The sequence below is a fragment of the Paenibacillus sp. BK720 genome, from assembly GCF_011761545.1.
GTDB lineage: Bacteria > Bacillota > Bacilli > Paenibacillales > Paenibacillaceae > Pristimantibacillus.
The window spans coordinates 97,886-155,556 of record NZ_JAASRQ010000004.1; the positions used below are offsets into that span (position 1 = coordinate 97,886).

General features: G+C 52.5%; 53 protein-coding genes, 1 tRNA gene and 2 other annotated features (1 of these 56 cut by a window edge). Of the genes, 4 read left to right on the forward strand and 50 right to left on the reverse strand.

The window, feature by feature from the left end; translation table 11 throughout:
• The 27 genes from FHT67_RS30035 to FHT67_RS16200 form a co-directional block, all read right to left on the reverse strand.
• Positions 1-1,655: LysM peptidoglycan-binding domain-containing protein (locus tag FHT67_RS30035; RefSeq protein WP_243711654.1), on the reverse strand; the 1,655-nt coding region annotated here is incomplete at its 3' end.
• Positions 1,656-1,812: 157 nt separating this feature from the next.
• Entirely contained in the window at positions 1,813-2,685 is an 873-nt protein-coding gene (gene pheA / locus FHT67_RS16075; protein WP_132307277.1) for a prephenate dehydratase, read from the reverse strand.
• Positions 2,682-3,656, reverse strand: coding sequence for a homoserine kinase (gene thrB / locus FHT67_RS16080; RefSeq protein WP_132307279.1), 975 nt, complete (start codon positions 3,654-3,656; stop codon positions 2,682-2,684). Before thrB ends, pheA begins: the two co-directional genes overlap by 4 nt.
• A 61-nt stretch (positions 3,657-3,717) precedes the next feature.
• Entirely contained in the window at positions 3,718-5,004 is a 1,287-nt protein-coding gene (locus FHT67_RS16085) for a homoserine dehydrogenase (protein WP_132307281.1), read from the reverse strand.
• Between the two features lie 18 nt (positions 5,005-5,022).
• Positions 5,023-5,460 (reverse strand): ACT domain-containing protein, encoded by a 438-nt coding sequence (locus FHT67_RS16090; RefSeq protein ID WP_132307283.1) that lies wholly within the window; start codon positions 5,458-5,460, stop codon positions 5,023-5,025.
• A gap of 145 nt (positions 5,461-5,605) precedes the next feature.
• Complete coding sequence (gene obgE, locus FHT67_RS16095) at positions 5,606-6,925, reverse strand: GTPase ObgE (RefSeq protein WP_132307285.1); 1,320 nt, start codon at positions 6,923-6,925, stop codon at positions 5,606-5,608.
• A gap of 13 nt (positions 6,926-6,938) precedes the next feature.
• The gene (locus tag FHT67_RS16100) at positions 6,939-7,676 is read right to left on the reverse strand and encodes a Spo0B domain-containing protein (protein ID WP_167199855.1); all 738 of its coding nucleotides are present in this window, start codon (positions 7,674-7,676) and stop codon (positions 6,939-6,941) included.
• Between the two features lie 126 nt (positions 7,677-7,802).
• Positions 7,803-8,114 carry a 50S ribosomal protein L27 gene (gene rpmA, locus FHT67_RS16105; RefSeq protein ID WP_015845972.1) on the reverse strand — a complete coding sequence of 104 codons (312 nt, stop codon included), beginning with the start codon at positions 8,112-8,114 and terminating at the stop codon, positions 7,803-7,805.
• A gap of 17 nt (positions 8,115-8,131) precedes the next feature.
• Positions 8,132-8,467 carry a ribosomal-processing cysteine protease Prp gene (locus tag FHT67_RS16110; RefSeq protein WP_132307289.1) on the reverse strand — a complete coding sequence of 112 codons (336 nt, stop codon included), beginning with the start codon at positions 8,465-8,467 and terminating at the stop codon, positions 8,132-8,134.
• A 12-nt stretch (positions 8,468-8,479) separates the two neighbouring features.
• Complete coding sequence (rplU, locus tag FHT67_RS16115; protein ID WP_015845974.1) at positions 8,480-8,791, reverse strand: 50S ribosomal protein L21; 312 nt, start codon at positions 8,789-8,791, stop codon at positions 8,480-8,482.
• A gap of 13 nt (positions 8,792-8,804) precedes the next feature.
• Positions 8,805-8,888 (reverse strand) — a sequence feature (ribosomal protein L21 leader region).
• 67 nt (positions 8,889-8,955) lie between these two features.
• Entirely contained in the window at positions 8,956-10,206 is a 1,251-nt protein-coding gene (locus FHT67_RS16120) for an Rne/Rng family ribonuclease (protein ID WP_243867259.1), read from the reverse strand.
• A gap of 84 nt (positions 10,207-10,290) precedes the next feature.
• The gene (locus FHT67_RS16125; RefSeq protein WP_132307291.1) at positions 10,291-11,172 is read right to left on the reverse strand and encodes a M50 family metallopeptidase; all 882 of its coding nucleotides are present in this window, start codon (positions 11,170-11,172) and stop codon (positions 10,291-10,293) included.
• Positions 11,165-12,151, reverse strand: coding sequence for a M23 family metallopeptidase (locus tag FHT67_RS16130; RefSeq protein ID WP_167199858.1), 987 nt, complete (start codon positions 12,149-12,151; stop codon positions 11,165-11,167). Before FHT67_RS16130 ends, FHT67_RS16125 begins: the two co-directional genes overlap by 8 nt.
• Positions 12,152-12,690: 539 nt before the next feature.
• Entirely contained in the window at positions 12,691-13,839 is a 1,149-nt protein-coding gene (locus FHT67_RS16135) for an FtsW/RodA/SpoVE family cell cycle protein (RefSeq protein ID WP_132307297.1), read from the reverse strand.
• A gap of 7 nt (positions 13,840-13,846) precedes the next feature.
• Entirely contained in the window at positions 13,847-14,638 is a 792-nt protein-coding gene (minD, locus tag FHT67_RS16140; protein ID WP_132307299.1) for a septum site-determining protein MinD, read from the reverse strand.
• A 13-nt stretch (positions 14,639-14,651) separates the two neighbouring features.
• Positions 14,652-15,308, reverse strand: coding sequence for a septum site-determining protein MinC (gene minC, locus FHT67_RS16145; RefSeq protein WP_207918141.1), 657 nt, complete (start codon positions 15,306-15,308; stop codon positions 14,652-14,654).
• Positions 15,309-15,374: 66 nt separating this feature from the next.
• Positions 15,375-15,908: a rod shape-determining protein MreD gene (gene mreD / locus FHT67_RS16150; protein ID WP_132307301.1), complete on the reverse strand. Its 534-nt coding sequence runs from the start codon at positions 15,906-15,908 to the stop codon at positions 15,375-15,377.
• Between the two features lies 1 nt (position 15,909).
• Positions 15,910-16,746 carry a rod shape-determining protein MreC gene (gene mreC, locus FHT67_RS16155; protein WP_132307303.1) on the reverse strand — a complete coding sequence of 279 codons (837 nt, stop codon included), beginning with the start codon at positions 16,744-16,746 and terminating at the stop codon, positions 15,910-15,912.
• Positions 16,747-16,823: 77 nt separating this feature from the next.
• The gene (locus FHT67_RS16160; RefSeq protein WP_132307305.1) at positions 16,824-17,852 is read right to left on the reverse strand and encodes a rod shape-determining protein; all 1,029 of its coding nucleotides are present in this window, start codon (positions 17,850-17,852) and stop codon (positions 16,824-16,826) included.
• Between the two features lie 41 nt (positions 17,853-17,893).
• Complete coding sequence (gene radC / locus FHT67_RS16165; RefSeq protein ID WP_167199861.1) at positions 17,894-18,580, reverse strand: RadC family protein; 687 nt, start codon at positions 18,578-18,580, stop codon at positions 17,894-17,896.
• A 202-nt stretch (positions 18,581-18,782) separates the two neighbouring features.
• Positions 18,783-19,409: a Maf family protein gene (locus FHT67_RS16170; RefSeq protein WP_132307308.1), complete on the reverse strand. Its 627-nt coding sequence runs from the start codon at positions 19,407-19,409 to the stop codon at positions 18,783-18,785.
• Between the two features lie 40 nt (positions 19,410-19,449).
• Entirely contained in the window at positions 19,450-19,692 is a 243-nt protein-coding gene (locus tag FHT67_RS16175) for a DUF4321 domain-containing protein (RefSeq protein ID WP_132307310.1), read from the reverse strand.
• Between the two features lie 62 nt (positions 19,693-19,754).
• On the reverse strand, positions 19,755-21,221 hold the full coding sequence (locus FHT67_RS16180; RefSeq protein ID WP_167199864.1) for a hypothetical protein: 1,467 nt from the start codon (positions 21,219-21,221) through the stop codon (positions 19,755-19,757).
• A 160-nt stretch (positions 21,222-21,381) separates the two neighbouring features.
• The gene (gene murC, locus FHT67_RS16185) at positions 21,382-22,770 is read right to left on the reverse strand and encodes a UDP-N-acetylmuramate--L-alanine ligase (RefSeq protein WP_132307313.1); all 1,389 of its coding nucleotides are present in this window, start codon (positions 22,768-22,770) and stop codon (positions 21,382-21,384) included.
• A gap of 7 nt (positions 22,771-22,777) precedes the next feature.
• Positions 22,778-24,154 carry a bifunctional folylpolyglutamate synthase/dihydrofolate synthase gene (locus FHT67_RS16190; protein ID WP_132307315.1) on the reverse strand — a complete coding sequence of 459 codons (1,377 nt, stop codon included), beginning with the start codon at positions 24,152-24,154 and terminating at the stop codon, positions 22,778-22,780.
• Positions 24,155-24,181: 27 nt separating this feature from the next.
• The gene (locus FHT67_RS16195) at positions 24,182-26,833 is read right to left on the reverse strand and encodes a valine--tRNA ligase (protein WP_167199867.1); all 2,652 of its coding nucleotides are present in this window, start codon (positions 26,831-26,833) and stop codon (positions 24,182-24,184) included.
• Between the two features lie 172 nt (positions 26,834-27,005).
• Positions 27,006-27,240, reverse strand: a binding site (T-box leader).
• 72 nt (positions 27,241-27,312) lie between these two features.
• Complete coding sequence (locus FHT67_RS16200) at positions 27,313-28,815, reverse strand: MDR family MFS transporter (protein ID WP_167199870.1); 1,503 nt, start codon at positions 28,813-28,815, stop codon at positions 27,313-27,315.
• A 233-nt stretch (positions 28,816-29,048) separates the two neighbouring features.
• On the opposite strand from FHT67_RS16200, the gene FHT67_RS16205 reads away from it, so the two are divergent.
• Positions 29,049-29,672: a TetR/AcrR family transcriptional regulator gene (locus tag FHT67_RS16205; protein ID WP_165930675.1), complete on the forward strand. Its 624-nt coding sequence runs from the start codon at positions 29,049-29,051 to the stop codon at positions 29,670-29,672.
• 55 nt (positions 29,673-29,727) lie between these two features.
• Here the strand turns inward: FHT67_RS16205 and FHT67_RS30535 are convergent, their stop codons facing one another.
• From FHT67_RS30535 to FHT67_RS16300, 19 genes are all read right to left on the reverse strand, one after another.
• Positions 29,728-31,131, reverse strand: coding sequence for a LysM peptidoglycan-binding domain-containing protein (locus tag FHT67_RS30535; protein WP_167199873.1), 1,404 nt, complete (start codon positions 31,129-31,131; stop codon positions 29,728-29,730).
• 107 nt (positions 31,132-31,238) lie between these two features.
• On the reverse strand, positions 31,239-32,237 hold the full coding sequence (locus tag FHT67_RS16215; protein ID WP_167199876.1) for an RluA family pseudouridine synthase: 999 nt from the start codon (positions 32,235-32,237) through the stop codon (positions 31,239-31,241).
• A gap of 28 nt (positions 32,238-32,265) precedes the next feature.
• Complete coding sequence (gene hemL, locus FHT67_RS16220) at positions 32,266-33,567, reverse strand: glutamate-1-semialdehyde 2,1-aminomutase (protein ID WP_132307327.1); 1,302 nt, start codon at positions 33,565-33,567, stop codon at positions 32,266-32,268.
• A gap of 6 nt (positions 33,568-33,573) precedes the next feature.
• The gene (gene hemB / locus FHT67_RS16225) at positions 33,574-34,569 is read right to left on the reverse strand and encodes a porphobilinogen synthase (RefSeq protein ID WP_132307329.1); all 996 of its coding nucleotides are present in this window, start codon (positions 34,567-34,569) and stop codon (positions 33,574-33,576) included.
• Between the two features lie 54 nt (positions 34,570-34,623).
• Positions 34,624-36,186, reverse strand: coding sequence for a uroporphyrinogen-III C-methyltransferase (cobA, locus tag FHT67_RS16230; RefSeq protein ID WP_167199879.1), 1,563 nt, complete (start codon positions 36,184-36,186; stop codon positions 34,624-34,626).
• 4 nt (positions 36,187-36,190) lie between these two features.
• On the reverse strand, positions 36,191-37,171 hold the full coding sequence (gene hemC, locus FHT67_RS16235) for a hydroxymethylbilane synthase (RefSeq protein WP_132307333.1): 981 nt from the start codon (positions 37,169-37,171) through the stop codon (positions 36,191-36,193).
• Positions 37,158-37,829: a precorrin-2 dehydrogenase/sirohydrochlorin ferrochelatase family protein gene (locus FHT67_RS16240; protein ID WP_167199882.1), complete on the reverse strand. Its 672-nt coding sequence runs from the start codon at positions 37,827-37,829 to the stop codon at positions 37,158-37,160. The genes hemC and FHT67_RS16240 overlap by 14 nt, the downstream gene beginning before the upstream one ends.
• Positions 37,830-37,844: 15 nt before the next feature.
• Positions 37,845-38,660 (reverse strand): cytochrome c biogenesis protein CcsA, encoded by an 816-nt coding sequence (gene ccsA, locus FHT67_RS16245; RefSeq protein WP_132307337.1) that lies wholly within the window; start codon positions 38,658-38,660, stop codon positions 37,845-37,847.
• A 46-nt stretch (positions 38,661-38,706) separates the two neighbouring features.
• Positions 38,707-40,077, reverse strand: a complete 1,371-nt coding sequence (hemA, locus tag FHT67_RS16250) for a glutamyl-tRNA reductase (protein WP_132307339.1) — start codon at positions 40,075-40,077, stop codon at positions 38,707-38,709.
• 195 nt (positions 40,078-40,272) lie between these two features.
• Positions 40,273-40,671: an adenosylmethionine decarboxylase gene (gene speD, locus FHT67_RS16255; RefSeq protein ID WP_091185927.1), complete on the reverse strand. Its 399-nt coding sequence runs from the start codon at positions 40,669-40,671 to the stop codon at positions 40,273-40,275.
• Positions 40,672-41,025: 354 nt separating this feature from the next.
• A complete protein-coding gene (locus FHT67_RS16260) occupies positions 41,026-41,616 on the reverse strand; it encodes a non-ribosomal peptide synthetase module (RefSeq protein WP_132307341.1) in 591 nt (196 codons plus the stop codon).
• Positions 41,617-41,797: 181 nt separating this feature from the next.
• On the reverse strand, positions 41,798-42,403 hold the full coding sequence (gene yihA, locus FHT67_RS16265) for a ribosome biogenesis GTP-binding protein YihA/YsxC (RefSeq protein ID WP_132307343.1): 606 nt from the start codon (positions 42,401-42,403) through the stop codon (positions 41,798-41,800).
• Positions 42,400-44,910, reverse strand: coding sequence for an endopeptidase La (gene lon / locus FHT67_RS16270; protein WP_167199885.1), 2,511 nt, complete (start codon positions 44,908-44,910; stop codon positions 42,400-42,402). Before lon ends, yihA begins: the two co-directional genes overlap by 4 nt.
• 36 nt (positions 44,911-44,946) lie before the next feature.
• Positions 44,947-46,650, reverse strand: a complete 1,704-nt coding sequence (gene lonB, locus FHT67_RS16275; RefSeq protein ID WP_132307347.1) for an ATP-dependent protease LonB — start codon at positions 46,648-46,650, stop codon at positions 44,947-44,949.
• Positions 46,651-46,821: 171 nt separating this feature from the next.
• Complete coding sequence (ispG, locus tag FHT67_RS16280) at positions 46,822-47,931, reverse strand: flavodoxin-dependent (E)-4-hydroxy-3-methylbut-2-enyl-diphosphate synthase (RefSeq protein ID WP_132307349.1); 1,110 nt, start codon at positions 47,929-47,931, stop codon at positions 46,822-46,824.
• 89 nt (positions 47,932-48,020) lie between these two features.
• On the reverse strand, positions 48,021-49,277 hold the full coding sequence (clpX, locus tag FHT67_RS16285) for an ATP-dependent protease ATP-binding subunit ClpX (protein WP_015846009.1): 1,257 nt from the start codon (positions 49,275-49,277) through the stop codon (positions 48,021-48,023).
• A gap of 27 nt (positions 49,278-49,304) precedes the next feature.
• Entirely contained in the window at positions 49,305-49,892 is a 588-nt protein-coding gene (clpP, locus tag FHT67_RS16290) for an ATP-dependent Clp endopeptidase proteolytic subunit ClpP (protein WP_127494642.1), read from the reverse strand.
• Between the two features lie 220 nt (positions 49,893-50,112).
• Complete coding sequence (gene tig / locus FHT67_RS16295; RefSeq protein ID WP_167199888.1) at positions 50,113-51,417, reverse strand: trigger factor; 1,305 nt, start codon at positions 51,415-51,417, stop codon at positions 50,113-50,115.
• Positions 51,418-51,505: 88 nt separating this feature from the next.
• Complete coding sequence (locus FHT67_RS16300; protein ID WP_132307353.1) at positions 51,506-52,393, reverse strand: hypothetical protein; 888 nt, start codon at positions 52,391-52,393, stop codon at positions 51,506-51,508.
• 266 nt (positions 52,394-52,659) lie between these two features.
• On the opposite strand from FHT67_RS16300, the gene FHT67_RS16305 reads away from it, so the two are divergent.
• Positions 52,660-52,736, forward strand: a tRNA-Arg gene (locus FHT67_RS16305).
• A gap of 112 nt (positions 52,737-52,848) precedes the next feature.
• Here FHT67_RS16305 and FHT67_RS16310 read toward each other — a convergent pair.
• Positions 52,849-53,250 (reverse strand): winged helix-turn-helix transcriptional regulator, encoded by a 402-nt coding sequence (locus FHT67_RS16310; RefSeq protein WP_132307355.1) that lies wholly within the window; start codon positions 53,248-53,250, stop codon positions 52,849-52,851.
• Between the two features lie 190 nt (positions 53,251-53,440).
• On the opposite strand from FHT67_RS16310, the gene FHT67_RS16315 reads away from it, so the two are divergent.
• The gene (locus FHT67_RS16315; RefSeq protein WP_132307357.1) at positions 53,441-54,112 is read left to right on the forward strand and encodes an NAD(P)H-dependent oxidoreductase; all 672 of its coding nucleotides are present in this window, start codon (positions 53,441-53,443) and stop codon (positions 54,110-54,112) included.
• Between the two features lie 187 nt (positions 54,113-54,299).
• On the opposite strand, the gene FHT67_RS16320 is transcribed toward FHT67_RS16315, so the two are convergent.
• Entirely contained in the window at positions 54,300-54,905 is a 606-nt protein-coding gene (locus FHT67_RS16320; RefSeq protein ID WP_167199891.1) for a P-loop nucleotide/nucleoside kinase family protein, read from the reverse strand.
• Between the two features lie 166 nt (positions 54,906-55,071).
• Entirely contained in the window at positions 55,072-55,413 is a 342-nt protein-coding gene (locus FHT67_RS16325; protein WP_167199894.1) for a hypothetical protein, read from the reverse strand.
• Between the two features lie 132 nt (positions 55,414-55,545).
• Here FHT67_RS16325 and asnB point away from each other — a divergent pair, with 132 nt between their 5' ends.
• Positions 55,546-57,390, forward strand: a complete 1,845-nt coding sequence (asnB, locus tag FHT67_RS16330; RefSeq protein ID WP_167199897.1) for an asparagine synthase (glutamine-hydrolyzing) — start codon at positions 55,546-55,548, stop codon at positions 57,388-57,390.
• A 154-nt stretch (positions 57,391-57,544) separates the two neighbouring features.
• On the opposite strand, the gene rdgB is transcribed toward asnB, so the two are convergent.
• Positions 57,545-57,671: the end of an RdgB/HAM1 family non-canonical purine NTP pyrophosphatase gene (rdgB, locus tag FHT67_RS16335; RefSeq protein WP_167199900.1), read on the reverse strand. 506 nt of this gene lie beyond the right edge of the window; 127 of the gene's 633 nt are visible here — the last part of the coding sequence; the start codon falls outside the window, past its right edge; the stop codon is at positions 57,545-57,547.

Sequence of the window (57,671 nt, forward strand, 5' to 3'; positions counted from 1 at the left end):
CCGTAGCCGTAGCCGTGACCCATCTCTGCCGGAGACACCGCTCCCGGCCAGCCATAGCCAGGTCCCATCTCTGCCGGGGACACCGCCGTTGGGCCGTAGCCGTAGCCGTGACCCATCTCTGCCGGAGACACCGCTCCCGGCCAGCCATAGCCAGGTCCCATCTCTGCCGGGGACACCGCCGTTGGGCCATAGCCATAGCCGTGACCCATCTCTGCCGGAGACACTGCTCCCGGCCAGCCATAGCCAGGTCCCATCTCTGCCGGGGACACCGCCGTTGGGCCGTAGCCGTAGCCAGGTCCCATCTCTGCCGGAGACACCGCCGTTGGGCCGTAGCCGTAGCCGTGACCCGTCTCTGCTGGGGATACCGCTCCCGGCCAGCCGTAACCTGGACCCATCTCTGCTGGGGATACCGCTGTTGGGCCGTAGCCGTAACCATGCTCTGGGCCGGCATTTGCCGGAGATACAAAGCCGTAGCCTTGTGTTGGGCTAACCGCTTCAGGACTTACATTCATTGGAGCAACATTGTTGCCAAGCGCAGAAGGGGCAGCATTATTTCCAAACGCTGCAGGGCTTACATTTTCCGCGCCAAGTACCGGAGAAGCATTTTCGGATCCAAATACAGCCGGCGATACGTTACCCATGCCGTAACCGTAGCCTGGGCCAGCCGCGATCGGCATCATTCCTGGAGGGCACCATGGGCCTTCGCTTGCAGGGCTCACATTGGATCCCGGCCAATCGCCATGACCGTAACCGTAGCCTGGGCCAACTTGCATAGGCGATACCATCGGCGCCATATTGCCGTAGCCATGATGGTGCTGCTGGGAAGCCGCCTCTACCGCAGGGATGCCGTATTGCTTGAATAAATCTGCGCTTGGCTGCAGGTTAGGCTCCGGATTGGATTGCATAATTGGCGATACGTTTGGCTTCATATTGGGTTGAACGTTGGCTTCCATAGCGGGCTTCATATTTGGCTTCATATTCGGCTTCACGTTTGCCGCTTCTTCCTCATGCTTCGCTTTTTTGCCCGGCGATTTTTGAATAGGCAGAGCTTTCTTTGCAGGCTGTTCTTTCGCTGCGGGAGCTACGGGAGTAACAATTGGCGCCGTTGGTGTTTTCTCGACCGGAGCTACCGGCGTAATTGGAGCTGTCGGCGTTTTTTGCACCGGAGCCTGAGCTGCCGGCATTTGGCCGGTTGGCTTCTTGCCCACCCAATTTTGTACGCCGTGCATCAGCGACATCGGATGAAGCGGATGGTGCGCGTTCCCCGTACCTTGCGCGGTAACGCCGCCGCCGTTACCCTGTACTTCTGTCGGAGTAGCTGTTTTTGGAATGTTGACAATCTCGCCCGTCAGGAGCACGTTCGGGTTTTTAAGCTGCGGATTCGCCTTAATCATGTCTGCCAGAGGCACTCCCCAAGCTTTCGACAGCTTCCAGAGCGTATCTCCTTGTTTCACCACATGCTGATGCATAATGTCCAGTCCTCCTGTTCCGCCGCCGACCTCGTTTGCCGATGGAACCTTCAGCTTCATTCCGACATCCAGCAGATCCGGATTCGTAATGGAAGGGTTCAGCTTTAAAATGTCCTCAATCGATACATTATGTTTCTGGGCAATGAAATACAATGTATCGCCTTTCTTTACAACATGGATTTTCACTAGCGAAAAACCTCCTGTCACGTTCTTTGTATAACGGCACGGCGAATGCCTGCTATCAATCATTACATCCTATGCAGAACGTAGGCAGGTGTCTCCACCTTCACGCAAAAAAAATAGCGCTGCCCCCAAAAGGGCAACGCTATGGCTCGTCATTTCATTACAAAAGCTGCTCGTAAGTAAAGCTTGGATAGCTGCCAAGAATCCGCACCTGACATCCAATCGCTTCAATTTCTTCCAGCGCCGAAGGCAACAGCACCGTATCCAGCGCCATGTCGATATCGATATAAAAATAATAATTACCCAGCTTTTTCTTCGTCGGGCGGGATTCGATCTTTGACAGGTTGATCTTCCGCCAGGCAAACGCGGCAAGCACCTGATGCAAGGCGCCCGGATAGTCTTCTGGCAGCGTAATCAGGATACTCGTCTTCCGCCTTTCGGATTGACGAGCCGTAAACGGCTCGCTCCCCACCAGCAGGAAACGTGTAAAGTTATTGTCGTGATCCGTGATGCCCTGACTCAGCACATCCAGCCCGTTATTGCCGGCAGCGGTCATCGTGCCTATCGCCGCCCAGCCCTCGCCGGGGTTTTCCTTCACGATCTTGACGCCCTCCGACGTGCTGCCAGCCGTCTCAATCTCCGCATGCGGGAGCTCGCTCCGCAGGAATTGGAGACATTGCGCAATCGCAACCGGATGGCTGATTACTTTCTTGATCCGGCTGAAATCAATCGTACCGTCTTCTCTTTCAGCCTCGGAGCCGCGCCCGATCAAATTTTGAACCGAAGGGTATACCCATTCCGCCTGTATGGGCAGATCCACCTCATGAACCAGCCAGTCCACATGCAGATTAACGGAGCCCTCGATCGTATTCTCGATGGGAACAACGCTATAATCGCTTACGCCGTTTACGGTCGACATGAACACGTCCGCAATCAGGCGGTGATGCTTCCAATTCATTTCTTCACCGGCAAACAACCGCTTCACCGCTTCATCGGATACGGAGCCGGCCGGAAGTACCGCAATTGTCTTCATCGGACAACTTCTCCTTTGATCCGTTCCATTAGACCCGGAGCCGGAGCTGCCGCATCCTCGACCGTAATTGCCGGACCTTCTCCGTCCGGCTTCAGCCACAACGTTTCCGCTTCGATGCCTTCCTGCTTCAAGGTCGCGAGCAGGAATTGCTCCAGCTCGGATTTGCTCTTGCTGCCGGCATCAACGAACGCGATGAGAGTAGGACCCGCTCCGCTAAGCGCAGCGCCAAGCGCGCCGTATTCGACGGCCTGCTCCAGTATCGCCGACATGCCGGGAATAAGGGGCGCCCGGTATGGCTGGTGAAGCCGGTCGCGCATCGCATGACGGATCAAGCCAAGCTCTCCGCTTGCCAGCGCCGCGACAAGAAGCGAGCTGCGCCCGACGTTAAAGACCGCGTCGGCCATGCTGATCTGCGAAGGCAGGGCATGACGGGCTTTTTCCGTTGCCAGCTGGAATGCCGGGATCGCAACTAGCGTCTCCAGCTTTGCATGCGGCTCCAGTCTCACGTAATCCGCACGCTCGCCGTCCCAGGCGGATACAACGATGCCGCCAAACAAGGATGCCCCCACATTGTCCGGATGTCCCTCGAGCTTCGTCGCAAGCTGGAACAGCGTATGGTCGGACAGCGGACTGCCGATCAGCGCATTTGCCGCAACTAACGCACCAACAATAGCCGAAGCGCTGCTCCCAAGTCCTCTGGCGAGCGGAATATCGCTGTACATCGCAATATCCAGCTCAGGAACGCTAACTCCAGCTTCTTCGAATACAAGCTGAGCCACTTTATACAACAGATTCGATTTATCGGTTGGTATCCCTTGCATTTGATCGCCATACAGCCTGAAAGTCGTAGACTCCGCTGCTGACATCTCGATCCACGCATAGAGCGAAAGCGCCATGCCCAGCGTATCGAAGCCGGGACCCAGATTTGCCGTACTGGCCGGCACTTTCACAATTACTCGACGATTATTCATGACGGATAAAGCTCCTTTATTTGCTTTTGCAATCATTCCTGCTGAAGTACGACGCGGCTGTTTAGCCTTCTACGCGGTATACGCTCTTCACCTTGCGAATAACGTCCAGCGACTCAAACTTCTGCAGCACTTTTTGGATTGCAGCTTTATTCGCATCATGCGTAATGACGATAATTTCAGCGTCCGGGTTAGTCGGATTAGGCTGCTGCAGCACCGATTCCAAGCTTACTTCATACTCGGCGAAGATCTGCGTGATCTGCGCCAGCACGCCTGCGCGGTCGTCTACATGCAGCAGCAGAAAATATTTCGATGATATCTGCTCATCGGTTTTGAGCTTCTTCTCTTTGTAGGTCAATACGCTTTGCTTGCCGTTAACGCCAAGTTTCAAGTTCTTTACAACCGCCACAAGGTCGGATACGATCGAAGTTGCCGTTGGCAGCTCGCCTGCGCCCGGGCCGTAGAACATCGTCTCGCCTACTGCTTCGCCGTACACGTAGACCGCGTTGTATACACCGTTAACCGAAGCGATCGGATGCGATTTCTTCACCATCGTTGGCTGAACGCTGATGCTGAACTGGTCATCCTGGCGCTCTGCAATGCCAAGCAGCTTCACTTCGTAGCCAAGACGCTTCGCATACAGGATGTCTTCTTTCGAAACCTTCGACATGCCTTGCACGGAGACGTCTTCAAGAGCTACCTTTGCACGGAAGCCAAGCGTGGAGAGAATCGTCATTTTCCGGGCGGCATCAAGGCCCTCAACGTCGGAGGTCGGGTCCGCTTCGGCGTAGCCAAGCTCTTGCGCTTCCTTCAATACATCACCGTAAGACGCGCCTTCAAGGCTCATCTTGGACAGGATATAATTAGTCGTGCCGTTCACGATACCCATAATCTTCGTAATGCGGTCGGATGAGAATCCTTCCACCAGTGTACGAATAATCGGAATACCGCCTGCAACGCTTGCTTCGTAATACACATCGCAGCCGTTCTCTTGCGCTTTGGCCAGAATCTCCGGACCGTGCAGCGCCATCAAATCCTTGTTCGCCGTGACGACATGCTTTCCGCGGGAGAGTGCTTCCATAATGTATTCTTTGGTAGAACCAATGCCGCCCATTACTTCAACGATGACATCGATATCCGGATTGCCGATAATTTCCCAAGGATCTTCCGTCAGCTTGTTCGAATCGATCGAAATGCTGCGGGATTTGCTTTTATTCTGCACGAGAATTTTCTCGATCACGATCGGCGATCCAACCTGGCTTTGCAAATCCTCCTGATGTCCTTCCACAATACGCACTACGCCAGTCCCGACTGTTCCGAGACCAAGCAAACCTACCTTAACTGGCTTCATACAATTCCCTCCATCTATTCAACCTTGTCCGATTACGGCAGCTTTCCGCACGCCTTCCTGGCTGCGAATCACTTCAATCAGCGTTGTCAGTTCTTCATTCAGCTGTGAAATATCTACGGATATAACGACGTTGGCAAGACCCTGCAGCGGAATGCTCTGGTTCATCGTCAGCACATTTCCTTCAAGGCCAGCCACAAGAGCCAATACCTTAGATAATACACCGGATCGATGCTCCAAATCCATCGCTATCGTCACGATCCGTTCTCTTTCCAGCTCCTGAAGCGCATAGACGCCGTCTTTATACTTATAAAAGGCGCTTCGGCTAAGTCCGACCTTCTCGACCGCCTCATGCACCGTGGACGCCTCGCCCCGGTTAAGCATCTCTTTCACCTGGATCGTCTTCGCGATCGCCTCCGGGAGCATATCCTCACGAACGACATAATAACGGTGCGTCACTATTTCGTCCTCCCTACAAAGACAGTTGTTCTTCTATAATGGACATTATATCGGAATATAAGAGATGCGGCAATAGGTAACTGCGATGCTTTTCAACAAAAAAAGACGGCCATTGGCCGTCCTTCCGCATTTTTGCTATATTTCATTAACCATTATAATCGCTGCCCTCGAAGAATTCGAACGTAAAGTCGGCGATCTGAACCGTATCTCCGTCTCTTGCGCCCTCGCGGCGAAGCGCTGCGTCTACGCCCATTTTGCGCATCATTTGCGCGAAACGCATAATCGCGTCGTACGAGTTCATGTTCATGCGCTTCAGATAATTCTCGATTCTTGCGCCCTGCACCACAAAAATTTCGTCTTCGCGGTGAATCGTAAAGCTGTCGTCCTCGCGCTTCTCGTACGTGAATACTTTGCGTTCCGCGACATCCTTCACTTCTTCAACCGATACCTCTTCCGGAACCGAATCCAGCGTATCGGCCGCTTTGTACAGAAGCTCCTGCACGCCTTGCTTGGTCAGCGAGGAGATCGGCACGATCAGGTATTCCCGGTCGCCGCGAACCTCGTCCAGCTGCTGCTTGAACAGCTCCAGGTTGTCGGCCGCCTCCGGCATATCCATCTTGTTGGCCGCAATGATCTGCGGACGCTCCGAAAGCTTCTCGTTGTACTTTACGAGCTCTTCGTTAATTTTGACCCAATCCTCGAACGGATCGCGGCCTTCCGTGCCCGCCATGTCCACGACATGGACAATAACTCTTGTGCGTTCGACATGCCGCAGGAATTCATGGCCAAGCCCTACGCCTTCATGAGCCCCTTCGATCAAGCCCGGCAGATCGGCCATAACAAAGCTGCGTCCGTCGCCTACGTCCACGACGCCCAGGTTAGGCGTGATCGTTGTGAAATGGTACGCGCCAATCTTGGGCTTGGCACCGGACACAACGGAGAGAAGCGTCGATTTGCCTACGCTCGGGAAGCCGACAAGGCCCACATCCGCCATGACTTTAAGCTCCAGCGTGACCCAGCGCTCTTGCCCTTCTTCCCCGTTCTCGCAAATATCCGGAGCAGGATTGTTAATCGTCGCGAACCGGATATTGCCACGGCCGCCGCGGCCGCCGCGCGCAACGACAACTTCTTGACCGTGGCGCGTCATGTCGGCGATAATTTCCTGCGTGTCGTCATCCACGATAATCGTTCCCGGAGGAATGCGTACGATCATGTCCTCCGCGCTCGCGCCGTGCATCGATTTTACTTTGCCGCGCTCGCCTGCCGGGCCTTTGAAGTGCTTCTGGTAACGGAAATCCATCAGCGTTCTCAGGCCCTCGTCCACACGGAAAATAACGTCGCCGCCATTACCGCCGTCGCCGCCTGCGGGTCCGCCTTCAGGTACGTATTTCTCGCGGCGGTAGGATACGATCCCGTTGCCCCCGTTGCCGCCTTTTACAAAAATCTTCGCTTTATCGACAAACATGTTTTGCCCCCGTTCAAGCGCGCCATTCTGCTTGCAATACCAATTTCCGCTGCGGATGCTCCACATCGATGGGCAATAAAGACGCGCCTTCCAACTGCTGTTTTATTTTATCCGCAAGCTGCTGCTCGCTGGTTAAATCGCCCTCGTAATAAAAAGCTGCAATCAGCATCTCCTCTTCGCGGGAGAGCTTCAAGGTAAGCACTGCCGGTTCCCCGTATCCTGTCTTCACCGAAAATCTGTAGGCGTTGATCAGGCTCATCAAGGTTTCCGCTATTGGCTTGCCTTCATCTTTCATCTCGTTTAAGTAAATGCCTTCCTCCAGCTTCACCTGAAGTTGCATGGCATTGGTGAGGGTTCGGAAAGATTGTATATAGCTGACTAGCGATGGAACGCCAAGCTTTGCGATTTGGCTCTCATCCGTCATTCTAGCCCTTATTTTCTCCACGTATTCCACGGTTTTATCCAGCTTGTTCATCCGTATGTAACCAAACAATACCTGGAGATCATTCATCCAATCATGCCGGTGGTGATTTAGCGTCTTTACGCTGGCCGTCTGCAGCATATGCACGGTCCGTGCCAGCCTTTGTTCCTGTTCCTTGCGTTCCGTCCTAATCCAAAATACCGCAGCTGCTATTGTCCATAAGAGAAAAAGTGCAACCAGCCATACCGAAGAAGGCCAAATGAGTACAGCCGCGCCTGGCAGCACAACGGAAGCCGCTGCCGACTGTCTCGCCATTCTAATGCGATCCATCCTGATCGTTCCCACTTTCTGCTTGTTTCCTAGCTAAACCAGTATAGCATGCGAATTCGGTAGCCGAAAGATCTACGATAAACAAAAACCCCGGCCTGTTCATCAGGCCGGGGCACTTGGTGCTATTTAAGCTTCTACTGCTGCGGCTACCGGAGCCAGATCAACAGGGTACACGCTCACTTTTTTGCGATCGCGTCCCAGACGTTCGAACTTCACTACGCCTTCTACCAAAGCGAAGAGCGTATCGTCTTTACCGATGCCCACGTTAGTACCCGGATGAATCTTAGTTCCGCGTTGGCGGAACAAGATGCTGCCAGCGGATACGACTTGACCGTCAGCGCGTTTAGCGCCGAGACGTTTCGAATGGCTGTCGCGACCGTTCTTAGTAGAACCTACACCTTTTTTCGATGCGAAAAGCTGAAGATCTAATTTCAACATGGTGTTTCCCTCCTTCGTTAAAGAAGTTGTTCATGAATTACGACGTATTTGCCGTAAGTTTTTGCGATTGTGCCGAGCATAACGACCATCGATTCGAGCAACAGCTGCACCTTGTCGTCAACTTCCTTATCCGGCTGCTCCGGAATGTCCGACGATAGCCAGCCATTCTTCATCGCAGCAGGCAATTTCACTGTCGCCAAAGCCTCGATAGCATTGACGGTTCCGACCGAAACGGCCGACACCCCGGCACAGATGATATCCTTGCCGCGGTCTGCATATTTAGCGTGTCCGGAGATCGCAAAAGATACAATCCGTCTGTCAGCGGCTCTACGTTCGACTGTAACAGAAATCATTAGAAAGTCCTCTTACGCTTGGATTTTCTCGATTGTTACTTTCGTGAACGGTTGACGATGACCTTGCTTGCGGCGGTAGTTCTTTTTGGCTTTGTATTTGTAAACGATGATCTTTTGGCCTTTACCTTGTTTCTCGACTTTGCCGGAAACTGTAGCGCCGGAAACAACTGGAGTTCCAGTTACGAGACCTTCGCCGTTAGATACTGCCAATACGCGATCAAACGTTACGCTTTCGCCTTCCGTTACGTTCAGTTTTTCGATGTAGATTACATCGCCCTCTTGAACTTTGTATTGCTTGCCGCCAGTTTCGATAATTGCGAACATGTGTTGCACCTCCTTATTGTCGAAGACTCGCCTAATCCAGGTGGCTGCAGCGCAAAGCTGCTGCGCTTAAACCCGATTGGAGCGGTTCATGCATGTCCACACAGTTATAGGATGAGACATACTAGAACATTCTATCACACTATGCGTAACCAATCAACTATTACCTAAGAATGAAATGAAGATTTCTTCCCCGTGCCGCCGCATGACGGGCATCGTTCGGTTAACTGCCGCGCGGCGTTGTCCCGGGCTTTCCGCCTTGTCAATTCCAGTAGTCCAAGTCTTGTCCAGCCAAACACCGTGCATTTGGTCCGGTCCTTCTTCGCCCATTCCGACAGTCTGGCCATTACCTTCTCCCGGTTGGACTCGTTTTCCATATCGATAAAATCAATGACGATAATGCCGCCGATATCGCGAATCCGAAGCAGTCTGGCAATCTCGTCCGCCGCTTCCATGTTGGTCTTGAAAACCGTATCTTCAAGTCCGGTTGCGCCAATGTATTTCGCCGTATTGACGTCGATTACGGTTAAAGCCTCCGTCTCATCCCAGACGAGGGAGCCGCCGCTCTCCAGTCGGATGCGGGGCGAAAAGGCCGCCTCAATCTGATCGGTTACCCCGAATCGGTCGAATAAAGAAGCCTTTTCCTTCCGCGTTTCGAACAGCTTCAACCGTCCGGCAAGATGCGGAGTCATTTCCTTGAGCAGGGAAACCGCTTCGCTGTAACGGGAAGGGTCGTCCAGCCATACCTCGTCCATATCGTCCGTCAGCGTGTCCCTTACCGCACGCCGCAGTAGTCCCGCCTCGCGGTGCAGCTCCGCAGGCGCCTTGGCCTGATCCGCACGCTCCAGCACGCTTGTCCACAGCTGACGCAGATGTTCAACGTCGGCGCCAAGCGATTCCTCGCATTCGCCTTCCGCCGCGGTGCGCATAATGATGCCTTCTTCGCCTTGCCTCAGCCGCTCGCCGATCATCCGGATCCGCGACCGTTCGCTTTCGGCCATAATTTTCTTCGATACTCCGACATAACCGGCGATTGGCATATAGACCAGCCAACGGCCAGGCAGCGTAAAATGCGTCGTCACGCGGGCGCCCTTGCTGCCCATCGGTTCTTTCATGACTTGTACAACAAGCTCTTGTCCCGGCTTTACCAGCTCCGTAATGGAGGGCTTGTGCTCCGGCTGTTTCTCCAAATGCGGATGCAGCAGATCATCTATGTATAGAAACGCGTTTTTTCCCAGACCAATATCTACGAAAGCGGCCTGCATGCCTGGCAGAACATTGACTACTCGTCCCTTGTACACATTACCGACTAATCCGCTGCTTTCCGACTTTTCCATGAAAAAATCAATAAGCCGACCGTCCATCAGCACGGCGGTCTGCAGCAGCTCGCCGTGTCCGTGCATTAACATCCGCTTCATTCCCGAATATCAACCGCCTTACTTTTTGTCATCTACTCTATTCTACACCAAGGCTCCTAAGCGAAAAAGTGGTCTATTTTACCTCTATCGAAAAAGCTCGATAACAGCGCGGTTCGGATCGGGCTCGGTCAGATAGCGGTCAATGATATCTTTCTCGGGAACAACCTTGACGACTCGGCCTTCCAGTTCCATCAAATAAAAGAGATGGTACTGTTCACGCCATAATAGACGGACGACGGCAATAATTGGTTGCTTTAAATTTACAATTATTGGGCGGGCCAGCGAGCCGCGGGAGATCGCACGGACGGCGACCCGGTCGCGGTGCATCAGAAAGCGGACAAACAGATACGGCATGTTGCGGTAATACGTCCAATTCGTCATGAGCAGGAACAGGCCGACGATAAGCAAATTAAGCTGGATGCCGGCATCCTCCCGGAATGCGGTAGACAACGCGTAGCCAATCATCAGCGTACTAAGGCCAATGCTGATCCAGGACGTCCATTTCATCATGGAATAGTAATTAAAGCCATAACTGAAGGCAGCCTGCATCAGCTTGCCTCCGTCTAGTGGATAGATAGGCAACAGATTAAATAAGCCGATCATGAAATTTGCCTGCCACACGTAAGCAGCCCACTCCGGATCCCACCAGCCCAATTGGCCGCAGCCCCAGGCGGCAAGTCCCATCCATACGTTTTGAAGAGGACCTGCGATGGCGACCAACGCGTCCTGCCTGGCCGGAATGCTGCCTGCATCCTCAAGCTCCGCAACGCCGCCAAAGGGAAGCAGCTTGACTTCCCTCACCGTCAAATCAAAGCTTCGCGCAACCACGACATGCCCAATCTCATGGACTAGCACGATCAGAAATAAAGTGAAAAGCTCGGCGAAATAGCCAGTCACAACAGAGCCAATCATGACAAGCACAAACAGCGGATGAACGGACCAGCGGATGCCTTTCCATTTAATCAATCGGAATCACGCTCACGGGATCGACGTATTGGTTATTTTGCCGAACCGCGAAATAAAGAAGACTTGGCTCCTCGCTTGTCGTTTCTTTCAGCGTCCCGATTCCGTCGCCCGCTTCGACCCAATCATTTTGCTTGACGGTTGCAGCCCCGAGCTTGCCGTACACCGAATCGCGGCCGTTCGCATGCTCGATCACAACCGTAACTCCGCTCCCGTTCTCCGCCTCCGAAACAAGCAGGACTCTGCCCGTCTCGATAGCCGATACCTCTTCCTTGGACGTGCCGGCCAGCTCGACCCCGTTCAAGAGCTCGGCGAAGGTGCGTACGATCGCGCCGTCCGGAAGGGGAGACACAACAGGCAATTCGACTGAGCCGTTAGCGGATTCCGCCTCTTTCGCATTATGGTTGAATATTGGAATAAACGATGGCGCGCCGGAAAAGGTTTCCTTGTACCAATTCGCGACAGCCGTAAAGTCCATTTCATCCGTCAACGCATTTTTGACAATGGTTTGTCCCTTTTGCGCAAGCGGCGATTCATTGTGGAAAATGCCCCAAATCCCGGCAAACAGAAAGGCCGCAATAATGACCTTCCATTTCAGATCGCTGCGGAAAAAGGGCCCGCGACCCCCGCCCTCGTTATTCGATTCGTATATCGAAGCGAAGTCGCCTCCAAGGCGGCCGCCTTTTCCGTCTCCGGTTTCCCAGCCCATCCATGGATGCGGATTGGTTTTCCACAGCATCTCCGGGTCCAGCTCGTCACCGCCGCCCGTATCCATGTGATACGGCATAGGCAAAAAGGAATCTTCTTCGTACCTAGTATTCTGCTTCTCCCTTTCCGGCCTTTTTTTTGCAGGCATCACCTGATGCTTCTGCTCCTGCATACGCTCTTGCTGCTGCCACAGCTTGGCCTGCTTTTCCTGCTGCTCCAGCAGCTGTCTGATTTTCTCCTGACGCCGCTCTCTAATCCCGTCTTTTTTACTCATCGAATAGCCTCCCTCTCGCAAGACAAGCCGGCTGGCATTGGCGCAGCCCACATTTCCTTTCTACATGAATATGTGGCCAAGCTGACAAGTATGCTGCGCCAGAAACTGCGCAGTTGAATGTTCTTCGATCGCTGTTGTTCCCGGATTCCTTGAATTTACTGGTCAATGGTTGGAATCCGGTGAACAAAGGCGAGCGCTGCCGCTTCTTCAGAATCATTCAACTGCTCCGTTTTAGCTTGAGGGCCGAAAAAAGCCGAGCAGGTTTATGTCTGCTCGGACATGGCGGTTTCTTTACGAGCTGGGCTAAAGGCTTCAGCTCTTTTTGAGATGCGGGTTAATGGCAAGGGCGGAGCATCAAATGATTCTGTAGAAAGATTATGCTTACGAAGCAGCTTTCTTTCAGAAAACTTTTAAGCGGTCGCTTTTGCTCGGGGATTCCAATTCGATTGGAATAGTTCAAGGAATCCCCGAGCAATGGCGATCGGAAGAACATTTGATGCGCAGCGCGGCCTATTTACCTGTAAAACAAAAAAGCTGGCCTACTCGGCCAGCTCGTACTTCTCTTGGTGGGCGTTAATGCTAAACAAAATACCGATACACAGCATGTTAAGCAGCAGCGACGTACCGCCGTAGCTGATGAACGGCAGCGTAATGCCGGTGATTGGCATAAGCCCGATCATCATGCCGATATTTTGGAATATTTGAAAGACGTACATGGATGCGATCCCGATTACGATAAACGCCGCCCGGTTATCATAACATCGGAAGGCGATTAAGATCATCCTGTATATCAATAGGAAGTACAATAGCAGCAGGATCGCCGAGCCCTGGAAGCCAAACTCCTCCCCGATTACGACAAATATCGAATCGGAATACGGGTACGGAATAAACTTCCCGTTAATCATGTCGCCTTTCAAATAGCCATCGCCGCTAAGTCCGCCGGAACCGATCGCTATCTTGGCATTTTCCGACTGATGCTTGTCATCGGATGACGCCTGGCTTGGGTCCAGGAACGTATTGATCCGTTTGTACCAGTGCTCCTTGTGATGGTCCTTCAAATAAGTCTCTATCTCGGAGTTAAACATCGTAAACAAGGAAATAGACAATACGACCGCGGCAACAACCGCTGTCAAGCCTATCAGCACATGGGTATACTTGACGTTGCCGATCCAGAGCATCCCAAGGACGATAACGATGTAAATAATCGCGTTGCCAAGGTCAGGCTGTATCATGACGAGCAGAAACGGCAGAAACGCAAAGGCCGCAATCGGGAGCAAGTCCTCGATAAAGGTTAAGCGATCTCCCTGCCTCCGGCCCATAATGTATGCAATACCGATAATAATAATAATCTTCATAATCTCAGCGGGCTGAAACAAGAAGCCGCCCGGAAGTTTGAACCAACCGGACGCGCCGTTAATGTTTGCCCCAAAGAAGAAGACCGCTATAAGCAGCGCCACTCCGATACCGTATAAAACGTACCAGCTTTTCAGCAAAATGCGATAATCGAATACGGTAGCCATTATAGCTACAAAAAAACCGGCTATATAAAAAGCGACTGTTTTCACATCATAGTTGTGATAAAGCGGGTTGTTATGCGTAGCGCTTCTAACCAAAACGGTACTAATGCCCATCAGGCAGACCAGAATGGCTACGATGCCCCAGTCTATCTTTTTCAGCTTGTTTAGCACAAGGCAATCATCCTATTCCAAGAAACTTGCGGAAGCGTTTGAAGGCACCGGCCTTCTCATCGAGCAGCATAAGCGGAACCATATCCCCCAGGATCCGGCGCGCAATATTGCGGTATGCAATCGCTGCCCGCGAAGATGGATCCATTACCGTTGGTTCTCCGGAGTTGGCAGCCTTAATGACCTTCTCGTCATCAGGGACAATACCAAGCAAATCCACGGCAAGCACCTGGCAAATTTCGTCAATATCAAGCATTTCGCCGTTCTTCACCATGTTCTGGCGAATCCGGTTAATAATAATTTTGGATGCAATCTGCTCTTTCTCGAGCAATCCGATAACGCGGTCGGCATCCCGTACCGCCGCATTCTCCGGCGTTGTTACAACGATCGCGCGGTCCGCGCCCGCAATCGCATTTCGGAAGCCATGCTCAATGCCCGCCGGACAATCAATGATTACATAATCGAAATCCTTCTTGAGCTCGAGCACCATATCCCGGACTTGCTCCGGCGATACGTCCTGCTTATCCTTGGTTTGGGCGGCAGGCAGCATGTACAGCTCTTCAAAGCGCTTGTCTTTAATTAAAGCCTGATTAAGCCGGCAGCGTCCTTCTGCTACGTCAATCAGGTCATAAATGATTCGATTCTCGAGTCCCATTACAACATCCAAATTACGCAATCCGATGTCGGTATCGACCATACAAACCTTTTTGCCAAGCAAAGCAAGTGCCGTACCTAAATTAGCCGAGGTCGTCGTTTTTCCGACTCCACCTTTGCCTGATGTTACAACAATCGCCTCTCCCATGCATGAACACCCCTTATACCTTAATCGGATTATTGCGTAAACGGAATAATTGCGTCATTTTGTCAATCTGCATGTTTCCTTCATACAGATAAGCGAATTCCATGGCTGCATCCCCGGACATCCATTCCTCCGGCGGACGGCTGATGATATCGGCAATTCGAAGCTGGGTTGGACGCATAAGCGAAGCGGCGATAATGACATCCGTCCGGCCGTTTACGCCTGCATGGGCGACACCTCTCAGCGCGCCCATTACGTATATATCTCCGCTGCACAGGATTGTACCGCCCGGATTAACATCCCCGGCCAGCAGCAGGTCACCGTCATGCTCGATAGTTTGTCCGGATCGGACAATTCCCGTTATTACATGAGGGCCGACGGGACCCGCATTGGCTCCTCCCTGCATCTCGGCTGATGATTCAATCGACTGCACCATTAAATTGCCCTGGGAACGAATAACCGATTTGATCCGTTCCTTATCGTCCTCGCCAAGCTGCCTTGTCCCAAGTTTCACATGCACGTGAACCAGCGGGCCGGTCAGCAGCTGCTGATGCGTTTTCTCCAACTTATACTGCAGCTCGTCAAGCAAAACTGCGAATTCGCACTTATCGTCGAGAAGGAACACGAGACCTTCCTTGACACCTTTTATCATTATATGCTGCTTCTCGGTCACGTCTGTCCCTCCCCAACGTAATCCATTCTTTTCGCGATGTGCAAATTCCTGCTTTCTGCCTATAATTTATTCTTCGTCCGAATCCGGATTCAGCTTCAAATGGCTTTCGAAAAGACGCCTAGCCGGTACGTAAACCGCCAGCGCAAAGACCATTTGAAGAAACAGGCTTGGCAAAATATGATCCATTAGCGCCCAGGCATACGTTTCCTTCGTAATCCGGAAGACCATATTTACGAAATACACAATCGTGTCATACAGAATAGAGCCGAGTCCAACCACGGACAAAGCCGTGAGCAGCGTGCTGCGGCGGCGCTCCAGCAGTACGCCGGTATAGTATCCGATAAGCCCCATGGAAAAGGCGTTAACCCCCATTAAATGTCCGAAATAGACGATATCCTGCAGAAAGCCGAAGCTTATTCCGAAAAACAAAGCCCGGTGTCGCCCGCTGTATAATGCTGCGAAAACAACAAACACGAACATAAAGTGAGGAACGATTCTTCCGGTCAGCTCAATCGGAATAAGCCAAGGCATGATGGAGCCCTCTATGATAAACAAGAGCAGCATGACAAGAATAAGCCGGTTGATGCCTTTGTCGCCCATCCTATTCATCTCCCGATTCCGTCGGCTGAACGACGAAAACTTCGGTCAGATGATCGAATTTGGCTGCCATTTTAATCGTAGCGGTATGGGTAAGGCCAAAATCTCCGACCTGTCTTGTTTCTACCGTACCAATCACGAGACCACGGGGATACACATTGCCAAGTCCGGAAGTAATAACCGTATCGTCAACGATCATTTTGTCGTTCTCGGCAATTTTAGTCATGATCAAGCGATCTGTCTCTTTATCATAGCTGCCGACGATGCCAAATGAGGAGTCTTCTCTGCCGAGAACCGTTGCCGCGATGGCGTTAGACGTTGGCGAAGTGTCATCCAGTTCCGTGATAGGAGTTACTGTAGCTGTGTAAGGACGGACATTGCTGACAAGTCCAACTAGACCGTCTATTGTCGTTACGGCCATATTAGGCTTGATTCCGTTCTTGGAGCCTAGGTTAATAACCATCGTATGATTGTAAGGATCGTTATCAATTGCAATAACTTGGGCTATCAAATAATTGTATTTGTACATATTCTTCTGACGTTCCGTGAAATGAAGCTCTTCCTGCAGCCGCTCGTTCTCCTTCTGGACAAAATTGTAATTAATCTTGTCCCGCGCATAAGCAGCAGCCGTCAGCTTCAGCTGTTCGTTCTCCTCATGCAGCGTCTTGAGTTCGCGAATGTCCTCAAAGAAGCCCGCTACTAATCCAGCGGGCTTGTAGAACCATTGCTGAGCGAATCCAACAGAATCGCCGAGAAACTTCTCGGGATAGGTTAGCTCCTTGCGGTCGCTTAGTGAGAAACCGATAACCGCAATGAACAGGATTAATCCGATCATAAGCATAAACAACCGCTTATTTCTTAGCAGCTTAAACAGTTTTAATCACCTGCCCGTTCCATATCCTAACCGCTCTGGTTCTCTTATCGTTTCGAGCGGGAAGATCCGCCTTTTTTGAACAAGTGAATGTGGTCAAGCGAACGGCCTGTACCAATAGCTACGCAATCAAGCGGATTATCCGCCACAATAACAGGCATACCCGTCTCGCGCGCCAGCAGCTTGTCCAGATTGCGAAGCAGCGCCCCGCCGCCAGTCAGCACAATACCGCGGTCCATAATGTCGGCAGACAGTTCAGGCGGGCATTTTTCCAGCGTAATTTTCACCGCATCCACAATCGAGTTTACGGTGTCCGTAAGAGCTTCCGTAATCTCTTCCGACGTAATCGGCAATGTTTTCGGCAGACCCGTTACAAGGTCGCGGCCGCGGATTTCGATCGATTCGGAAACATCGAACGGAAGTGCGGTGCCAATCTCCATCTTCAGCTGCTCGGCTGTTCTTTCGCCAATCATAAGATTATAGAAACGTTTGATATATTGAATAATCGCTTCGTCCATCTCGTCGCCCGCGACGCGGATCGAACGGCTTGTCACGATACCGCCAAGCGAAATAACGGCAACTTCCGTCGTGCCGCCGCCGATATCGACAACCATGCTGCCTGTCGGCTCCCAAACCGGAAGATCAGCGCCGATTGCGGCAGCAAACGGTTCCTCGATCGTATACGCTTCGCGAGCGCCTGCTTGCTTGGCCGCATCTTCAACGGCGCGTTTCTCAACCGCGGTAATACCGGACGGTACGCATACCATCACGTTAGGATGCTTAGGAAACAGCGATTTTTGTTTTTGCGCGGAACGAATGAAATATTTGATCATTGTTGCGGTTGTTTCGAAATCGGCGATAACGCCGTCTTTCATCGGACGAACGGCGCGGATGTTGCCAGGTGTTCTGCCGATCATTTTTTTCGCTTGCTCGCCAACCGCTTCAATCGTTTTTGTGTCAGTGCGAAGAGCTACAACAGAGGGCTCTCTTACAACAATACCTTTTCCTTTTACAAATACGAGCGTGTTTGCAGTACCCAAATCAATTCCCAAATCTTTCGAAAAACCACCAAACATGTTAATGCTCCCTTCTAATTGCGACAATCCTTCTTATTATATTACATGTAGCCATGTTCCTTCAAACTGATAAACCTTCCATCCCCGATGACCAAATGGTCCAGCACTTCAATCCCCATTAGTTCACCGGCCTCCACAAGGCGCTTCGTTAACGTGATGTCTTCCGGGCTTGGCATAGGGTCTCCGCTCGGATGATTGTGTACGCAAATAATCGAAGCACTGCCGGCTTTTACGGCCGCTCGAAAAACTTCCCTTGGATGAACGAGCGACGCGTTAAGCGTACCGACCGATAACGTTTCCCGGGCAATAATATGGTTCTTCGTATTTAGAAACAGGCAGACGAAGTGCTCCTTTTTCAAGTAGCGCATCTCTTCCATCACATAGTTCGCAGCATCCTGCGGTTTACGTACCGTCACAATCTCGCCTTGTCCGCTCCGTACGATACGGCGTCCAAGCTCGATTCCGGCCCGCAGCTGGACCGCTTTTGCCGGTCCGATCCCTTTTATTGCCGTCAGCTCGCTCATGCTCATATCAAGCAAATTTCGCAAGCTTCCGCATTCCCTCAATATTTTACCAGCCAGATGAACGGCCGATTCCCGCTTCGTACCCGTACGCAGCAGAATGGCAAGCAATTCGGTATGGCTAAGCGCTTCGGCCCCATATTGCATCATGCGTTCTCTTGGTCGCTCTTCATGGGGGACATTTCGTAACAGATTGCCTTGCTCCATGTCCGTCCCTGCCTCTTCTTCCAGCTATAATGATATGGCATTACTTGGTGTTATGTCCAAATCAAGGTCACTTCATGAAAGGTTAATGAGAAAAACTTCTATCGATGTACTTTGAAGATGAAAGGCCGCGATTCAGTGGCGTTTTTTATCGCCAATCAGAAAGCTAGTTTTCGAGTTCCAAAACTTTTAATTTCTGATTGGGTTAGAAAACCTGAATTTCGTAATGAGCAAGCATGTCCGACAACAGGGATACCGGCAGGCCAACGACGTTAAAATAACAGCCGTCAATCCTGTCGACCAGCGTTGCTCCAAGCCCCTGTATTCCGTAAGCACCCGCTTTGTCATCGGGTTCGCCCGTTGCGATATACCGCTTCAGCACTTCATCTTCCATCGGCTTCATATAAACCTTCGTCATCCGATGCGCGGAGGTCTCGGCACCGTTCTCTGCAACCACGCAAGCTACTCCCGTATAAACTTCATGCTCGCGACCCTGAAGGCTTCGGAGCATGGACAATGCGTCCTCACGGTCCTTCGGCTTGCCAAGCACCCGGCCGTCTACAACAACAATCGTGTCCGCACCAACCACCAGAGAATGCTTCTCTTCCCCGCGATCCTTCAGAATGGCTGCCGTCGCATGCGCTTTGCGGAGAGCAAGCTGCTCGACAATACGCGCAGGCGCCCAATCGGAAGGAACCGATTCATCCGCATCCGAAGACAAAATATAAACCGGCAAGGAAAGGCCCAGCGATGCGACCAGTTCCTTCCGGCGCGGTGACGACGATGCCAGCACGAGCTGGCTGATCGGTTTAGTCGATTCATACTTGCTCAAAAGTTCCACTTGCTCCTTCATTTCCGGCAGATTAGCCGGTTTACAATTTACGATATAACCAAATAGCGGCTAGAGCGCCAATAATACTGAATAAACTGATTTGAACATGTACATTCAGATCCAGGCTGAGCACATACAGATCAACGGCAGGAGACCAGGTTGTATCAATCGTTTTGGTCAAAAAAGAGATTCCGGATACCGGCTCCAGCCATCGCGCAACGAGTGCGCCGGCCAGTAAGCCCAGCACGAGGAAAAGCAATAAAATCCAGCCGTTTTTCTTCATTATTCAACGCCTCTCGCCATTTATTGACACCTGTTCCCTATTATACTTAGGTTCGATTTCGTTTACAATGCGTTGATCGAATCATACCACTGCTTTTGCGTCACGACCGCGTCCATAAGCGCGTCCTGGACAGCCCACAAATGCGATTGCGACGGCTTTTTATCGTACTCCTCCAGCGATTTGGCCGCCGTATTCATAGATTGAATTAATTTTATGAGAAATGCTTTTCCGGACTCGTCTTTTACGCCCGCCTGCATCGCTTTCACGCTTTCCGTCCACTTCTGATGCTCTGCCTTCCAGGATTCGGCAGCAGCGGAGCTAAGCGGCGACAAGCTTGGCTGCTCCAGCTGCGTTAAGGCGAGCTCATCGAGCATGCTGATCAGGCCGATCGTGTTGGTCATGAACGCCGCTGCCGCTTTGGCATCTCCCGCAAAAGGGAACTGCTCGGGCACTTGAACGTCGATCTGCTTGATATAGACGGGAACATCCTCGCCAAGATCATTGCTGAGGGCAAGCGCGCGTCCCCGGTCTATCGCCATTCCTGCGTATACCCGGTAGTCGTTGGCTGTTTGAAGTCCTGCTGCAGCCAGCCCTTTGTCCGTCAACTCCTTAATGGCAGCGTCTCTGCCTTCCGTATTGCTGAATACGCCGTATTGGAGCAGCTGATACGATTGAAGCGGAATGTCCAGCTTCACGCGGCCTGCGGCTGTCTGATTAGCCGCCGGACTGGACGTCCCGCCGTTTGCGTTTGGTTTATCCCCGTTTTGCGTCGAGCTTGGATTGGTTACGGAGCCATTCACGGGATTGGCCAGCTTATTGCCGGAATCGGACTGATCCGGCGTATTCGTAAACAAGGAGAGCAGCAAATAGCCGAACAACGCGCCCGTTGCCAGCGCTCCGGCTACCGATAGAAATACTTTGATCCAGGATGGAGGCGCGGAATAATGGTGAACGGGACCCGACCAGCGATTTGCCTTCCGGCCATTGTTGTTCAGATCCGCTTCCAGCTCCGGATAATGCTCAAGCTCGCCCCAAGCATCGGACTCCGTCTGCGCAAGCACGTCATGCAGCTCGGGCTGCACCGGCTTTGACTCGGAGCGAGGCATTGAGCCCGGCAATGCCGGGGAAGGCTGTACCTTTTGGCGGGGGTGCCACTGCGCCGGACGCGGCGGCTGCTTGACTGACAGTCCCGTCTCCGGCCTCGAACCGGGAACTGCCGTGTCCTGAACCGGCGCGACCGCGGGAGCTGCCGGCTTCTTATCCGCTGCCGGAGCTGGAATTGGCTCCGTCTCGCGAATCAGATCCTCAAGCGCGCCGACATCCTCCTGAAACGGACTCATCCAGGGACTAAACGGGCTTTCCGCGGTCTCGTATTCAGATTTGGCATAGAGAGGTACAATATTCGAAGGCTTGCCCTGTTCCCGTTCCGGGGCTGGCTGAGGCTTAGCGCTGATTTCCTTGCGGCCGTTATCTTCAATGCTCTGGCCGGTACGGTCAAATCGGTAAGTGATCCGGTTATTCTTGTTCATGACATTCTCTCCTTGTCCCGTTCTTCTAATGCTACTCTATGAGATTCGATAGAGAATTATGATAGATTTGCCGGATCCACTCATGTAAAAAAACGCTCTAAAAAACCTCGATAGAGGCTTTCAGAGCGTTCTTCGCCATTCATGATATATGATTTACGGTTTATGCTTTTGCTTTCAGCGTCTTCGCAAGCGCATCCGCCGTTTTCCAAATGTCGCCCGCACCCATCGTAATAACGAGATCGCCCGGAACAACCTTAGCGGTCAAATGCTCCAGCACCTCTTCTTTTGTCGGGATATAAAACGTGTTGGCATTGCTGTTCGTCTTGATCATCTCAACCAGCTTCTTGGAATGCACCCCTTCAATTTGCTGTTCGCCCGCCGGCGAATAGATATCGGTAATAATAACCTCATCCGCCTCCGGGAATGCCCGGCTGAACTGCTCCAGCAGGAAGAAGGTGCGCGTGTAGCGCTGAGGCTGGAATACCGCAATAATCCGCTTGCCCGTTGCTTTTGCTGCGCTTATCGTTGCCTGAATCTCCGTAGGATGATGCGCGTAGTCGTCAATAACGAGAATGTCATTCACTTCGCCAAGCACCTGGAAACGGCGTTTTGCGCCGATAAATTCGTGAATGGCTTCCGCTATGTTGTCAAACGACAATCCCGCTTCAAGGCAGGTAATAACCGTTGCCATCGCGTTATACACGTTATGGCGGCCCGGTACGGACAATTCGATTGTGCCCAGCGTCGTCCCGCGATGCGTCATTTCAAACGATACCTTGCGGTCGCCGAGACGGATGTTTTCCGCTTTATACTCGGCATCGCTGTCGATACCGTAAGTGATCAGCTTCGCGGCCGTGTCCGCATCAAGCTTCGGAAGCAGCTCGGTGATCGTCTCGTCGTCCGCGCATACAATCGCCCTGCCGTCCGTCTTCACCTGGGACAGGAATGTGACGTAAGCTGCTTTCAGCTTGCCGAAATCACCGTCATAGTTCTCCAGATGGTCGGGCTCAATGTTCGTGACAATCGCGATGCTTGGATGATACTGCAAGAATGAACCGTCGCTTTCATCCGCTTCCGCAACGACGTATTCGCCTTTGCCGGCCTTTGCGTTCGTTCCCACATTGACAATCTCGCCGCCGATAATATAAGTTGGATCGGCATCGCATTTTTCCATAACGAGTGCGATCATGGAGGAAGTAGTCGTCTTCCCATGCGCCCCGGCTACGGCAACGCCCTTGCCGGCATTCATGAGCCGCGCAAGCATCTGCGCGCGGTGCAGCACCGGAATATTCAGCTCCTCCGCTGCCTTCCGTTCCACATTGTCTTTCGAGAGCGCTGTCGAATAAACGACAAGATCGGCTCCCTTGACATGCTCCGCCTCATGGCCGATATAAATTTGCGCGCCTTTCGCCGCAAGCTTCTCCGTCAATTCCTGACGAGCTACATCGGAACCGGTAATTTTATAACCCATTTCTAGCATAACGCGGGCGATTGCGCTCATGCCGTAACCGCCGATTCCGATGAAATGAACATGTTCTGCCGTATTCAAAGACGGTTCACCAACCTTTTTCAGAATCCGAGTTGTACAATATGCGGGAGCGAACGTCACCTATCAAATAAAGCGTACCAGTCACAACCCCAAGGTCTGTTTCCCCGGTCAATTGTTGCAATTTGCGGAGGCCCTCGCGCCAATCCTTCTCCACGATAAGCTCAAAAGAAGACTCCGCAGGCTTCACATCGCGGACTAGATCGGCGAGAAGTTCCGCATCCAGCTTGCTGCGGAAATCAGGCTCGGTCACGATAAGCGTATCCACTATTGGTAGTATATGCTTTAGAACATCCCGATGATTCTTATTCTCTACCATCGCCATCATGACATGAAGACGATCGTACCTGTAAGTCGAGCGAAGCGCCTGCACAAGCGATTCGGCCCCCTCCGGATTATGCGCGCCGTCAATCAGAATGCGGGGCGAACGGGATACCATCTCGAGCCGTCCCGGCCATTTCGCCTCGCGCAGACCGTCCGCGAGCGCGTCGTCTTCTACGATCAAGGCATAATATTGACGGAGCACTTCAAGCGTCATGACCGCAACCGCGGCATTCGTGCGTTGATGCGCGCCGTTAAGCGTAATCGCGAGCGGGTCAATGGAACGGAACATGCCTTCGAAACGGAAGGTTTGCTCATCTTCTTCGCTCGACAGCTCCTTGACGTTAAACTGCTCGCCTAACAGGTACAGCGTGCTTTTCTTCTCTGCTGCCGTCCGCTTCACAACCTCAACGACTTCGGGCTGATCCACTGCGCTAACTACCGGAACGCCCGCTTTAATAATGCCGGCTTTCTCGGAGGCAACGGCCTCCAGCGTGTTGCCAAGCCGGTCCATATGATCATGGCCGACATTCGTAATGACGGAGATGACAGGAGTAACGATATTCGTAACGTCCATTCTTCCGCCGAGCCCTGTTTCCCAAACGACATAATCCGGATAAGTAACGGTCGCATAGAACAGGATTGCAAGAGCCGTGGATACCTCGAACATCGTAGGCGAGCCGAATTCCGTTTCTGCCAATTCCTCTACATGCGGCTTAAGCACGTTGGACAAACGAAGAAGAGTCTCTTCGTCGATATCCTGACCGTTATATTGGAACCGGTTTGTGAACTTCGTAATATAAGGCGATGTAAACGTCCCTACATCATAACCGCATTTCATTAATACGCTCGTTAAGTACGCGCAGGTTGAACCTTTGCCGTTCGTTCCCGCAATATGAATAAATTTGAGCCTGCGGTGAGGGTTATTCAGTCTCTCCAGCAGCTGCTCGATACGGTCGAGACCCGGGCGGATTCCGAACGGAATAAGCCCGTTGATCCAGTCGACCGCTTCCTTATAGGAACGAAGCATGCCGCTTCGTTCCGTTTCTGTTCCGTTTTCGATCATCGTAAACGTCCTTCTTCCATCAGATCATTAGCTGCGCAGCTCTTCGATACGCGCAAGAACCTTATCGCGTTTGCCTGCGTAGTCTGCCATTTTGGCGCGTTCTTCTTCAATGACTTTAGCCGGGGCCTTCGCAACAAAACCTTCGTTACCAAGCTTCTTCTCTACGCGCTCTACCTCGGAGTTGAGCGTAGCAAGCTCTTTCTCAAGACGGGCGATCTCCTGCGAAATATCGATCAGGCCCGCAAGCGGCAGGTAAAGCTCGGCGCCGGTTACGATAGCCGTCATGGCTTTGTCCGGAGCCGCCAGGCCAAGGCCGGTCTCAAACGACGAAGTGCCGCAGAAACGTCTGATAAATTCTTCGTTGCGGCTGACTATCGCCGCCTCCGCTTCGCCGGAAGGCTTGATCATCAGCTCAACCTTCTTGCTCATCGGAACATTTACTTCCGCGCGAACGTTGCGAACCGCACGGATAATGTCCATGAGAAGCTCCATCTCTTTGACCGCTTCCGGCGCTTCAAGAGCCTCGTCGTATACCGGCCAAGCGGCTACGGTAATCGACTCGCCTTCATGCGGCAGATGCTGCCAGATCTCTTCGCTGATATAAGGCATAAACGGATGAATCAAGCGCTGCGTACGGTCAAGTACGTAAGCCAGAACCGACTGCGTAGCTTGCTTGGCCTGCTCGTCGGTGCCGTACAGATTAAGCTTCGCAAATTCGATATACCAGTCGCACAGATCATCCCAAATGAAGTTGTACAAAATGCGGCCGGTTTCTCCAAACTCGTAGCTGTCGATCAGACGGGTAGCCTCGCGCACCGTTTCGTTCAGACGATGAAGGATCCAGCGCTCAGCCGTACCGAGATTACTCTTGATATCGATATCGGAAGCCGTAAAGCCTTCAAGGTTCATCAGGGCGAAACGGGAGGCGTTCCAAATTTTGTTTGCAAAGTTGCGGGCCTGCTCGACCTTCTCGATCCGGAAGCGCAAATCCTGTCCCGGCGTGCTGCCTGTCGAGATCATGTAACGCATCGCATCGGCTCCGTAATTCTCGATTACGTCAAGCGGGTCAACGCCGTTGCCAAGCGATTTGGACATTTTGCGGCCTTCCGCGTCGCGGACGAGACCATGCATCAGCACGTCCTTGAACGGAATTTGATCCGTAAACTCAAGCGCTGTAAAGATCATGCGCGCAACCCAGAAATAAACGATGTCATAGCCCGTTACAAGAACATCCGTCGGGTAGTAACGTTTGAAGTCTTCCGTTTCTTCCGGCCAGCCTAGCGTGGAGAACGGCCAGAGCCCGGAACTGAACCAGGTATCCAGAACGTCTTCATCCTGACGGAGCGATGTGCTTCCGCAGGCCGGGCAGGCAGTTACGTCCTCGCGGGCAACATGCATCTCGCCGCAGGCTTCGCAGTACCATGCCGGAATCCGGTGGCCCCACCACAGCTGACGGGAGATACACCAGTCGCGTACATTCTCGATCCAGTTCAAATAAATTTTTTCGAAGCGGTCCGGCACAAAGTTAACGCCTTTGCCGGATTTTTGCGCTTCGATCGCGCGTTCAGCCAGCGGCTTCATCGCGACGAACCATTGCGTCGACAAATACGGCTCAACAACCGCGCCGCTGCGCTCGCTGTGGCCGACTTGGTGCACGTGGTCCTCGATGCGGATGCAAACGCCTTGCTCCTGCAGGTCCTTCACCAGCTTCTTGCGGCAGTCCGCACGGTCGAGGCCTTGATAAGGACCCGCGTGCTCGTTCATGGTGCCTGTCTCGTCCATGACGATGATTTGCGGAAGGTCATGGCGCAAGCCAACCTCGAAGTCATTCGGATCATGCGCCGGCGTAATTTTCACCGCGCCGGAACCGAAGTCCTTCTCCACGTATTCGTCGGCAATAATCGGAATTTCGCGGCCAACAACCGGCAGTACGAGCATTTGGCCAATCAGATGCTTGTAACGCTCGTCTTCCGGATGAACCGCTACGGCCGTATCGCCAAGCATCGTTTCCGGACGCGTTGTCGCAACGGTAATATGCCCGCTGCCGTTCTTAAGCGGATACTGGAGATGGTACAGGTGGCCGTTCAGCTCTTTGTACTCTACTTCAATATCGGACAAGGCCGTACGCGCAGCCGGGTCCCAGTTAATAATCTTTTTGCCGCGGTAGATAAGACCCTTCTCGTGCAAACGGACGAATACCTCGCGAACCGCCTTGGACAAACCTTCATCCAATGTAAAACGTTCGCGGGAATAGTCTAGAGACAGTCCCATTTTGCCCCATTGCTCGCGAATGGTGCCCGCATAAAGCTCTTTCCAGTCCCATACCTGCTCCAGGAACTTCTCGCGGCCAAGGTCGTAACGGCTCAGCCCCTGCTCGCGCAGCTTCTGCTCCACCTTGGTTTGAGTCGCAATACCCGCATGGTCCGTGCCAGGCAGCCACAGCGTGTCAAAGCCCTGCATCCGTTTGGTGCGGATAATAATATCTTGAAGGGTGAAATCTAGCGCATGCCCGATATGAAGCATCCCCGTAACGTTTGGCGGCGGGATTACGATCGTAAAAGGCTTTGCGTCCGGGCGTTGGCCCGCCTTGAAAAATTGCCCCTGCTGCCAGAAATCGTACCATTTCTGCTCGGCTGCCTTCGGATCATAAGTCGTCGGCATCGTTGTCTTGTCTGACATCTTTACATCCTCCTAAAATGAATTGCCTTACCAAGGTAAACCATTAACCACTGTGGTAATTCATGCTTCGCAAGCATTTGCTCTAAAAATTGTGAATAAAATTTCATTTCGTAAGCATTACCATTCTTGTCATTGCATGGATAGAAATACAAAAAAACCTTCCGCCCTTATAGCAAAGGACGAAAGGTTATCTTCCGTGGTACCACCTTTGTTCCGCACCCCGGAAAAGCAAGCACGGCACTCAAACAGATAACGGCTGCGGCCGGCTTGAAATAACGGATGTACCCGCTTCATTCAAGCAACTCCGGGGCGACAAGCGAAGCAGTAAATTCCTGCGGTACCTTTCAGCGTTACAGTCCCGCTCTCTGGAGGCTTGGCTGCTTACTCTTCCCCTTCAACGTCAATATATGTTGAAAAAAATCAGATATAGCATATTTTATCCAAGATGTCCCCGAAAGTCAACTTGCGTCTACGCCTAATTAGTGACCCATCATCATCGGCATTTCGGCTTTTTCCGCGCTTGCGCCTTCCGCGCGCTTCGGCTTCGAGAGCATGAATCCGATCAGCGTGCCAACGACGCCGATGATCGTCAGAATCAGGAACGTATCCCCGTAAGAAGATGTCGCCACATGGGAAGCAATCACGGGAGTGATGTCGGCAGGATTCGTTATTCCTCCGGCCGCCATTTCGGAAGCCATGTAATGCTCGGAGCGTCTAGCCAGAATCGTGGCAAGACCCGCTACCGCAAAGGACGTCATAACCTGCTGGGCTGCGCTTGTAAGCGAAGTTACGCGGCCAACCAGTTCAGGAGGTGCTGCTTGAATAATATGCGTATTAAGCGGCATCATCGAGAGGCCCATACCCGCTCCGAGTAAAATGAGCGGAAGAATATAAGTGCCTACCGTTGCATCGGCTGAAATGTTAGATAGCAGGAATGCGCCAATCGTAACAATGCCAAGACCGGTCATTACAAGTGGACGAGCTCCAATCTTGTCAAACAGCTTGCCGCCAATCGGCATGCAGATCGCCGCGGCCAAAGCCTGCGGAAGCAGGATCAAGCCGGTATCCAGGGCAGAGTAGCCTTTGGCCGTCTGCAGGAACAATGGGAACAGGAACAACGTGCCAAAGAGGGCGATCTGGGATACCCATTGAACGACGATTCCTTTGGAGAAGTCCGCCGATTTGAACACGCGAAGCTCAAGAAGCGGCTGTTTGCGGTTCAATTCCACGATAATAAAGATAATAAGCGAAACGCCGCCTACGATAAGACCGGTCAACGTTTTCGCAGAGCCCCAGTCTGTACCGCCTTCGCTGACTCCGTATGCAAGGCCTGCAAAGGCAAGCGGTGCAAAGATCATACCGAGAAGATCAAGCTGCGGAACCGTTTGGCGAGCCAAAGCCGGCAAGGTGCGAAGACCAAGAACAACTGCTACCGCGCCAACAGGGATGTTAATAATAAAAATCCAGTGCCAGGTGACATAGTCAACCAACCAGCCTGCAAGGACAGGCCCAAGAGCAGGCGCGAGCAGCATCGGAATACCGATCATGCCCATCACGGCGCCTTGTTTGCCCGGAGGGCTTAAACGGTAAGTAAAGGCCATTGCAATCGGAGCAACCATGCCGCCGCCCAGACCTTGAATAATGCGGTAAATAATCAATTGGTCCGCCGTAGTCGCAAATGCGCAAAGCGCTGAACCGATTGTAAACAAAACGATGGAAGTCAAATAGATCTGCTTCGCGCCGAAACGGTCGGATAACCATCCGGCAAGCGGAATAACGGCGGCCTGCGCAAGCGCATAGCCCGTTACGGTCCATTGGATAAGCGACAGGCTTGCTCCCCCAAAATCTTCGCGAAGCTTAGGGATCGCTACGTTCATCGCCGTACCGTCCAGAATAACCATGAACATCCCCACAATGATAGCGAGAAGCGGTACCATTATGGATTTGATTGACATGGAGCCGTTGTTTGTTGCTTCAGTCATGTATTTCTCTCTCCTCCTGAAAAAGATTGTAGCAATCCTGCTTGGGCAGCAAGTTACTCTCTCTCTCTTGCGAATCTGCTGACGCCTTGACCTCTTTACTATCCAGCAGTAAAATGAGTAAGGCGCAAGACGACTGCGGACAATTGTCCGCTAACGTATGATACCGGACAATTGTCCGGTTTGTCAATACAGCCAGGCTTTATTTATTTTTTCATGAAATGGAGGGTGCGCGCATGACCGATAAAAAGAAGGACTCGCAAGAGGTTAGCAAGATGATTCTGCAAGCCGCAAGGTCCCTTTTTGCCGAACACGGCGTTGAAGCCGTCAGCATGCACCAGATTGCTAAATCCATTCAAATTGGACAAGGCACCCTGTACAGGCGTTATGCGAACAAATCCGACTTGTGCATGGACCTGATGAATGACACCTTCGAGGATTTGATGGAGGAAATCCGCCGGCTGCTGGAGCCGCTTGCCGATAAGCCTGTCCATGACAGACTGACAGCCGTACTCCGGCGTTTGATCGTCTTCTCGAACGATCAGCTGGAATGGCTGAAGGTCATTAAGGTCAGCAAGACGTGCAAGCCGGAAGACATGGATTTCTATGAAAGTCCAAACTACCGGAAACTAAATAATCTGTTTCTGTCTCTCCTACGGGAAGCGCAGAGCAAAGACGAAATGATAGCCCTTGATCCCGAATTTACGGCCCATATGCTGATTAGCGCGATGGCTCCCGAATCTCTTATCTATTATTCCAAAGTGCTTGGTTACTCGATCGAACAGATTGCCGACAACTTCTGCATGACCATGCTGGGTCCTTTGTTCAAGACTAACCAAGGTAAAACGGTTTCTCCGTGAATTGAAAAAGCTCCGCCGTCAGCCGCGAGATAGGCTAACGGAGGAGCTTTTTCAATTAGGGAATATAGAGAAGCTGTCCTTCCGCAACGGAAGATTCATTCAAGCCGTTATACAACAGAATCTCACGGGGATTCAAGCTGTACCTGACCGCAATCGACTCCAGCGTCTCGTCTCTTTGCACGATGCAGACGCGGATTTTGCGGAATTCGTTCTCCTCCGACTGTTTGCCGAGAAATAAGGTCTTCCACTCGATATCGTCGCCGGATGAACGGGTTTTGGCCTGCTCGGCCTGCTTGGCCGCAACTTCTTCCGCGGCCTGGCGGGCAGCCTGCTCGCGCTTGCTCGTTTGCAGCAGCGTCATCAGACCGACATTCGGCGCTTGCTCCGGATTGTTCTCCGGCTGCTTGCTGCCTACGCCTATCCGGATTTCCTGCTTTTCGTTATCCGGCACGCGGGGAACCTCTGGCTGTGCCTGCCATTCCGCTTCAACCGCCGGCTCTTCGCCAAAGGAAGCAAAAGCCTCCTCTTGTTCCTCCGCTTGCTCGGCAAATGACTCTTCCTGCCAGTCTTCTTCGCTCTCCTGCTCGAATTCGTAAGTATTTTCCCTCTGCGAAGGCGGAGGCGCTTGCGGAGGAACCGTTGGCTGGTAGAACGGATTCACCGGTTGATAGGACTGTGCTTCAGGCTGCTGGTTCACCGGCTGATTGGCCGGCTGGCTCGATTGGAACCACTGGGAAGCAGACCAGCCGCCGTCCCTCGGCGATGCCGAGATGGTGACGGAGGCATCCGCTTCATCGGCTTCATCCAGTTGTTCTTCCTGCTCCTCTTCCTCGAATGCCTCGAAGCTTTCTTCTTCCTCTTCTTCCTCTTCTTCCTCGAACTCTTCTTCCTGAGCTCTTTGCGCTGCCGGCAGCTGGCCCGCAAAACCCGTAAAATAAGGCTGCTGGGTCACGGACTGCCAGGTTTCCGGAGGCTGGGCCTCAAAGTCCGATTGCGCCTCCGCCTCGAATTCCGGCTCTTCAATCGAAGCCTCGCGCTCATGAACGACCGTTATCGGCTCCTCCCGCCATGCCTCTTCCGCATCGGGGAGCGGTTCGACCAGTATGCCCCTAAGCGATAATACGCCAGTCACGTTAAGCGTCCGGGCAGACAATAAGTCGACGTCAAAATTATCGATTTCTACCGAAATGTCGTCCAGCCGGGATACCCGGTTGAGCGGCAGCGTAATTTCGACCGGAATCCAGTGCTCCAGCGTCTGCAGGCTGCCTCCGTCCGATTGTCCGCGATATACGCCGTTAAGGAGCAGCTGCCCTTTCAGTACCGCATGATCACCCTGCTCAATGACCTGAATACGCGGGGTTAGCTCAATTTCCTCCAGTTCGTCAATCGCCGCTACCTCATCCGGCAAATGAATACGCTCATACAAATCAAATCGCAAGCCTTTGGATTGATCTGTCACGCGATATCCTCCCTCCCAATACCATAAATGAAAAGCAAATGCCTAAAGCTTGGGCTAAAGTTACATTCACTACTATCTATATGGCGCGGAAATAAGGAGCATGACTATCAATTTGTCCGTCCGCCCAGCTTGTCAAGAAGATTCGCAAGCCAATCAGGCGTCTCCGCATTCGCTTTTACTAAATCACCGGTCCACGGATGAGGAAAAAGCAACCGTTCGCCATGGAGCGCCTGATGCTGCAGCAGCCTCGTTTCCCCTCCGTACAGCTTGTCGCCAATCAGCGGATGTCCTAGATGGCTCATGTGCACGCGAATTTGATGGGTTCTGCCGGTTTCCAGCTGCAAACGGACAAGCGTAGCATCCGAAAACGTACGAATCGTTTCATAACGAGTGATCGCTGGATCGCCGCCTGGCGTTACGCGTCGTCTTGAAGAATGATGACGGTCTTTGCCGATGGGGGCATTAATCGTGCCTGAGGCCTTTTTCACCTTCCCCTGGACGACTGCCAGATAACGCCGGTCAATCCGCTTCTCGCGCATGGCTTCATCCAGCGCCCATTGGGCAAGATCATTCTTCGAATACAGCACCGGACCGGACGTATCGTCATCCAGGCGGTGGATATGCCGGACGGGAAGCGGATCGCCTTGCGCAAGCAGCCATCGCGCTGCCGATTCATCCAGCGTACCGGTCTGACCGGCATGGGATTCATGAACCGGCATACCCGCGGGCTTGTTCAGGACAAGGCAGAAATCATCCTCGTAGAGGATCTCCACCGCGGGTTCAAGCAAGGAATGGCCGCCGCTCTTTACTTTTCGGTATAGCGGATCCGAGACAGGGTCAACCGGCGGGAAGGCCAAGAGGCGAATGCGCTCTCCCTCCCAACCGATACCGCCTACCGAGAACAAACGGTTAATCCATTTGGCCGGAAATAAAGAACAGGCCAGCAGCCACTGCCGCACAAGATGCGGGTGACTGCCGGCCTCCGGAATGGAAAGCTGCTCCGTTTGCTGCCCGGAAGCCGTATCCTTGCCTGCCGCTTCCCCGGCCAAATCCGCCGGCAGTAGCGACAGCCATTGCCCCTCGCGTCGATAAGGACGTTTATGCATGGATATCGAAACCTTCCTGTTCTATGTTTTATAAGCTTGCAAGCGCCTGATCGTGGACCGCAATCGTTGCGTCGATATCTTCGTCTGAATGGACGGCCGATACAAACATGCCTTCAAACTGCGAAGGAGCAATACTTACGCCAAGATCAAGCATCGCCGAGAAGTAGGCTCTGAATCGTTCAAGATTGGAGGTCTTCGCTGTCTCGAAGTTGATGACATGCGTATCGGTGAAGAACGGGCATACCATCGAACCGACCCGGTTGATCGTTGTTGCAACGCCATGCTTAGCGGCATTAGTCTCAAAGCCGAGTTGAAGCCGGACGGCTTGACGCTCCAGCAGCTCGTAGGTTTCTTTTGTCAGCAGCTTCAGCGTGGTATAGCCGGCTGCCATTGCGAGCGGGTTGCCGGACAAGGTGCCGGCTTGATAGATCGGGCCGCTTGGCGCGATCATTTCCATGATCTCGCGTTTGCCGCCGTAAGCGCCGACCGGCAGGCCGCCGCCGATGACTTTGCCGAAGCAGGTCAAGTCCGGCGTAACGCCGTACAGTCCTTGCGCGCAGTTGTAATGGACGCGGAAGCCGGTCATGACTTCGTCAAAGATGAGCAGGCTGCCGTATTGCTCCGTCAGCTCGCGGAGACCCTGCAGGAAGCCCGGCAGAGGCGGGACAACCCCCATATTGCCCGCTACAGGCTCGACGATAACGCAGGCAATCTCTTCGCCAAACTTTTCGAAAGCAAGCCTCGCCGATTCCAGATCGTTATAAGGAACGGTAATCGTTTGGGAGGCCACGCCTTCCGGAACGCCGGGACTGTCCGGCAGGCCAAGCGTAGCTACGCCGGAGCCGGCTTTGATAAGCAGGCTGTCGGCATGCCCATGATAGGAGCCTTCGAATTTCAAAATCTTGCTGCGCTTCGTATAACCGCGCGCAAGGCGCAGCGCGCTCATCGTCGCTTCCGTGCCGGAGTTTACCATGCGGACGATATCAACGGAAGGAACGCGTTCAACGACGAGCTCGGCCATCAGCGTCTCCAGCTCGGTTGGCGCGCCAAAGCTTGTTCCTTTTTCCGCGGTTTTCTTGATCGCTTCGATGACTTCGGGATGGGCATGACCCATGATGAGCGGTCCCCACGAACCCACGTAATCAATGTAGCCGTTGCCGTCGATATCGTATACGCGGCTGCCCTTGCCGTGATCCATATAGACCGGGTTAAGACCTACGGATTTGAATGCGCGCACCGGGCTGTTTACGCCGCCGGGAAGCACCTGCTTCGCACGGGCGAAAGCCTCTCTCGAACGGTTATCGCGTCTGTTGCCAATCGATTTGCTCATCCCTCTTTATTCTCCTCTCAGCCAGCGCGAAGCATCCTTCGCGTGGTAAGTAATGATCAGATCCGCGCCGGCGCGCTTCATGCTGATCAGCTTCTCAAGCACGATCGCCTTTTCGTCAATCCAGCCGTTAGCCGCAGCGGCTTTCACCATGGCGTATTCACCGCTTACGTTGTAGGCAACGATCGGCAGATCGAAGCTGTCGCGAAGCTGGCGAACGATATCGAGATAAGAAAGAGCAGGCTTGACCATCAGCATATCCGCTCCTTCCAGCACGTCGGAATCCGCTTCGCGCAAAGCTTCGCGGGCGTTGGCAGGGTCCATCTGGTACGTTTTGCGGTCGCCGAACTGCGGCGCGGACTTCGCCGCATCCCGGAAAGGCCCGTAGAAAGCGGAAGCATATTTGACGGAATACGACAAAATCGGAACATGGCTGAAGCCCGCTTCATCCAATCCTTCGCGGATAGCCGATACGAAACCGTCCATCATGTTCGACGGAGCAATCACGTCCGCTCCCGCTTCCGCCTGGGAAACGGCCGTGCGAACGAGCAGCGACAGAGAAGGATCATTATCCACAACCGCCGTGCCCGTAGCTTCATCCAGATGCACCATGCCGCAATGGCCGTGATCGGTGAATTGGCACAGGCAGGTATCCGCCATAACGATCAACTCAGGCGCCCATTTCTTGATCAGGCGCGTAGCCTCCTGTACGATACCGTTCGGATCATAGGCCGAAGTACCTTCAGCATCCTTATGGTCAGGCAGACCAAAGAGCATAATCGCCTGAATGCCAAGCGAGGTGATCTCGCGGATCTCCGTCTCCAGAAGATCAAGCGAGAAGCGGTATACGCCCGGCATCGAGCTGATCTCTTCCTTGATGTTCGTTCCGTATTTCACGTAGATCGGATATATAAAATCATTCGCCGTCAATACGGTTTCGCGTACGATATTGCGCATAGCGGCCGATTGGCGTAATCTGCGGTGTCTCACAATAGGAAATGCCATGTTAAAATCCTCCTTTAATCCTGCTAGCGATGGGTATGCGATAATGGCTCGTAATCAAGACGGATCAGCCGTCAAACGTTTGGTCATCTGATACTGAACCAGCGCTTCAACCAGTGCTTCGATTGTAGCATCCTCAGGTTCAATCGTAACGGAAAGCCCGACTTCGGTCGCCGTCTTCGTGGTTACGGGGCCAATACTTGCTATATCTATGCCGGCCAGCTGCGCGGCCGGATCCTTGAACCCGTTCCTGCGAAGCACCTCAAGCAAATTCGTTACCGTCGATGAGCTGGTGAACGTAATCGCATGAATCTCCCGTTTGCGGATCCATTCAAACGCCTGCTCATCCTGCGATTCCGCAATTACCGTCTCGTAAACATCCAGTTCAACCGGAACAAGCCCCTTAGCCTTCAGCTCGCGCGGCAAAATCTCGCGCGCGAGATCGCCGCGGGGAAGAAGAACTTTTTCTCCCGGCTGCAGTTCGCCCTCCAACCGCTCAAGAAGTCCTTCCGCCTGAAACTTGGCCGGCAGCTGATCGGCAATCAGGCCACGCTTCCGCAAAGCTTCGGCGGTCCGGGGACCAACTGCCGCAATGCGGGCGGCATGGAAACGCCGGATATCTACCTCGAAGCGATCCAGCCAGTTGAAGAAATACTCCACCCCGTTCACGCTCGTAAACATTAACCATTTATAGGATTCCGCATCCGCGAGAGCCTTACGGATTGCTTCGACAGCAGCCTCATCCCGAGGCTCGCGCGTCTCAATGACCGGAAGCTCGCAAGGCTCGCCGCCAAGCTCTTCGATCCGGTCAGCCAGGTCGCTGGCTTGGGCTCTGGCCCGCGTGACAAGCACGCGCACGCCAAAGAGCGGCTTCTGCTCGTACCATTTCAGCTTGTCCCGCTGCAATACTACGTCACCAACGACAATAACCGCCGGCGGCTGAAAATTCGCCTCTTTCACGATTCGTTCAATCGACTCCAGCGTGCCGACAATCGTCTGCTGCTCCACGCGGGTCCCCCAGCGGATAAGGGCAACCGGCGTTGTTGCCGGCTTGCCGTGACGGATAAGCTGCTCGGCAATATAACCGATCTTGGCTACGCCCATCAGGAAAATAAGCGTACCCGTCGCATTGGTTACCTTATCCCAATGGATGGAGCGGTCGAGTTTTTCCGGGCTCTCATGCCCCGTTACAATGGATAAGGAAGAGGCCAGATCGCGGTGAGTCACCGGAATACCGGCATAAGCGGGAACCGCGATGGCCGATGTAATGCCAGGAACAATCTCGAACGTAACGCCATGCTCCTGCAGCAATTCCGCTTCTTCGCCGACTCGGCCGAAGATCGTGGGATCCCCGCCTTTCAGCCTTGTGACCGTATGCCCTTCCAAAGCCAGATCCACGAGCAGCTGGTTAATCTCTTCCTGCTTCATCGTATGACGGTCCGGAAGTTTGCCGACGTAAATTTTGCGGGCGCCTTCCTTCATATGTCTCAGCAGCCTTGGACTCGCCAGACGGTCATAGACAACAACGTCGCTTCGTCTCAGACATTCCAGGCCGCGAACCGTAATCAGCTTAGGATCTCCCGGTCCGGCGCCTACGAGATAGACAACTCCCTTATTCATTCCGTTATCCCCCGTTACCCCCGTATTCCGCCAAAATGCGGTCCGCGCCTCTTGCTGCCAAAGCTGCCGCAACGTCACGGCCCAGCTGCTCCGGATCGGTGCCCCTCCGGATTTCCTTCAGCATCACTTCTCCGTCGGGAGAGCCAACCATGCCGGTCAGCTCCAGCTCGGCGTTATCGAAGCTGTCCCCAGACTTCTTGTGCACCACGGCGAAAGCGCCGATCGGAACCTGGCAGCCGCCGTTCAGCGCGCCCAGGAAGCTTCTCTCCGCACGAACGGACAACGAGGTTTCGGTATCGTTCAGCAAGTCAAGCAGCTCGCGCACGCCGGCATCGTCCGTGCGGCACTCAATGCCAAGCGCTCCTTGCCCAACCGCCGGGATCGACAGATCAACCGGTATAAAAGCCGAGATCCGGTCCTGCCAACCCATTCGGGTAAGACCGGCCGCAGCCAGGACAACCGCATCAAAGCCTTCCGTCTCCAGCTTCCGGATCCGCGAGTCGATATTGCCGCGGATGGAATCGAGCTGAAGATCCGGCCGGATATTTTTAAGCTGACTGGAGCGGCGCAGACTGCTTGTCCCCACGCGCGAGCCTGGAGGCAAGTCCTCAAGCGAGCTCCCCTGCTTCATAATCAGGCAGTCTCTCGGATCAACCCGTCTGGGAGTAGCGCCGTTCATCAGGCCTTCCGGCAGCTCGTAAGGCATATCCTTCATGCTGTGGACAGCCATGTCGATCTCGCCGTCAAGAAGGGCTTGCTCGATCTCTTTTACGAACAAGCCCTTGCCGCCAACCTTGGACAACGTGACATCCAGAATGCGGTCGCCCTTCGTCACAATTTTCCGAATTTCGAAATCGTACCCAAACCCGTGCTTCTCGCTGATTCGTTTCAACTCGTCAATGACTTGCCCCGTTTGCGTCAAAGCAAGAGCGCTCTGGCGTGTCCCTACCACGATTGTACGCGGTCCATTATTATGAGCTCCCATTATTGTCTTCCTCCCGTCGTCCATCCAAGGGCCTTTTTGCCCGAAGTCGTTCTACCCAAGCTTTTAATTCGATGTTTGTCCGATCCCCAAACGGCACTTCTTCGGCTGCCAGCCTCAGCAGCATTTCCCGCTCGCCCGGCTCGGAGACAGCGGCTTTCACGTATTCGCGCAGCCGCCTGAGCTGCTCCACGCTATATCCGTATTCCTCGCCGTAATGCCCTTCAAGCTCCCGCTTCAACCTTGCCGATAAAGCCGGGCTTGCGCCTGTTGCGGAGACGGCAATCAGAAGATCTCCGCGGCGTATAACCGAAGGATTGAGAAACCCTCGTCCCTCGGACTCGTCGACCGTATTCACCAAAGCCCCGGCCCGCCTGCCGTCATCCGCAATCCGGCGGTTAAGCCCGGAATCATCCGTTGCGGCAAACAGCAGACGCGCCTCCAGCGCATCCTCCGGCTCGTAGGTCCGGCAATGCCATCGAAGGGATCCGCATGAAGCAAGCTCCTCCAGCCGGGAGGTGATCTTCGGACTGACAAGAATGACGGTATCCGCTCCCGCCTCCAGGAGGCCTAACGCCTTGCGCTCGGCAATCCGCCCGCCGCCTATAATGACGCAGCGTTCGCCGCGAAGCTGAAGCATTACCGGGTAGTAACCGTTCATGCGCATCCCCTTCTTCTAGTGAAACGTCGATAGATAACTGGATAACAGATTAATGATCAGCATAACGAACGCGATCAGATGAAGTCTTGCAAGCTGCGTGCCCGGACGTCTAAGCATCGCTCTTTGAATAATATAATTGACGTAAAAGATCAAAGTCGCAAACGAGGTCAGCACCTTCCAGTCAAGCAGCAGCTGCGGCCGTCCTTCCGCAATCAGCAGCGTAACCGCAACCGACAAGGACATGGCCAGCAAAGGCACGCCGATAATGATCGCCCTGTCCGAGAAGCGTTCGATCGTATCAAGGCTTGGGAGCCTGCGCGTGAACGGGGTCCAGCGCTTCCCTTTCAGCTGCTTGTGCAGGAAGAGGTACATTCCCGCGAACACCGACCCTATCGTAAGCGATGCATACGCGCATAGCACCAAACTAATATGTACAAGGAGCAGGTCGCGCAAAGCCTGCGAAACCCCGAATTGCTCATCCACGCCCGGCCGGCTGTACAAGTTTAGGGCAAGCACGGAGAAGCTGATGATGTTGACAAGAAAAACCAGAAACTCGATTTTGAAAAACTGGCTGATGACCAAGGATATTGTAACCAGCAGCCACGAAAAGCCTAGCCAATATTCAAAGGAAGAGATTGCCGCAATCTCGAAATGGGTCACGAGCCGGCTCACCAGAATGACGGTTTGCAATATCCATACAAAAATAAGGAGCCCTGTTCCAATCCGCTTCGCTCTCCGGTTCGCATCCATGAAATCGGAGAAGTAAAACAGAAGGCTCAGGGCGTAAATATAAAGTATCGCGTCGTAAAGCCATTTTTGCGTAAAAAACATAAGCTTCCACCTTGCCGCCCTTCGCGATTATTCGGGTAGCGCGCTGTTATCGAAGGATGGACGCCAGTGCCGAGGCTGCCGGACGTGCAGGCATCGTTTTCTTTTTCGCCGCAGACGCCGTGTCTGCTTCAGCTTGTTTCGACTGGGCCAGCTCATCTTCAAGCGCAAACAACTTAACGAACATATCCATTGCTTCCTCGGAATGCTTCTCCCCGGCCATCTCTTTGATCCGCAGGATCGGATCTTGCATCATCTGGTTCACAATGCTCTTCGTCAGCTTGCGGATCACCTTCAGTTCATGCTCGTCCAGATCCGGCAGCTTGTTCGTCAGGCTGTTAAGCGTCTCTTCGTGAATGTGGGCAGCCTTTGTCTGGAGGGCGCGGATCAAAGGCACGACGCCAAGCGTCTTGTACCATTGCTCGAACTGTTCCGACTCTTGTTCAATCATCGTTTCGATCTTCTCCGCTTCCTTCCGGCGCTGCTCGATATTGCTAGCCACAATGCCTTCCAAATCGTCAATGTCGTACAAGAACACGTTCTCGACCGCGGCAATCCCCGGATCGAGGTCGCGCGGAACGGCGATGTCGATCATGAACAAAGGCTTCGACTTCCGGCGCTTCATCGCCTCGGCTACCGCTTGGCGTTCCAGCACGTAACCGTCCGCTCCCGTAGAGCTGATCACGATGTCCGCTTCATGAAGCTTGCTTGCCGCATCTTCCATCGAGCAAGCGATACCGTTAAATTTCTCGGCCAGCTGGGCTGCGCGTTCGTAAGTCCGGTTCACCACGATAACGCGGTCAGCGCCATTGGCGTACAAATGCTTTGCGGTCAACTCGCCCGTCTCTCCGGCGCCAATCACCATAACGGTCTTCTTGTTGAACTGGCCGAAGATCCGCTTGCCAAGCTCAACAGCCGCATAGCTGACCGATACCGCCGATTCTCCAATCGTTGTCTCCGAATGAGCGCGCTTCGCCATCGTAACCGCTTGTTTGAACAGCATGTTGAACAAGGTTCCTGTCGTCTTCTGCTGCTGCGCAAGCGCAAAAGCATCCTTCACTTGCCCGAGAATTTGCGTCTCTCCGATCACCATCGAATCAAGTCCGCTTGTTACCCGGAATAGATGCTCGATAGCCTTGTCATCCTCATGCATATATAAATGGCTTGTGAACTGCTCTCTTGGCAGCTTGAACCACTGCTCCATAAAGCTGCGGATATAATGCCCGCATAGATGGTGTCTGTCCACTACCGCATACAGCTCGGTACGATTGCAGGTCGCAACAATGACACATTCCATAATGCTGTTCGTGCTCATTAGTTGTTTGAGCGCTTCCGGCAATTCTTTCTCTGCTACGGCAAATCGTTCTCTTACTTCTACGGGAGCTGTCCTATAGTTCAAACCAACTACGATAATGTGCATGCGCGTTCACCTGCCTTTCTTCAAAATTAACTTTAGAATGATTATAACATAGTTCGACAAGCCGTATAACTTCATATTGGCTTCATTTATGAATAATGTTTGAAAACCCTCATTGCCATTATTCCCTGTTTATACAAAGAAAATAACCATGGACCGAGGTCTATGGTTATCTCTATATCGTTTCAATTTAAAAGCTTAAACAAGCTCAACTTGTTGCATTTTTGGTTCTTCTACTTTCAACTCGCCCATGCCGCGAATCAGCTTCTTCGCATGAGTAGTTGTCGGCTTCAGTACAGCGATCATGTAGTCAATCGCAAGCTGTGGATCCACAGTTTCACCGCAAGTGTAGCAGTCGAGAGCGGCGAATCCTTTCTCAGGATACGTATGAATCGAGAGATGACTCTCCGACAGCAATACAAGTACTGTTGCTCCTTGAGGCTCAAATTGTTTCGATTGCACCGATAATACGGTAGCGCCGCATGCTTCAGCAGCCTCCACCATTTGGGCTTGCAAAAATTCAGCGTTGTTCAGCAGATCAAAGTCTACTCCCCAAGTATCAACAGCAACGTGTCTTCCGAAAGTTGAATATTCCATCTTCCGGTTCCCCCTTCCTAGGAATAAAATGTTTAAAAAAATTTCATCCGCTAGGACCTACGTCATTCACTTCCCGAGGGAATAATCTCTCGCAACATAACCATGTCCTGAGTGAATCCTGGTTCCTATTTTGTTTAGACCAATGTTTTCAACGAGATTAAAAATAACATCTATTGGGCAGAATTGCAACCCTTTTTTTCGGGAAGAAACGAAAACTTTTTTCCGCTTCAATCCCGTATACACAGTATGTGGCTGAAGCGGTTTCGGTACCTTGGAAAGCGTCCATTGCATTATCATTTTTTCGTAAAAAAAGAAGCCGCATTCAGCGGCTCCCTGGATTCAAGGCTTATCGAGTTAAGCTTCTAATACAAACAATTTCTTGGTCAGCATCGCCAGTCTTTCGTCGATGCCGGCAATTTGCAGACGGTCCTTCGTTTGATTGCGCAGGTCAAGCAATTCGTTAATCGCGTTGTTGACCAGCTCGATTTCACGTTCGATTAAGCGGCTCTTGAACACACGCTCCAATTGGCCGACCGTATCCTTGTATTCGAATACGACCCGTGTGCCCGACGATGTGCTTTCAACGATTTTGCGGACGCTGCCATTTGTATAATGGTAGATCATCGTATAATGGCTGTAGATACGATTAACAATTGCGTCTCCACGGAAAGCCGTTACGGCTTTGCGCATGGCGTTGGTCAGCTTGGGGTGAATCAGGCGGCAAGAGAGTTCACATACATAGAGGTCTTGCTGACGTTCAAACGTCAGTGTGACTTCTTCCTTCCCTGCTACGTCTTCGAGAACCAGCTCCTGGTTTCCGTTATCGAGGACCTTCACGTTCATGCATACCTGCTGGTCATCGAAAAACCGAATAAATTGCTTCATCTCATCGCTCGTCAATTGCAGTTTGGCACTTACATACTCTGTGGCTAGCCGCTGAGCCATAAAAATCTCCTCAATTCTTTAAACTTGCGCTTTTGTTCTTAATGCCTAAGTATATTATACGTGATCAGAGCTTTTTATTCCTGCCGTTCAGCCTCGATATTCTCGCATATTTCAGAAAAATCCCGTAGATTTCACGAGGAACGCCGTATTTCTTGCTGTATCCTCTGCATTATAGAGGAAGTTATTGATCTATCTCCGTTATATGCCCAATCGCTCCATTAATGACCTCCCACAGCTTGTCGCGGCCAAGCCCTGTCTCCGAGGAAAACATAACCAGCGGATCTCGCGGATCCGCCTCAAGCGACTCCTTGATGACCTTTACGTGCTTGTCCCATTTGCCTTTCGGGATTTTGTCCGCTTTCGTGCAGACGATGCAGGTCGGCACATTGTAATGCTTCAGCCAATGGTACATGAGCACATCGTCCTTTGACGGGGCGTGCCGCATGTCGATAACGAGAAGCTGCAGCTTCAATTCCTTGCGATCGCGAATATAAGTCTCGATCATTTGCCCGAACAGTTCCCGCTGCGTCTTGGATACTTTCGCGTAGCCGTAGCCGGGAAAATCGACAAAATAGACCATGTCGTTCACGCGGTAATAGTTAAGCTGCTGCGTCTTGCCGGGCTGCGAGCTTGTTCTCGCCAGGTTTTTACGCAAGATCAATTTGTTGATAAGCGACGATTTGCCGACATTGGAACGCCCTGCCAGAGCAATCTCTGGCAAGGCGTCAACTGGATATTGCGAAGGTCTTACTGCACTTATGATAAATTCTGATTGGGTAATTTTCATCCGATTACTGTTCCCGCTTTCTCTTCGGTGTTAGCCGGCAGCAGCGCATGCTGCAGAACTTCGTCCATATGGCTGACAGGAACAAAAGTCATCTCACTGCGTACGCTGTCCGGAATATCGCTTAAGTCGCGTTCATTATCCTTCGGCAGAAGCACCTTTCGGATGCCTGCCCGGTGAGCGGCGAGCGATTTTTCCTTCAAGCCGCCGATCGGGAGCACGCGGCCGCGCAGCGTAATCTCGCCGGTCATTGCAACTTCCTTCGATACATACCGGTTCGTCAGGGCGGAGATCAAAGCGGTTGCCATCGTTATGCCGGCAGATGGTCCGTCTTTGGGAATTGCGCCCTCCGGAATATGAATATGGATATCCTTGTTCACATGGAATTCGGGATCGATGCCAAGCTCAATAGCCTTGGACCTCGTATAGCTGAAGGCAGCCTGAGCCGATTCTTTCATCACATCGCCAAGCTTGCCGGTCAAGGTAAGCTTGCCGCTGCCCGGCATAACCGTTACCTCGATAACCAGCGTATCGCCGCCAACCTCGGTCCAGGCGAGGCCCGTTACGGCACCGATCTGGTTCTCGACCTCGGCCGTGCCATGACGGAACTTCGCAGGTCCAAGCCATTCCTTCAGCAGCTGCGGCGTAACCGTCACCGTCGCTGCCGAAACCTCCGCTTGGGCTTGCTTTTCCTCCGTTGCTGCCGCTTTATCGTCTCCGCCAAAAGCGGCCTCCAACGTATTCAGCTCGGGAGCTTCATACGGCTGACCGGCCAAATCGCCTTCGTTCCGCTCCTTGCTGCCAGCCTGCGGCTTGGAACCTTCAGATACGATATGCTTCGCGGCTTTCCGGCTCAAAGCGGCAATTTGCTGCTCCAGATTCCGTACGCCGGATTCACGCGTATATTCGCGGATCAACTGCAGGACAACCTCGTCCTCGACGACAAGCTGATTTTCCGCCAATCCATGCTCCCTGCGCTGCTTCGGCAGAAGGTAGCGTTCCGCGATCTGCTGCTTCTCCAGCTCCGTATAGCCCGGAATGTAGAGCACTTCCATCCGGTCTAGCAGCGGACGCGGAATATTGTGCAAAGAGTTGGCCGTTGTGACAAACATTACGTTAGACAAATCGAACGGCACCTCGATGAAGTGGTCGCTAAACGTATTGTTCTGCTCCGGATCAAGCACCTCAAGCAATGCGGATGAAGGATCACCGCGGAAATCGCTTGCCATCTTGTCGATCTCGTCGAGCAGGAAGACCGGATTATAGGATCCCGCGGTCTTCATCCCCTGAATGATCCGTCCGGGCATAGCGCCTACATACGTGCGGCGATGACCGCGGATTTCCGCTTCGTCGCGAACGCCGCCCAGCGAGATTCGAACGAATTTGCGATCCAGCGATTTGGCGATCGAGCGGGCAAGCGAGGTTTTTCCGACACCCGGAGGCCCTACGAGGCAAAGAATCGGCCCTTTCATCTTCTTCACCAGCTGCTGAACCGCCAAATATTCAAGCACGCGCTCTTTCGGCTTCTCCAGGCCGTAGTGATCGTTGTTCAGGATCTCTTCCGCCTTGCTTAGGGATAAATCGTCTTCCGTATGCTTGCTCCAAGGCAATGCTAATAACCAATCGATATAATTGCGGATAACGCCGCCCTCGGCGGAGGTTGCGGGCATTTTTTCCAGACGGTCGATTTCCTTCTCGACTTTCTCCCGCACATGGTCAGGAACTCCCGCTTCATTCAGCTGATTGCGAAGCTCCTCGACCTCGCCGGCGCGTCCTTCCTTCTCGCCAAGCTCCTTCTGGATCGCTTTCATCTGCTCGCGCAAATAATATTCCTTTTGCGTCTTCTCCATCTGCTTTTTGACGCGCTGGTTGATTTTGCGTTCGAGCTCAAGCACCTCGCGCTCGTTATTCAGGATATCAAGCAGACGCTCAAGGCGCTCCCGGACATCAATCGTCTCGAGAATATCCTGCTTATCCTTGATCTTTAGCGACAAATGGCTTGTAATGACATCGGCAAGCCTGCCCGGTTCATCGATATCCGATACCGCGGCAAGCGTCTCCGGCGTTACCTTCTTCGACAGCGAAATGTAATGCTCGAACTGGCTGAGTACCGACCGCATAAGCGCATCCACTTCGGGATCGTCAGTCTCCGGCTCTGGAAGCTCGAGCACCGTCACTTCGTAGAACTGTTCGTTAGGCACATAGTCCACAATCTCGGCTCTTACAACGCCCTCAACAAGCACGCGGATTGTACCGTTTGGCAGCTTAAGCATCTGTCTGACCTTCGCAATGGTGCCGACGCGGTAAATATCGTCTTCTGTAGGCTCTTCAATATTGACTTCGGATTGCGAGCAAAGAAGAATCATATGATCGTCGATCATGCATTTCTCCAGCGCCCGCACCGATTTGTCCCTTCCCACGTCAAGGTGGAGCACCATGCTGGGATATACAAGCAGCCCCCTTAAAGGAAGCAGGGGAAGCCGACGGCCTTTCGTTTTTCCGGATCCCACACCAGCACCTCCAATTGTTTCGAATACCCTATTTTATCATTCCACGGAATCCGCCTGCAAATAGGGAACCCCCGAAGCGATAAAAAGATCGGAACCGACATGGTTTTCAACCTCTGCGACGACGGTTTCGCCAACCGGGAAGACGTATCTGAACACCTCGTCAACCCGGTCTACCGGTATGACCTTCAGTCCCTCCAGATTGGCAAAAATCGCCTGCCAGTTCTCGCGCGGAATAATAACCGTATCCGCGCCAGCCTGGAATGCCGCCTCTACCTTGGCCAGCACGCCGCCTACCGGCTTCACGTTGCCGTGTATGCCAACCTCGCCGGTCATCGCCAGCTTGTTGTCAATCGGCACCTCTTTGATTGCGGAGGCGATGGCCGTTGCCATGGCAATGCCGGCAGACGGACCATCGATCGGCGTGCCGCCGGGGAAGTTGATATGCAGGTCATAGTCCTGCGGGGTCAGTCCGTAACGGCGGAGCATCGTCAGCACGTTTTCAACCGAGCCCTTCGCCATGCTTTTCCGTCTCAGCGTCCGGGAGCCGCCGCCAAGCTCTTCCTCGTCGACCACGCCGGTAATCGTATATTGGCCTTTGCCGGCAGCCGCCGGAATGGCGCTGACTTCGATCTCAAGCAAGGTCCCCATATTAGGTCCATACACCGCCAAGCCGTTAACGAAACCAATCTGAGGCGCTTCCGGCACCTTACGGTCCGGACGAGGCGGAATTTGGCTGCTGTTCACAACCCATTCCACATCGGCCGCGGTAATAGCATCCCGTTTCTCGGACAATGCCATACCCGCTGCAAGCTGAATAACGTTAACCGCTTCGCGTCCGTTCGTCGCATATTTCTTCACCACGTCCACGGCATCCGGACATGGAGCAAAGCCGATTTTTTTAACCGCATTCTCGGCAATCGAAGCAATCTCGCTGGCAAGCAGCGGACGGAAATAAATTTCCATGCAGCGCGAGCGGATGGCCGGAGGCAAATCCTGCGGCGAACGCGTTGTGGCCCCTACAAGACGGAAGTCGGCAGGGAGACCGTTCTGGAAAATATCATGGATATAAAGCGGGATATTCGCATCTTCCGAATTGTAATAAGCACTCTCCAGGAACACTTTGCGGTCTTCCAGTACTTTTAACAGCTTATTCATTTGGATGGGATGCAATTCACCGATTTCGTCGATAAACAGGATCCCGCCATGCGCCTTGGTCACCGCTCCCGGCTTCGGCTGCGGGATTCCCGCCACGCCCATCGCCCCTGCCCCTTGATAAATCGGATCGTGAACGGAGCCGATTAACGGATCGGCAATGCCGCGCTCGTCGAACCGGGCCGTCGTTGCGTCAATCTCGGTGAACTTCGCTTCATTCAGAAACGGCGACGAAGGATTCTTCTTGGCTTCCTCCAACACAACGCGGGCAGCCGCCGTCTTTCCGACGCCCGGCGGACCGTAAATAATGACATGCTGCGGATTCGCGCTGCAAAGCGCCGCCTTGAGCGCGCGCAGACCGTCAGTCTGCCCGACGATATCCTGCATCGCCTGCGGACGCGTTTTCTCCGCAAGCGGCTTCGTCAGCGAGACGGAGCGCAGCTTGCGCAGCTTATCCATCTCCTTGCGCGATTCCCGATCTACCGCAGAGCGGTTGGTCTTCTGATTGCGCAGCAGATTCCAGAAATATAAACCAATAACCACAGCAAAGAAGACTTGGATCAGCATCAAAACCATACTTAAACTCATTAATATCTTCTCCTCTCAAAGCGAACTATTCCGGCAAAAGAGTACGTAATTGGTAGTATTGCCCCTTGCTGCAGGGAATAATCGCTTCCGGAAGAAAAAAGAGGCATTCCTTGTCAACCGCCAAGCGGGGTTGTTTCGGAATGCCTCTTTTGTCAGATGGCAGAGAGTTCGTTATGCATGCGCATGATTTTTGCGTCCCGGAATTTCGCCAGTCGCTTCGAATACGCGTACAATCTCGTCGATTTCTTTCTTAAGCTCGTTAAGAAGCTCCGCTTCAGGCACTTTGCGGATCATCTCTCCGTAACGGAACAGCATACCTTCGCCGCGGGCGCCGGCAATGCCGATATCCGCCTCGCGGGCTTCGCCGGGACCGTTAACGGCACAGCCAAGCACGGATACCTTAATCGGCACCTTCACCTTGGAGATATACTCCTCCACTTCGTTCGCGATCGAGAACAGGTCGATATCCAGGCGGCCGCAAGTCGGGCAGGAAATCAAGGTTGCCGCGTTCGTAATCAGACCGAAGGTCTTGAGCAGCTCGCGGGCTACCTTCACTTCCTCCACCGGATCCGCGCTCAAGCTGATGCGAACCGTGTTGCCGATACCCATTGCAAGCAATGCGCCGATACCAGCGGAGCTCTTGATCGTACCGGAATGAAGCGTGCCTGCTTCGGTAATGCCAAGATGAAGCGGATACTTGATTTTCTCCGCAGCCATGCTGTAAGCCGCAATCGCCATCGGAACGTCGGACGCCTTAAGCGATACGATAATATCGTGGAAATCCAGCTCCTCCAGAATGCCGATATGGAAGAGCGCGCTCTCCACCATCGCTTCCGGCGTAGGGTAGCCGTATTTCTCCAGCAGATGATTCTCAAGCGAGCCCGCGTTAACGCCGATCCGGATTGGAATGCCGCGTTCCTTGCAAGCCTTCACGACAGCTTCAATCTTCTCGCGGCGGCCGATGTTGCCCGGGTTAATCCGGACTTTATCAATGCCGTTCTCGATCGCCAGAAGGGCAAGACGGTAGTCGAAATGAATATCGGCAACAAGAGGAATATGAATCCGTTTCTTGATTTCCTTAATCGCATCGGCGGCTTCCTTATTGTTGACGGTAACCCGCACAATCTGGCAGCCTGCTTCTTCCAGACGCAAAATCTCGGCTACTGTAGCCTCTACATCAGCCGTCTTTGTTGTACACATACTCTGAATGATGACTTCATTGCTTCCGCCAATCGTCAGGTTGCCGACTTTGACCGGCACAGTATCCTTGCGCAAATACATAAAATGATCTCTCCCATGAACGTCAAAGTCCACCCTTTGACGAGCGATAAATCCGCGGCCAAAGGGTGGAGGGAATGACGGTAATGAACTTAGGCGCTTTCTTCCTTCTTCTTGCCCTTCTTAGCAGTCAGCTCCGGCATGATTTTGTCTTTTACGTTTTTCTCCGTAATGAGACAAGTGCTCACGTCGTCGCGCGAAGGGACTTCGTACATCACTTCAAGCATAATGCCCTCGATAATGGCACGCAAGCCGCGGGCACCCGTGTTCCGTTTGATCGCTTCTTTGGCGATTGCTTCCAGAGCGGCGGGTTCAAAGTCCAGCTTCACGTTATCCATTTCAAGCAGCTTCTGGTATTGCTTCACCAAAGCATTCTTCGGCTCTGACAAAATACGCATCAGGGCTGCTTCATCAAGCGGCTCCAAAGTCGAAATAACCGGCAGACGGCCTACGAACTCTGGGATCAAGCCGAATTTCAGCAAGTCTTCCGGAAGAACCATGGACAGGTATTCGCCAGGCTTCAGATCCTTTTGAACTTCGCCGGTCGAGCTGAAACCGATCACTTTTTTGCCGATACGGCGTTTGATCAGCGATTCCAGACCGTCAAATGCGCCGCCGCAAATAAACAGGATGTTCGTAGTATCGATTTGAATAAACTCTTGGTGCGGGTGCTTGCGTCCGCCCTGCGGCGGAACGGATGCAACCGTGCCTTCGAGAATTTTAAGCAAGGCCTGCTGCACGCCTTCACCGGATACGTCGCGAGTAATCGACGGATTCTCGGATTTGCGGGCTACTTTATCAATTTCATCGATATAGATAATGCCGCGTTCAGCCTTCTCTACATCGTAATCCGCAGCTTGAATGAGCTTCAGCAAGATATTCTCAACGTCTTCCCCGACATAGCCGGCTTCCGTCAGCGAGGTTGCATCCGCAATCGCAAACGGCACGTTCAAGATTTTTGCCATCGTTTGAGCAAGCAGCGTTTTACCCGAGCCTGTGGGACCTACAAGCAGGATATTGGATTTTTGAAGCTCAACGTCTTCGATCTTGCTTTGCGAGTTGATCCGTTTGTAGTGGTTGTATACCGCAACGGAAAGGGATTTCTTCGCGAATTCCTGTCCGATTACGTACGAATCAAGAATAGCGCGGATATCCTTTGGTTTCGGAATATCCTTCAGATCAAGCTCTTCCTCATGTCCAAGCTCCTCCTCCACGATTTCCGTGCAGAGCTCGATACATTCGTCGCATATATAAACGCCGGGACCGGCTACCAGTTTACGTACTTGCTCCTGGGATTTTCCGCAGAACGAGCATTTCAGCTGGCCCTTCTCATCATTGAATTTAAACATGCCATATTCACCCCTTCGATTAAATCCTTAGGATACCGGAGTAGTTATTACTTTGTCAATCAAACCGTAATTCAGAGCGTCTTCCGCGCTCATGAAATTATCGCGGTCCGTATCGCGATCGATTTTCTCGTAAGGCTGACCGGTACGCTCCACATAGATCTGATTCAGCTTTTGCTTCGTCTTCAGGATCCAGTCCGCATGGATTTTAATATCCGATGCCTGGCCGCGAACGCCGCCAAGCGGCTGATGAATCATAACTTCCGCATTCGGAAGGGCGAAACGTTTGCCTTTCGCGCCAGCCGTAAGGAGGAGCGAGCCCATGCTTGCCGCCATCCCCATGCAAATCGTGGATACGTCAGGCTTAATATATTGCATTGTATCATAAATCGCCATGCCGGCCGTTACCGAGCCGCCAGGTGAATTAATGTACAAGTGGATGTCTTTCTCCGGGTCGTCGGCCGCCAGAAAAAGCAGCTGTGCGATAACTGAGTTTGCTACATCATCATCGATAGCGCTCCCGAGAAAAATGATTCTGTCCTTAAGCAAGCGCGAGTAAATATCGTAAGACCGTTCTCCGCGATTCGTTTGTTCAACTACGATAGGTACCAGATTCATGCGACCAACCTCTTTTCTACTATGACTTTTTGGTTCATGTTCTCTATTGTATCACGTCAAATGGTCAATGTCATTTTTCCATAATACAGTATACGGTGGGCATTGCTCGATATGTACTGAAGATCATTCTTCAGGTAAGGCTCTTTCGTTATGTAGGGTGAAAAGAAGGCACGTATCTGACGATGACGTGCCTTTTCTTCCTATTTATTCAATTGATCTATTACGCTCCGGCAACTTCAGCCGTTTTGCTGTTTTCAACGAGGAATTCAATCGTTTTGCGAAGCTCGATGTCTTCTTTCAAGCTGTCGAATTGACCGTTTTTCTCGAAAACGTCGCGAAGCTCAGCCGCAGGGCGGTTGTAAGCTTTCGACAGGGATTCGAGCTCTTCGTTCACGTCTTCTTCGGAAACCTGAATGTTCTCCGCTTTCGCGATTGCATTCAGAACCAGGTTGTTGCGAACGCGTTTCTCTGCGTCTTCTTTCATTTGATCGCGCAGAACTTGCTCGCTTTGGCCGGAGAACTGATAATACAGGTCGATGTTCATGCCTTGCATGCGAAGACGGTTCTCGAAATCGCGGAGCATAAAGTCAACTTCCGTGTTGATCATTGGTTGCGGCACTTCTACTTCGGCAGCTTCAGCCGCTTTTTCGATTACAGCGTTTTGAAGGTTGCGTTCCGCTTCGCCCTCTTTGTTTTCCTTCAGCTTGGAGACAAGATCCTGCTTGTACTCTTCAAGAGTGTCGAATTCGCTGATGTCTTTCGCGAACTCATCGTCAAGAGCCGGCAGGTTTTTGCGTTTGATTTCATGCAGTTTCACTTTGAACACGGCTGGTTTGCCTGCCAGGTTCTCCGCATGGTAGCTCTCAGGGAATGTTACTTCAACATCCTTGAAGTCGCCTGTTTGCATGCCAACAACTTGCTCTTCGAAGCCTGGGATGAACGAACCGGAGCCCAGTTCCAGGGAATAATTTTCCGCTTTGCCGCCGTCGAATGCTTCGCCGTCTACATAACCGTCGAAGTCGATTACAGCGATGTCGCCGCTTTGAGCAGGACCTTCTTCAACAACAGTCAGCTCCGCGTGGCGTTGTTGCAGGCGCTCCAGTTCAGCGTTAACTTCTTCTTCGCTAACTGTCGCTTCAAAGGATGGAACTTCCAGACCTTTGTATTCGCCAAGCGTTACTTCAGGGCGAACGATAACTTTCGCTTTGAATTTGAACGATTGGCCTTTCGCGAATTGTTCAACGTCGATTTCCGGACGGTCAACAGGACGTTGCTCCGTCACTTTTACCGCTTCTTCGTAAGCTTGCGGCAGCAGGATGTCAATGGCATCCTGGTACAGGCTTTCCACGCCGAAACGGGATTCGAACATTCCACGAGGCACTTTGCCTTTGCGGAAGCCAGGTACGTTTACCTTTTGAACGACTTTCTTAAATGCTTGATCAAGTGCTGCAGCGACTTTCTCAGCATCAACCTCAACGTCGATCGACACGAGGTTCTTGTCTATTTTTTCCCAAGTTGCTTTCATTTTATGCTTTCCCCTCCAAAATTACGCATCACGCCAATTAGTATTCGCTTCATAAACCACTCTATTATAATCAACCTTGGCCATCATTTCAAGGCTGATGATCATCTTCGGTAGATTGCTGCATGGCAGCTACCTGCCGAAGAGTCCTGCATGCCTGCTCGTAACGGAACCTCAACGGTTCGGTTATGCCATACGCCTCGCGGATATCGTCATCGTTCGCGGAGCCGTAAACCGTAAGCAGCAAGGTAAGATGGAGCGCCGCCGCATAGCTGTCGACCGTCTCGTCGTCCTCTCTTTGCATCCACTGATAGGCCGAAGTTCCATACAGAAATTGGAGACTTTCCTTCCACAGCTCCCTGGCAAAATGAGGAAGCGTCGGATCGTCGGCTTCGGTGACGGCTTCCACCCGCTCCAGAATCCGGATGACGGGCTGCGGAAAATCATCCAGCGCCAGCGGCGTCGCCTCTATATCAAGCTCCACCTTCTCGCCCATCCGGTCTAGCATGACCATTCCCGATATCTCCCGCTTCTTCAGGCATTGCAAAGCCTTGAATTGAACGACCGGGTGAATGGTCTTGCCGCTCGAGAGCCAGTCCAGCATAACCTGGTCCACTTCCTGCGAGTGTATGTATGCCGCTCGTTCCAGCGCCAGGATCTGCTGGTCGATCATCGGATGATGCTCCATAATATAGAGCACTTGCTTAATGTAAGCCTCATCTTGCTCGGGCGGGTTCAAGAGCTGCTCCCGGAAGCTCTCTTCGCTCTCTCCCGCCTCATTGTCGGCGCCGGTCGGCATAGCCGCGTCTTCGGAGCCCGGAAAAGCCATTTCCAGCCAGGTAAGGAGGCTGCCCCATTCCTCGTAATGCCGTTCATCCTCACCGCGGCACTGCAGCAGGAAGCGGAGCAGATTTTTGGCTTCGCCGTATTGCTCGGATTCCAGCATGCGGGTGAGCTGAATTTGATAATGATCCAGCATCTTCGGAAATAAATATACGTTGTCTGATGTAGTTATGGTATCACCGCCTTATCGGTCAAACCGTATCATTCTTCTGCCTATTGCTTGCGTTCGATTATATCACGGAACCTATAAATATAAAAACTTAGTTCCCTTAAGTCTTGATTTTCTATTCACGCCTATGCTATATTTACCAAGCGAATTTGATTCGCGGATGTAATTTAAGACTTTTTCAAAAATCACCTCTTGCCAAACCAAGCAACTTAATGCTATACTCATTCTTACGTGTCCCAGTAGCTCAGCCGGATAGAGCACACGCCTTCTAAGCGTGCGGTCGGGGGTTCGAATCCCTCCTGGGACGCCATTTCATAGCCATTAATCACAAACCCGCACTTCCTTGCTAAACAAGGAGATGCGGGTTTTTTGTCGTTTCCGGGTAAATCCCCATCTGAGCTTCCTTCAACGAAATCCCCCTGTTACGCTTCAACTCCGCAACTGCTGATGGACGCGCTGTTCCTTGCCATGACGTCATTGGTTTTCCGATTGGCGAGAACGGTTTTCTCGTGGGTCACGCCCCAGTCCCTCATAAGCACGATCAGCGGCCTTAACGTTTCGCCAAACTCCGTAAGCGAGTATTCCACCCTTGGCGGGATCTCCTTGTAAATTTCCCTATGGATGACGCCGTCGCTTTCCAGCTCCCGCAATTGCAGCGTAAGCATGCGCTGCGTAATCCGGGGAAACAGCCTGCGCAGCTCGTTAAAGCGTTTGGGCCCATCCGTCAAATGGTATAAAATAACGCCTTTCCACTTCCCGCCGATGACGTCCACCGTAACGGTTACCGGGCACCCGAAATTAATGATATCCGTTTTATTGTCCATAATTAAGATTCTCCTTTGCACGAAGCCGTATTGTCTTTGACGTTCCTATAGTATCTTTTTTAATACTATAGCACAATTTTGATATTATCCGACAAAATTGTGCGTACTTGTTGCCTTGCATGCGTGAATGTAAGATCTAATTTATCAACGCGTTGATGAATACCCGATATTCGAAAGGAAGACTCCAACGATGAATAACATGCAAAAAAAGAAAGAAATTCTGGATGCCTTCGCATTCCGTCATGCCACCAAGCAATTTGATCCCGACCGGAAAATTTCCGATGAGGATTTTCAATTTATATTGGAAACGGGAAGACTTTCCCCCAGCTCCGTCGGGTTTGAGGCGTGGAAATTCCTCGTTGTTCAGAACGAAGAGCTTCGGATGAAGATTCGCGAAGTCGCGTTCGGCGGACAAGGACAGCTCCCGACCGCAAGCCACCTGGTCCTTCTCCTTGCCCGCAAGGACGTAAGATACGATTCCGAATATGTCGAATACATTTACAAGAATATTAAAGGTTTGTCCGATGAGGCGTTCAAGTCCATTCCCGCGGTGTACAAGGAGTTTCAAGAAAACGATATCCGCATTCTGGAGAACGAAAGAGCGCTGATAGACTGGTCTTCCAAGCAAACGTATATCCCGCTAGCCAATATGATGACGGCAGCCGCGCAAATCGGCATCGATTCCTGCCCGATGGAAGGTTACAACAAAGAAAAGGTTACGGCTATTCTAAAGAAGGCCGGCGTCCTGGACGAGGAGGTATACGACCTGTCGGTCATGGTTGCCTTCGGATACCGCGCGTCCGAGCCAAAACATCAGCAGGCCCGGCGTCCAATCGACGAAGTCGTTGAATGGGTGCATTAATACAAGAAACCCGCGTGCGCCTTGTATCTCAAGGCGCACGCGGGTCAAGGCAACGCGGCAATCTCCGTCCGTAGGCGGGGTGCTCGTTTTAAATCCGGAGAATTATAAGTCACGGTTAGAGAGAAAACTATACATGCTTAGATTATAAAAAAACGAAGACCCGAATGGGCACCGTCCTGCTGAATGATTATACGGCAGCGGCGGTTTTGTCCGTTACGAATTGATAAAGCTTTTCCACCTGCTCGTCCGTCATATCGCCGCTATTGTCATACACGAGGATGGATGATTGCGGGATATCCCAGTTAATCTCGGGTACAAAAGCAACGCGTTTCTCGAATTGCGACCAGTTGTCGAGCTTCCATTGGTCGCGGTCGGTATGGCGTCCAATAATGCGATTCTTTTGCAGCTCGATGTTGTCGAGCGTGACCACGATCACCTTAACATCCACCTGCGATTTTGTCAGCCCCGCTGCCGTAATGACTTCCTCAATCCAAGCTTTATTTTTAAGCTCCGCCGTAAAAGGAGAGATCATAAAGACGTTTTGACCTGCTGCAAGATTCTCGATGCAAATGTCCTTGGTTGTGTCATATTCCAGATCACGAAGGTTTTGTTTGTAGAAATCCGAATCGCGGTCGTTCTTGTCGAGGCCGTTACGCTCCAGCATCGCCTCAACAAACCGCCCGCCTACCGTATCGCGATCCAGAAATGCCGCCGGAATGCGCTCGGAAATTTTTCTGGCTACGGTTGTCTTGCCCGTACCTGCCACACCTACGAAAAACACTAACTTTTGCAATGCTTGATGCCTCCACTATAAAACTAGTTTTATCCTCTCATTGTACCACTCCTCGCCTAATAAAGGTATCACAAAGCTAACAAAATCCGTCATTTTCGGACAATCCCCTTACAAAAAAAGGATAATGTTCTCCTAAGAGCGTCCATTATCCCTGAATTGGTCTATTTTATAGACGGCCAGGATCCAAAATCCCCATAACCTCAACATGCTTGCGCGTAGTCTCTGTTCCGTGCTCATGAATAAACAAGTAGATATCGTGGAGAATGGCGTCGTAGCCGGCATTCATCCGTTTGTCGCTTGGCAGATCCTGCAGTGTGCCCACCGCGTAATTGAAATGCCCTGTTATCGCTTCGTCCATGCTGGATAAATCCTCGAACATGACTTGCAGCTGATTAAATTCCTCATCGTTTGCCGTAATCTCCAGCTCGTAGGAGGCCGCTCCCTGATCCCGCAAAATTTGCCCGGCCTGGACCGAGACATAATATTTTTTACGCTCATTGCCTGACATAGGTAAATACTCAGCTCCTTTTCACAAACATGCGCTTTTAGCATCCCCCGGCGGACAGACATTTTATCCCTTTTTTCCGCATATAACGGATATTATCGCTACAGGAGTCCAGCAGAAGAGAGGAATGAGATTATGTGTGGAATAACCGGCTGGATCGATTGGACCCGGGATTTAACGCAGGACAGCAGCAGCCTGATCAAAATGACCGAGACATTAGCGCTGCGCGGTCCTGATGCGTCGGGTACATGGATTTCATCCCATTGCGCGCTTGGCCACCGCAGGCTTAGCGTTATTGATCCCGAGAATGGCGCTCAGCCGATGATTCGGCGCTCGGGCGATGACACATATGTCGTTGTCTATAACGGCGAGCTTTACAACGCGCTTGAACTGAGGAAAGAGCTGGAGGACCGCGGCAGAACCTTTACGACCCACTGCGATACGGAAGTTCTTCTGGTGTCCTATATGGAATGGGGCAAGGCTTGCGTCGAACGGTTCAACGGCATTTTTGCATTTGCGATTTGGGACGTTACCGAACAGGAGATGTTCCTGGCCCGCGACAGACTAGGCGTAAAACCGTTGTTCATCAGCTTTGCGGATGGACTTTTTATTTTTGGTTCCGAGCAAAAGGCCATTCTGGCCCACCCGGCTGTGAAAGCGGAGGTTGGGGCCGAAGGCTTGGCGGAAATCTTTATTATCGGTCCTGCCCGCACGCCGGGCCAGGGAGTCTATAAGGACATCACGGAGCTGCTGCCGGGACAATGCATGACGGTTACCCGCTCCGGCATCCGCAAGACCAAATATTGGAGCCTTGAGGCCATCCCCCACGAAGAGGATGTCGAAGCTACCGCCGAGCATGTTCGCGAGCTCTTGAAGGATACGACCGAGCGGCAGCTTGTATCGGATGTGCCGGTTGGCACGCTGCTCTCCGGGGGACTCGACTCGAGCGCGTTAACGGCGCTGGCCGTGCGTTATTACGAACAGACCGGCCAAGGCAATGTAAATACGTATTCCGTCGACTACCGGGATAACGACAAGCATTTCAAGGCGCATGCGTTCCAGCCGAACAGCGACGCTCCTTGGATCGAGCGCATGGTCTCCCACCTGGATACGATTCATCATTCGATCCAGTTCGATACGCCGGAGCTGGTTGGCGCGCTCCGAGACGCCACGCTGGCACGCGATTTGCCGGGCATGGCAGACGTTGACGCCTCCCTCCTATTGTTTTGCCGCGAGATCAAAAAAGGCGCTACCGTTGCGATCTCCGGCGAAGCGGCGGATGAAATCTTCGGCGGTTATCCGTGGTTCCACCGGGAGGAAGCGCTAAGCGCCGATACATTCCCATGGTCTCTTGCCTCCTCGATGCGGGCAGATCTGCTTGCGCCGGACGTTGCGGCATGGATCAAACCGATTGACTATATTAACGACCGTTATGCGCAAGCCATTGCCGAAGTGCCTCATCTGGACGGGGAATCCGAAACGGTACGCAAAATGCGCAAAATGTCTTACCTGAACATCACCCGTTTCATGCCGACCCTGCTTGACCGGAAGGACCGGATGAGCATGGCTGCCGGATTGGAGGTGCGGGTGCCGTTCTGCGACCACCGGCTTGTGCAGTATGTCTGGAATATCCCTTGGGAAATCAAAACGGCCGGCGACCGCGAGAAGGGCATTCTTCGCCGGGCGCTGCGAGGCGTGCTGCCCGACGATGTGCTGACGCGCAAGAAAAGCCCTTATCCAAAGACGCATAATCCGAATTACCTCGCGGCCGTAAAAGGGCTTGTGCTTGATATATTAAACGATCCTTCCTCACCGCTGCTTCCGCTTATTAATGTAAGCAGGATCAGAGAGCTGGCCGAATCGGATTCGGCAAAATCGAATATACCGTGGTTTGGTCAGCTGATGTCGGGGCCGCAGCTGTTTGCTTATTTGTATCAGGTGAATACTTGGCTGAAGGAGTATGGGGTAAGCGTAAAGTGAACGTGAAGCGATAAACGATAATCGCCGCGCATTCGAATGTTTTTCCGGCCGCTGTTGTTCCCCTCCAGAATCATTCGATCGTTCCGCTCACCAAACCTTAAAAGGGAGAATAAAAAACGTCACCGGTATAATCCGGTGACGTTTTTTTGCATGGTTACTTGTTGGCAAGCTTCTCGATCAGCTTAGCGAGAGCATTGCCGCGATGGCTGATCGCCTGCTTCTCTTCCTTGGACAGCTCCGCCATCGAGCGGTTAAGCTGGGGAAGCCAGAATAACGGATCG

What these genes read in the sequence shown, in the direction of transcription:
- pheA (WP_132307277.1), bottom strand. Translation starts at nt 2,685, where the DNA reads ATGAAGACAATTGCGGTACTTCCGGCCGGCTCCGTATCCGATGAAGCG.
- thrB (WP_132307279.1), bottom strand. Translation starts at nt 3,656, where the DNA reads ATGAATAATCGTCGAGTAATTGTGAAAGTGCCGGCCAGTACGGCAAAT.
- FHT67_RS16085 (WP_132307281.1), bottom strand. Translation starts at nt 5,004, where the DNA reads ATGAAGCCAGTTAAGGTAGGTTTGCTTGGTCTCGGAACAGTCGGGACT.
- obgE (WP_132307285.1), bottom strand. Translation starts at nt 6,925, where the DNA reads ATGTTTGTCGATAAAGCGAAGATTTTTGTAAAAGGCGGCAACGGGGGC.
- FHT67_RS16100 (WP_167199855.1), bottom strand. Translation starts at nt 7,676, where the DNA reads ATGGATCGCATTAGAATGGCGAGACAGTCGGCAGCGGCTTCCGTTGTG.
- rpmA (WP_015845972.1), bottom strand. Translation starts at nt 8,114, where the DNA reads ATGTTGAAATTAGATCTTCAGCTTTTCGCATCGAAAAAAGGTGTAGGT.
- FHT67_RS16110 (WP_132307289.1), bottom strand. Translation starts at nt 8,467, where the DNA reads ATGATTTCTGTTACAGTCGAACGTAGAGCCGCTGACAGACGGATTGTA.
- rplU (WP_015845974.1), bottom strand. Translation starts at nt 8,791, where the DNA reads ATGTTCGCAATTATCGAAACTGGCGGCAAGCAATACAAAGTTCAAGAG.
- FHT67_RS16120 (WP_243867259.1), bottom strand. Translation starts at nt 10,206, where the DNA reads ATGAAGCGGATGTTAATGCACGGACACGGCGAGCTGCTGCAGACCGCC.
- FHT67_RS16130 (WP_167199858.1), bottom strand. Translation starts at nt 12,151, where the DNA reads ATGAGTAAAAAAGACGGGATTAGAGAGCGGCGTCAGGAGAAAATCAGA.
- minD (WP_132307299.1), bottom strand. Translation starts at nt 14,638, where the DNA reads ATGGGAGAGGCGATTGTTGTAACATCAGGCAAAGGTGGAGTCGGAAAA.
- mreD (WP_132307301.1), bottom strand. Translation starts at nt 15,908, where the DNA reads ATGGGCGACAAAGGCATCAACCGGCTTATTCTTGTCATGCTGCTCTTG.
- mreC (WP_132307303.1), bottom strand. Translation starts at nt 16,746, where the DNA reads ATGCTTATGATCGGATTAATCCTGTTCATTGCGGTTATCGGTTTCTCA.
- FHT67_RS16160 (WP_132307305.1), bottom strand. Translation starts at nt 17,852, where the DNA reads ATGTTTGGTGGTTTTTCGAAAGATTTGGGAATTGATTTGGGTACTGCA.
- radC (WP_167199861.1), bottom strand. Translation starts at nt 18,580, where the DNA reads ATGGAGCAAGGCAATCTGTTACGAAATGTCCCCCATGAAGAGCGACCA.
- FHT67_RS16175 (WP_132307310.1), bottom strand. Translation starts at nt 19,692, where the DNA reads ATGAAGAAAAACGGCTGGATTTTATTGCTTTTCCTCGTGCTGGGCTTA.
- FHT67_RS16180 (WP_167199864.1), bottom strand. Translation starts at nt 21,221, where the DNA reads ATGAACAAGAATAACCGGATCACTTACCGATTTGACCGTACCGGCCAG.
- FHT67_RS16190 (WP_132307315.1), bottom strand. Translation starts at nt 24,154, where the DNA reads ATGATCGAAAACGGAACAGAAACGGAACGAAGCGGCATGCTTCGTTCC.
- FHT67_RS16195 (WP_167199867.1), bottom strand. Translation starts at nt 26,833, where the DNA reads ATGTCAGACAAGACAACGATGCCGACGACTTATGATCCGAAGGCAGCC.
- FHT67_RS16200 (WP_167199870.1), bottom strand. Translation starts at nt 28,815, where the DNA reads ATGACTGAAGCAACAAACAACGGCTCCATGTCAATCAAATCCATAATG.
- FHT67_RS16205 (WP_165930675.1), top strand. Translation starts at nt 29,049, where the DNA reads ATGACCGATAAAAAGAAGGACTCGCAAGAGGTTAGCAAGATGATTCTG.
- FHT67_RS16215 (WP_167199876.1), bottom strand. Translation starts at nt 32,237, where the DNA reads ATGCATAAACGTCCTTATCGACGCGAGGGGCAATGGCTGTCGCTACTG.
- hemL (WP_132307327.1), bottom strand. Translation starts at nt 33,567, where the DNA reads ATGAGCAAATCGATTGGCAACAGACGCGATAACCGTTCGAGAGAGGCT.
- hemB (WP_132307329.1), bottom strand. Translation starts at nt 34,569, where the DNA reads ATGGCATTTCCTATTGTGAGACACCGCAGATTACGCCAATCGGCCGCT.
- cobA (WP_167199879.1), bottom strand. Translation starts at nt 36,186, where the DNA reads ATGAATAAGGGAGTTGTCTATCTCGTAGGCGCCGGACCGGGAGATCCT.
- hemC (WP_132307333.1), bottom strand. Translation starts at nt 37,171, where the DNA reads ATGGGAGCTCATAATAATGGACCGCGTACAATCGTGGTAGGGACACGC.
- FHT67_RS16240 (WP_167199882.1), bottom strand. Translation starts at nt 37,829, where the DNA reads ATGAACGGTTACTACCCGGTAATGCTTCAGCTTCGCGGCGAACGCTGC.
- ccsA (WP_132307337.1), bottom strand. Translation starts at nt 38,660, where the DNA reads ATGTTTTTTACGCAAAAATGGCTTTACGACGCGATACTTTATATTTAC.
- hemA (WP_132307339.1), bottom strand. Translation starts at nt 40,077, where the DNA reads ATGCACATTATCGTAGTTGGTTTGAACTATAGGACAGCTCCCGTAGAA.
- speD (WP_091185927.1), bottom strand. Translation starts at nt 40,671, where the DNA reads ATGGAATATTCAACTTTCGGAAGACACGTTGCTGTTGATACTTGGGGA.
- FHT67_RS16260 (WP_132307341.1), bottom strand. Translation starts at nt 41,616, where the DNA reads ATGGCTCAGCGGCTAGCCACAGAGTATGTAAGTGCCAAACTGCAATTG.
- yihA (WP_132307343.1), bottom strand. Translation starts at nt 42,403, where the DNA reads ATGAAAATTACCCAATCAGAATTTATCATAAGTGCAGTAAGACCTTCG.
- lonB (WP_132307347.1), bottom strand. Translation starts at nt 46,650, where the DNA reads ATGAGTTTAAGTATGGTTTTGATGCTGATCCAAGTCTTCTTTGCTGTG.
- ispG (WP_132307349.1), bottom strand. Translation starts at nt 47,931, where the DNA reads ATGTATTTGCGCAAGGATACTGTGCCGGTCAAAGTCGGCAACCTGACG.
- clpX (WP_015846009.1), bottom strand. Translation starts at nt 49,277, where the DNA reads ATGTTTAAATTCAATGATGAGAAGGGCCAGCTGAAATGCTCGTTCTGC.
- clpP (WP_127494642.1), bottom strand. Translation starts at nt 49,892, where the DNA reads ATGAATCTGGTACCTATCGTAGTTGAACAAACGAATCGCGGAGAACGG.
- tig (WP_167199888.1), bottom strand. Translation starts at nt 51,417, where the DNA reads ATGAAAGCAACTTGGGAAAAAATAGACAAGAACCTCGTGTCGATCGAC.
- FHT67_RS16300 (WP_132307353.1), bottom strand. Translation starts at nt 52,393, where the DNA reads ATGCTGGATCATTATCAAATTCAGCTCACCCGCATGCTGGAATCCGAG.
- FHT67_RS16310 (WP_132307355.1), bottom strand. Translation starts at nt 53,250, where the DNA reads ATGGACAATAAAACGGATATCATTAATTTCGGGTGCCCGGTAACCGTT.
- FHT67_RS16315 (WP_132307357.1), top strand. Translation starts at nt 53,441, where the DNA reads ATGAATAACATGCAAAAAAAGAAAGAAATTCTGGATGCCTTCGCATTC.
- FHT67_RS16325 (WP_167199894.1), bottom strand. Translation starts at nt 55,413, where the DNA reads ATGTCAGGCAATGAGCGTAAAAAATATTATGTCTCGGTCCAGGCCGGG.
- asnB (WP_167199897.1), top strand. Translation starts at nt 55,546, where the DNA reads ATGTGTGGAATAACCGGCTGGATCGATTGGACCCGGGATTTAACGCAG.